Origin of the sequence: Allomuricauda sp. ARW1Y1 (assembly GCF_013407935.1) — a bacterium.
Classification (GTDB): Bacteria; Bacteroidota; Bacteroidia; order Flavobacteriales; family Flavobacteriaceae; genus Flagellimonas.
Genome location: NZ_JACBZU010000002.1, coordinates 749,415 through 807,085 on the forward strand (window position 1 = coordinate 749,415; position 57,671 = coordinate 807,085).

52 protein-coding genes (1 of these 52 only partly in view) are annotated in these 57,671 nt (G+C 43.7%); 24 read left to right on the forward strand and 28 right to left on the reverse strand.

Annotated features, from left to right (window positions below):
- Positions 1-106: 106 nt before the first annotated feature.
- A complete protein-coding gene (locus GGE08_RS08275; protein WP_179384421.1) occupies positions 107-2,905 on the reverse strand; it encodes a triple tyrosine motif-containing protein in 2,799 nt (932 codons plus the stop codon).
- Positions 2,906-3,102: 197 nt separating this feature from the next.
- Between GGE08_RS08275 and GGE08_RS08280 the strand changes: the two genes are divergently transcribed.
- The gene (locus GGE08_RS08280) at positions 3,103-4,263 is read left to right on the forward strand and encodes a helix-turn-helix domain-containing protein (protein WP_179384422.1); all 1,161 of its coding nucleotides are present in this window, start codon (positions 3,103-3,105) and stop codon (positions 4,261-4,263) included.
- A 70-nt stretch (positions 4,264-4,333) separates the two neighbouring features.
- Complete coding sequence (locus tag GGE08_RS08285) at positions 4,334-5,686, forward strand: S41 family peptidase (RefSeq protein ID WP_257023975.1); 1,353 nt, start codon at positions 4,334-4,336, stop codon at positions 5,684-5,686.
- Between the two features lie 42 nt (positions 5,687-5,728).
- Here GGE08_RS08285 and GGE08_RS08290 read toward each other — a convergent pair whose 3' ends face one another.
- A complete protein-coding gene (locus GGE08_RS08290; protein ID WP_179384424.1) occupies positions 5,729-6,493 on the reverse strand; it encodes a DUF1080 domain-containing protein in 765 nt (254 codons plus the stop codon).
- A gap of 158 nt (positions 6,494-6,651) precedes the next feature.
- Here GGE08_RS08290 and trxA point away from each other — a divergent pair, with 158 nt between their 5' ends.
- On the forward strand, positions 6,652-6,951 hold the full coding sequence (gene trxA / locus GGE08_RS08295; RefSeq protein ID WP_179384425.1) for a thioredoxin: 300 nt from the start codon (positions 6,652-6,654) through the stop codon (positions 6,949-6,951).
- A gap of 2 nt (positions 6,952-6,953) precedes the next feature.
- Here trxA and GGE08_RS08300 read toward each other — a convergent pair whose 3' ends face one another.
- Positions 6,954-7,814, reverse strand: a complete 861-nt coding sequence (locus tag GGE08_RS08300; protein WP_179384426.1) for a universal stress protein — start codon at positions 7,812-7,814, stop codon at positions 6,954-6,956.
- A gap of 4 nt (positions 7,815-7,818) precedes the next feature.
- Positions 7,819-8,664 carry a universal stress protein gene (locus tag GGE08_RS08305; protein WP_179384427.1) on the reverse strand — a complete coding sequence of 282 codons (846 nt, stop codon included), beginning with the start codon at positions 8,662-8,664 and terminating at the stop codon, positions 7,819-7,821.
- Positions 8,665-8,863: 199 nt separating this feature from the next.
- On the opposite strand from GGE08_RS08305, the gene GGE08_RS08310 reads away from it, so the two are divergent.
- Positions 8,864-9,598, forward strand: coding sequence for an NUDIX hydrolase (locus GGE08_RS08310; protein ID WP_179384579.1), 735 nt, complete (start codon positions 8,864-8,866; stop codon positions 9,596-9,598).
- A gap of 42 nt (positions 9,599-9,640) precedes the next feature.
- Here the strand turns inward: GGE08_RS08310 and GGE08_RS08315 are convergent, their stop codons facing one another.
- From GGE08_RS08315 to GGE08_RS08330, 4 genes are all read right to left on the reverse strand, one after another.
- Entirely contained in the window at positions 9,641-11,341 is a 1,701-nt protein-coding gene (locus GGE08_RS08315) for a DUF885 family protein (protein WP_179384428.1), read from the reverse strand.
- An 88-nt stretch (positions 11,342-11,429) separates the two neighbouring features.
- Entirely contained in the window at positions 11,430-12,437 is a 1,008-nt protein-coding gene (locus tag GGE08_RS08320; RefSeq protein ID WP_179384429.1) for a 4-hydroxyproline epimerase, read from the reverse strand.
- Positions 12,438-12,440: 3 nt separating this feature from the next.
- Positions 12,441-13,964: an aldehyde dehydrogenase (NADP(+)) gene (locus tag GGE08_RS08325; protein ID WP_179384430.1), complete on the reverse strand. Its 1,524-nt coding sequence runs from the start codon at positions 13,962-13,964 to the stop codon at positions 12,441-12,443.
- On the reverse strand, positions 13,961-14,884 hold the full coding sequence (locus GGE08_RS08330; protein WP_218847513.1) for a dihydrodipicolinate synthase family protein: 924 nt from the start codon (positions 14,882-14,884) through the stop codon (positions 13,961-13,963). The genes GGE08_RS08325 and GGE08_RS08330 overlap by 4 nt, the downstream gene beginning before the upstream one ends.
- Positions 14,885-15,021: 137 nt before the next feature.
- Here GGE08_RS08330 and GGE08_RS08335 point away from each other — a divergent pair, with 137 nt between their 5' ends.
- Together GGE08_RS08335 and GGE08_RS08340 are read left to right on the forward strand one after the other, a co-directional pair.
- On the forward strand, positions 15,022-15,864 hold the full coding sequence (locus tag GGE08_RS08335) for an AraC family transcriptional regulator (RefSeq protein WP_179384431.1): 843 nt from the start codon (positions 15,022-15,024) through the stop codon (positions 15,862-15,864).
- A 71-nt stretch (positions 15,865-15,935) separates the two neighbouring features.
- Positions 15,936-17,303: an exonuclease domain-containing protein gene (locus GGE08_RS08340; RefSeq protein WP_179384432.1), complete on the forward strand. Its 1,368-nt coding sequence runs from the start codon at positions 15,936-15,938 to the stop codon at positions 17,301-17,303.
- 13 nt (positions 17,304-17,316) lie between these two features.
- On the opposite strand, the gene GGE08_RS08345 is transcribed toward GGE08_RS08340, so the two are convergent.
- The 3 genes from GGE08_RS08345 to GGE08_RS08355 all read right to left on the reverse strand — a co-directional run bounded on the left by GGE08_RS08345 (position 17,317) and on the right by GGE08_RS08355 (position 20,696).
- Positions 17,317-18,093 (reverse strand): aldose 1-epimerase, encoded by a 777-nt coding sequence (locus tag GGE08_RS08345; protein WP_179384433.1) that lies wholly within the window; start codon positions 18,091-18,093, stop codon positions 17,317-17,319.
- Positions 18,093-19,391, reverse strand: coding sequence for a M20/M25/M40 family metallo-hydrolase (locus GGE08_RS08350; protein ID WP_179384434.1), 1,299 nt, complete (start codon positions 19,389-19,391; stop codon positions 18,093-18,095). The genes GGE08_RS08345 and GGE08_RS08350 overlap by 1 nt, the downstream gene beginning before the upstream one ends.
- A 63-nt stretch (positions 19,392-19,454) precedes the next feature.
- The gene (locus GGE08_RS08355; protein ID WP_179384435.1) at positions 19,455-20,696 is read right to left on the reverse strand and encodes an ABC transporter permease; all 1,242 of its coding nucleotides are present in this window, start codon (positions 20,694-20,696) and stop codon (positions 19,455-19,457) included.
- A 3-nt stretch (positions 20,697-20,699) separates the two neighbouring features.
- Here GGE08_RS08355 and GGE08_RS08360 point away from each other — a divergent pair, with 3 nt between their 5' ends.
- Positions 20,700-21,923 (forward strand): exo-beta-N-acetylmuramidase NamZ domain-containing protein, encoded by a 1,224-nt coding sequence (locus tag GGE08_RS08360; protein WP_179384436.1) that lies wholly within the window; start codon positions 20,700-20,702, stop codon positions 21,921-21,923.
- Here GGE08_RS08360 and GGE08_RS08365 read toward each other — a convergent pair.
- Positions 21,920-22,750, reverse strand: a complete 831-nt coding sequence (locus GGE08_RS08365) for a sterol desaturase family protein (RefSeq protein ID WP_179384437.1) — start codon at positions 22,748-22,750, stop codon at positions 21,920-21,922. The genes GGE08_RS08360 and GGE08_RS08365 overlap by 4 nt on opposite strands.
- A gap of 21 nt (positions 22,751-22,771) precedes the next feature.
- Positions 22,772-23,266, reverse strand: a complete 495-nt coding sequence (locus GGE08_RS08370) for a YkgJ family cysteine cluster protein (protein WP_179384438.1) — start codon at positions 23,264-23,266, stop codon at positions 22,772-22,774.
- 71 nt (positions 23,267-23,337) lie between these two features.
- On the opposite strand from GGE08_RS08370, the gene GGE08_RS08375 reads away from it, so the two are divergent.
- Together GGE08_RS08375 and GGE08_RS08380 are read left to right on the forward strand one after the other, a co-directional pair.
- Complete coding sequence (locus GGE08_RS08375) at positions 23,338-24,048, forward strand: bifunctional 2-polyprenyl-6-hydroxyphenol methylase/3-demethylubiquinol 3-O-methyltransferase UbiG (protein ID WP_179384439.1); 711 nt, start codon at positions 23,338-23,340, stop codon at positions 24,046-24,048.
- 41 nt (positions 24,049-24,089) lie between these two features.
- Positions 24,090-24,911, forward strand: a complete 822-nt coding sequence (locus GGE08_RS08380) for a hypothetical protein (protein ID WP_179384440.1) — start codon at positions 24,090-24,092, stop codon at positions 24,909-24,911.
- Positions 24,912-24,923: 12 nt separating this feature from the next.
- Here the strand turns inward: GGE08_RS08380 and GGE08_RS08385 are convergent, their stop codons facing one another.
- The 3 genes from GGE08_RS08385 to GGE08_RS08395 form a co-directional block, all read right to left on the reverse strand.
- The gene (locus GGE08_RS08385; protein ID WP_179384441.1) at positions 24,924-25,556 is read right to left on the reverse strand and encodes a 7-carboxy-7-deazaguanine synthase QueE; all 633 of its coding nucleotides are present in this window, start codon (positions 25,554-25,556) and stop codon (positions 24,924-24,926) included.
- Between the two features lie 47 nt (positions 25,557-25,603).
- Positions 25,604-28,126, reverse strand: coding sequence for a T9SS type B sorting domain-containing protein (locus GGE08_RS08390; RefSeq protein WP_179384442.1), 2,523 nt, complete (start codon positions 28,124-28,126; stop codon positions 25,604-25,606).
- A gap of 98 nt (positions 28,127-28,224) precedes the next feature.
- Positions 28,225-28,677 carry a RidA family protein gene (locus GGE08_RS08395; RefSeq protein WP_179384443.1) on the reverse strand — a complete coding sequence of 151 codons (453 nt, stop codon included), beginning with the start codon at positions 28,675-28,677 and terminating at the stop codon, positions 28,225-28,227.
- 56 nt (positions 28,678-28,733) lie between these two features.
- Here GGE08_RS08395 and GGE08_RS08400 point away from each other — a divergent pair, with 56 nt between their 5' ends.
- From GGE08_RS08400 to GGE08_RS08415, 4 genes are read left to right on the forward strand one after another with little or no spacing between them, the layout of a single operon-like run.
- Positions 28,734-30,242 (forward strand): helicase HerA-like domain-containing protein, encoded by a 1,509-nt coding sequence (locus tag GGE08_RS08400; protein ID WP_179384444.1) that lies wholly within the window; start codon positions 28,734-28,736, stop codon positions 30,240-30,242.
- A gap of 8 nt (positions 30,243-30,250) precedes the next feature.
- Positions 30,251-30,799 (forward strand): hypothetical protein, encoded by a 549-nt coding sequence (locus GGE08_RS08405; protein ID WP_179384445.1) that lies wholly within the window; start codon positions 30,251-30,253, stop codon positions 30,797-30,799.
- Between the two features lie 16 nt (positions 30,800-30,815).
- Positions 30,816-31,655: an alpha/beta fold hydrolase gene (locus tag GGE08_RS08410; protein WP_179384446.1), complete on the forward strand. Its 840-nt coding sequence runs from the start codon at positions 30,816-30,818 to the stop codon at positions 31,653-31,655.
- Between the two features lie 34 nt (positions 31,656-31,689).
- Entirely contained in the window at positions 31,690-32,112 is a 423-nt protein-coding gene (locus tag GGE08_RS08415) for a VOC family protein (RefSeq protein WP_179384447.1), read from the forward strand.
- Position 32,113: 1 nt separating this feature from the next.
- Here GGE08_RS08415 and GGE08_RS08420 read toward each other — a convergent pair whose 3' ends face one another.
- Entirely contained in the window at positions 32,114-32,740 is a 627-nt protein-coding gene (locus GGE08_RS08420; RefSeq protein WP_179384448.1) for a DUF2306 domain-containing protein, read from the reverse strand.
- A gap of 120 nt (positions 32,741-32,860) precedes the next feature.
- Between GGE08_RS08420 and GGE08_RS08425 the strand changes: the two genes are divergently transcribed.
- The gene (locus GGE08_RS08425; RefSeq protein WP_179384449.1) at positions 32,861-33,022 is read left to right on the forward strand and encodes a hypothetical protein; all 162 of its coding nucleotides are present in this window, start codon (positions 32,861-32,863) and stop codon (positions 33,020-33,022) included.
- A gap of 3 nt (positions 33,023-33,025) precedes the next feature.
- Here GGE08_RS08425 and folD read toward each other — a convergent pair whose 3' ends face one another.
- The 4 genes from folD to GGE08_RS08445 form a co-directional block, all read right to left on the reverse strand.
- Complete coding sequence (gene folD / locus GGE08_RS08430; protein WP_179384450.1) at positions 33,026-33,901, reverse strand: bifunctional methylenetetrahydrofolate dehydrogenase/methenyltetrahydrofolate cyclohydrolase FolD; 876 nt, start codon at positions 33,899-33,901, stop codon at positions 33,026-33,028.
- Between the two features lie 34 nt (positions 33,902-33,935).
- Positions 33,936-35,264 (reverse strand): signal recognition particle protein, encoded by a 1,329-nt coding sequence (ffh, locus tag GGE08_RS08435; protein ID WP_179384451.1) that lies wholly within the window; start codon positions 35,262-35,264, stop codon positions 33,936-33,938.
- Between the two features lie 105 nt (positions 35,265-35,369).
- Entirely contained in the window at positions 35,370-35,846 is a 477-nt protein-coding gene (locus tag GGE08_RS08440; protein ID WP_218847514.1) for a hypothetical protein, read from the reverse strand.
- A 47-nt stretch (positions 35,847-35,893) separates the two neighbouring features.
- Positions 35,894-37,660, reverse strand: coding sequence for a hypothetical protein (locus GGE08_RS08445; protein WP_179384452.1), 1,767 nt, complete (start codon positions 37,658-37,660; stop codon positions 35,894-35,896).
- A 112-nt stretch (positions 37,661-37,772) separates the two neighbouring features.
- Here GGE08_RS08445 and GGE08_RS08450 point away from each other — a divergent pair, with 112 nt between their 5' ends.
- From GGE08_RS08450 to GGE08_RS08460, 3 genes are all read left to right on the forward strand, one after another.
- Positions 37,773-38,273 carry an RNA polymerase sigma factor gene (locus GGE08_RS08450; protein WP_179384453.1) on the forward strand — a complete coding sequence of 167 codons (501 nt, stop codon included), beginning with the start codon at positions 37,773-37,775 and terminating at the stop codon, positions 38,271-38,273.
- A gap of 76 nt (positions 38,274-38,349) precedes the next feature.
- Positions 38,350-39,261: a FecR family protein gene (locus GGE08_RS08455; RefSeq protein ID WP_179384454.1), complete on the forward strand. Its 912-nt coding sequence runs from the start codon at positions 38,350-38,352 to the stop codon at positions 39,259-39,261.
- Positions 39,239-41,809, forward strand: coding sequence for a carboxypeptidase-like regulatory domain-containing protein (locus tag GGE08_RS08460; protein WP_179384455.1), 2,571 nt, complete (start codon positions 39,239-39,241; stop codon positions 41,807-41,809). Before GGE08_RS08455 ends, GGE08_RS08460 begins: the two co-directional genes overlap by 23 nt.
- On the opposite strand, the gene GGE08_RS08465 is transcribed toward GGE08_RS08460, so the two are convergent.
- The gene (locus GGE08_RS08465) at positions 41,765-42,694 is read right to left on the reverse strand and encodes a Brp/Blh family beta-carotene 15,15'-dioxygenase (protein WP_179384456.1); all 930 of its coding nucleotides are present in this window, start codon (positions 42,692-42,694) and stop codon (positions 41,765-41,767) included. The genes GGE08_RS08460 and GGE08_RS08465 overlap by 45 nt on opposite strands.
- Positions 42,695-42,791: 97 nt before the next feature.
- On the opposite strand from GGE08_RS08465, the gene GGE08_RS08470 reads away from it, so the two are divergent.
- A complete protein-coding gene (locus GGE08_RS08470; protein WP_179384457.1) occupies positions 42,792-43,520 on the forward strand; it encodes a bacteriorhodopsin-like in 729 nt (242 codons plus the stop codon).
- A 58-nt stretch (positions 43,521-43,578) separates the two neighbouring features.
- Here the strand turns inward: GGE08_RS08470 and argS are convergent, their stop codons facing one another.
- Entirely contained in the window at positions 43,579-45,357 is a 1,779-nt protein-coding gene (gene argS / locus GGE08_RS08475) for an arginine--tRNA ligase (RefSeq protein WP_179384458.1), read from the reverse strand.
- 93 nt (positions 45,358-45,450) lie between these two features.
- Between argS and GGE08_RS08480 the strand changes: the two genes are divergently transcribed.
- From GGE08_RS08480 to GGE08_RS08500, 5 genes are all read left to right on the forward strand, one after another.
- Positions 45,451-45,876, forward strand: a complete 426-nt coding sequence (locus GGE08_RS08480) for a hypothetical protein (protein WP_127140058.1) — start codon at positions 45,451-45,453, stop codon at positions 45,874-45,876.
- Complete coding sequence (locus GGE08_RS08485; protein WP_179384459.1) at positions 45,873-47,294, forward strand: SDR family oxidoreductase; 1,422 nt, start codon at positions 45,873-45,875, stop codon at positions 47,292-47,294. Before GGE08_RS08480 ends, GGE08_RS08485 begins: the two co-directional genes overlap by 4 nt.
- 260 nt (positions 47,295-47,554) lie before the next feature.
- Positions 47,555-49,057, forward strand: coding sequence for a carboxypeptidase-like regulatory domain-containing protein (locus tag GGE08_RS08490; RefSeq protein ID WP_179384460.1), 1,503 nt, complete (start codon positions 47,555-47,557; stop codon positions 49,055-49,057).
- 177 nt (positions 49,058-49,234) lie between these two features.
- Positions 49,235-49,690 carry a helix-turn-helix domain-containing protein gene (locus tag GGE08_RS08495; RefSeq protein ID WP_179384461.1) on the forward strand — a complete coding sequence of 152 codons (456 nt, stop codon included), beginning with the start codon at positions 49,235-49,237 and terminating at the stop codon, positions 49,688-49,690.
- A complete protein-coding gene (locus GGE08_RS08500) occupies positions 49,680-50,243 on the forward strand; it encodes a putative toxin-antitoxin system toxin component, PIN family (RefSeq protein ID WP_179384462.1) in 564 nt (187 codons plus the stop codon). Before GGE08_RS08495 ends, GGE08_RS08500 begins: the two co-directional genes overlap by 11 nt.
- A gap of 947 nt (positions 50,244-51,190) precedes the next feature.
- Here the strand turns inward: GGE08_RS08500 and ctlX are convergent.
- Both ctlX and GGE08_RS08510 read right to left on the reverse strand, forming a co-directional pair.
- Positions 51,191-52,096: a citrulline utilization hydrolase CtlX gene (gene ctlX / locus GGE08_RS08505; protein WP_179384581.1), complete on the reverse strand. Its 906-nt coding sequence runs from the start codon at positions 52,094-52,096 to the stop codon at positions 51,191-51,193.
- A gap of 82 nt (positions 52,097-52,178) precedes the next feature.
- Entirely contained in the window at positions 52,179-53,093 is a 915-nt protein-coding gene (locus tag GGE08_RS08510) for a dimethylarginine dimethylaminohydrolase family protein (protein ID WP_179384582.1), read from the reverse strand.
- 283 nt (positions 53,094-53,376) lie between these two features.
- Here GGE08_RS08510 and GGE08_RS08515 point away from each other — a divergent pair, with 283 nt between their 5' ends.
- Positions 53,377-53,844 (forward strand): hypothetical protein, encoded by a 468-nt coding sequence (locus GGE08_RS08515; RefSeq protein ID WP_179384463.1) that lies wholly within the window; start codon positions 53,377-53,379, stop codon positions 53,842-53,844.
- A 57-nt stretch (positions 53,845-53,901) separates the two neighbouring features.
- Here GGE08_RS08515 and GGE08_RS08520 read toward each other — a convergent pair whose 3' ends face one another.
- The 3 genes from GGE08_RS08520 to eno all read right to left on the reverse strand — a co-directional run.
- Positions 53,902-55,185 carry a citrate synthase gene (locus GGE08_RS08520; RefSeq protein WP_179384464.1) on the reverse strand — a complete coding sequence of 428 codons (1,284 nt, stop codon included), beginning with the start codon at positions 55,183-55,185 and terminating at the stop codon, positions 53,902-53,904.
- Between the two features lie 122 nt (positions 55,186-55,307).
- Complete coding sequence (locus GGE08_RS08525) at positions 55,308-56,846, reverse strand: glycogen synthase (RefSeq protein ID WP_179384465.1); 1,539 nt, start codon at positions 56,844-56,846, stop codon at positions 55,308-55,310.
- Between the two features lie 120 nt (positions 56,847-56,966).
- Positions 56,967-57,671, reverse strand: partial view of a phosphopyruvate hydratase gene (gene eno / locus GGE08_RS08530; RefSeq protein WP_179384466.1) — the 3' portion only. It continues 588 nt past the right edge of the window; only the last 705 of its 1,293 coding nucleotides appear in the window; the start codon falls outside the window, past its right edge; the stop codon is at positions 56,967-56,969.

Consider the following 57,671-nt stretch of genomic DNA (forward strand, 5'->3'; position numbering starts at 1 on the left):
TCCACTAAAACAGTGACCTCACCAAAGTATATTAAATCGGTAAACAAGAGGTGTTGTGTATAAATGTTGAGGTAATGTTGAGGTATAAAACTAGTTACGTATAGGACTATAGTTTCAAGATGTAATCAACAAGGTTGTCATCATGGGATAAATCCATTTTTTTTCGAAGACGGTACCGCTTGATCTCCACACTTCTTACCGAAATATTAAAGAGCGGGGCTATCTCTTTGGAAGATAAATTCAAACGTAGGTAGGCACATAATCGAACATCGTTGGGAGACAGGTTTGGATGTGCCTTTTTGAGCTTTTTCAGAAACTTACGGTCGGCATTATTGAATGCTTCCTTGAAGAGTTCCCAATCATCGTTCTGCGTAATGTTCTTATCAATGACCTTAATGATGGGCTTTATGGAACTCGTATCATCGACACTGGACAATAGTTGATCTTTTACCTTGGACAACAGCTCGTTCTTTCGGATGATGCTCAAGGTAGATGCGGCAAGTTCATTGCTCTTGCTCCTGAACTCTTCCTGCAATTGCTCATTCTTTATTTTGATGATTTCCTTTTCATTCTGGGCCTTGGCCAATTCCATATCCCTTTTGTTCTTTTCAATGAGCTTGTGCTGTCGTTTGTGGTAGTAACGCCGATAAGCCTGATGTATCAGAAATGAACACAAGATAAATGCCAAGAGATAAAGTGCCAACATTACATTGGAAATGTACCACGGCCGGGCTATGGAAAACGTAAAGGTTGAAACATTGTTGGAAATTTGGTCGCCAATTTCAGCCCTGACCCGAAAGGTGTAGTCACCATGGGGCAAATTTTCGAAAGTTGTGGTATAAGACTCGGACCAATTGCTCCAATTGTTGTAAATGCCCTCCAATTGATATTGATATTGGGGCTTGAACAACTTATAGTACTCTGGCGTAAAGAACGAAAAGCGAACATGGTTATCGGCACTGCCAAATTCGGCGTTTGATGAAGTTCCCACCAAGGCCCACTGCCGACTCTGCTTATCGGATTTTTCGACCCTCCCGATCTGAACTCTAAAATTCTTATTCTTGAACCCATTGACATCCAAGGTAATGTAGCCCGAAGTAGTCCCCAAAAGGTACTTGCCCTCCTCACCCAGATTCGCAATGTTCTCGTAGCCAACAATGCCATCCCTCATATCTTCCGTCAATGGAATGGGCTTTACCAATAACGTATCCGCCAAAGAGCCTTCCGATAGCAAACTGATATTGGAATTGGTAAACAGCCACAAATTCTCTTCGTTTTGGTCCAAGACCATTTTTCCAGAAACGTATTCATCTTGATTGTAAATACTGCTCAATAAGCTGTCCTTAACAAAAGCATCTGACTCCAACTGATATTTGTATACCCCTTCCCTATATGCATAGAACACATTGTTGCGATATTTAATGATACCCGATTCCGAACCTTTGATCAAGGTGTCCATAGAAATTGTATTCACATGGGAGAAATCATTGTCCACATCCAACTTGAATATGCCCTTGTACTCATGGTTCACAAAAACTTTGTTTCCCAATGTTTCAAAATAGCGTGAGGAATTTCCAAAACCATCTATCTTATTTCGAAGCTTCCAATTGCCCTCGACTTTTTCCAGCACATAAAGACCATCATAATTACCTTGCAACAGCAAATCCTGATGCTTGGGCAAAGGGCTGATTTTCCAGACTCCTTCCACATCGGTAATCCTTTTTGCCGCGTTGCCTTCCACAATGTAGGTGCCCGAATGATGGCAACAAAAAAGGGTGCCGTCAATTTCCTGGAGCGACCAAACCTGGCCCTGGGTCCCTTCGATCAATGTAAAATCGGAATCACCATCCAACTCTTTATGGAACAAGCCTTGATTGGTCCCCAAATACAGGATGCCATCCTTTACCACCGCTGCATAAATACTTCCTACCACCCCTTTGTTGTCCCTGTACACCTTTATGGGTGATTTTAGGTTCACATAGCTGACCCCATTATCGAGCCCCAACCAAATATTGTTGTCCCTATCCTCCATTAAGGAAAGAATCGTGTTGTTGCGCAGGCCCTTTATCTGATCAATATGGTTGAGCAAGGCCCCATCCGCATCCAAAAGAACAAGACCGTTGGAAATGGTACCCAAAGCATAGCTGCCATCATTCAATCTAATGGCACTATACACCGTTATTTTTTTGGGCAAATCATCCAGACCCGTAAGGAATTTGTCCAATACACCGTTGTTGTCCCTATAAAAGCCGTTATGCTTGGTGAGCATGTAGAGTTCTTCATCTTCCTGAAATATATTGATGATTTCATCCGTGAGCACCACCTCATCATCATAAACCAGTTTCGACTTGCCATTGTCTATTTTGAAAACTCCTTTGCCATTTTCCTGAAAATAAATCTCATTGGATACCTTGAACATTCGGAAAAGGGTATCCTCCGTATCAATACTGTTGGTGGATTCCGTTTGAATATTGTAAATATATATGCGTTTTAGGGATTGGAACACAATCCAATCCTCCAAGTTAAAAATGCCCCAAAACTCCTCGTCCTCCAACAAATCTTCTTGCATATCAGCAGATAGGGAAGTATAGCGAAGCATTCCTTGACCATCGCGCACCCAATAACCAAACTCCATGTAACAGCCGGTATAAATACGGTCCCCTACCACCTTTACCGAACGCATAATGGACTCGTTCGGTGATGGGAACAAGGTCCAATCGGCCCCGTTAAATTGCAGAAGGCCTTTGTTATTGGCTATATACATCACCTTATCATGGGCCTGCGAAAGAGCCCAGTTTTGATTTTCAGCCTGATAGTCCGAAGGAGTGTAGTTCTGAATTGGCGGTAGTTCCTGACTCAAAAGCCATTGTGAAAAGAATAAAAGCAAACAAAGTGTGTACCTCATCATAATTTCATAGCGTTAAGGTGCCTTAAGATACTACCTTTTCCCAACTTTTGGACAAAGTCCAAGACAATGAAAATTAAGGTTTCTTCCCTAAAATGGAATTCGTTGATGACCGACCTGTAAAAACCTCTTGAAAGGATGCGCTAAATGCCGAAGGGTAAAAGGACTATTCTGAAATTAGCTAAATTCGCATTGCCATGACTTCGCCCAACCCCATATTGTCCACCATCATCTTTGTTTTTGCCTTTCAAGCGATTGTGCTTGGGTTTTTGTTGGTGACCAAACGGCCACGAAAACAGTCCAACATATTCCTATCGCTTCTCATATTCTTTTTTGCACTGATGGCGCTCAACATTGGTTTGGTGAACATACTGTGGAGCCGTGGCATGATAGACGTTTTTCGGTATATGCAATTGGAGCTCCTTTACGGTATTGGTCCTGCGCTGTATTTCTACACCAAAAGTGTGACCGATAAGGAATTTGTCTTTTCAAAAAGGGATGCCATCCATTTTGTTCCGGTGGTACTGGAGTTTATTTTTTACAGAACGGCATTTTACCGCTTGGGTGCGGACGGGCTCTATCAAACACCGGCCCATCCCTACACCAAGATCTACTTGGCGGAACAATGGCTCGGCAGTTTTTCGATTATGAGCTATGCCATCATATCGCTATGGCTGCTGTTCCAGTATCAATCTTGGCTAAAACAGCATTATTCCAATCTAGAGCATAAATCGCTGAGATGGTTGCAACTTCCCATTATCATTTATGCGCTGTTTTGGATTGGTTGGAATTTCTTTGCAGAGGTGGACAAGTACTTTTTTGACAAATCCCTGAAGGAGTATTACATCCTTCCCACCTTCGTAGGATTGGCCATTGTAACGTGTTGGATTGGTTTTAAGGGATATCTAAAAACACAAAAGGAAACCTCTGGCTACGCCTCACAAAAGTCAAAACCCACTTTGGACGACCCAAATCCAGATTTGGCTAAGCAACTCACAGAATTAATGGAAAAAAAGAAGCCTTATCTCAATTCCAATTTAGACCTCAACACATTGGCGGAGTTGCTGGAAGTAAGTCCAAAACAGGTATCCCAAACCATCAACCGAAGCTTCTCCAAAAATTTTTACGAATATGTGAACAGCTACCGCATCGAAGCTTTTAAAGAATTGGTGGCCCAACCGGAAAACAAAAAATTGACCCTGCTCGGTCTGGCGTTTGAATGTGGTTTTAACTCCAAGTCTACGTTTAACGATGTATTTAAAAAATCAACCGGAAAAACCCCAAGTCAATACGCGAAGCAGCTCAAAAATAAGTCCGAAAGGAAACAGTCGGTCGTTTCGTACGACGAGCACGCCTAGTTTTGCGGAAAATTTAAACTTGATGAAAGCTGTTTTCAACCCTAGAGTCCTTCTATTCCAAATTTGCTTGATGACCAGTTTATCCGGCACCTTGCTGCATGCCCAAGACTATTTCACCAAAAATGAAGTTTTGGAGGATATGGCGTTTCTCTGGGCATCTTTGGAAGAGGCTCATTACAATTTGTACGCCTATACATCTAAGGCAGAATTTGAAAAAAATTATCTCCAAGTCAAAAATTCCATTACTCAGGACAGTTTAAGTCTACTGGAGGCGACTTCCATCTTTCAAAAAGTGATTTCAAAGGCGGACAATGGCCATACTGAAATCGGGTTCCCCGGAAAATCCTATGGCAACTATGCCTACAATGACGGGACATTATTTCCTTTGGAACTTGTGCTCGAACATGGCAAAGCACTGGTCCGTAAAAATTGGTCGGGCAACGACATCCCCATCGGAGCTGAAGTACTGAGCATTAATGACATTCCCATTTCAAAAATCCTAGCTGAAATGCACACCCTGATTTCCGCTGAACGCCCATATTTTAAAAATGCGAAGATTGAACTGTACTCCTTCCCTCGACTTTACTGGCAGCTACACGGCAAACAAGATAATTTTGAAATCAAGTTTAAGTCCAATAAGATCATAAAAACCAAAACGGTTAGCGCAGTGGATTTGATTGAGGGCTACGAAATGAAGCGAACCGAATTGTTCAATCAGGAAAGGTCGCTTCAATTTATAGGAGAATCAGCATACCTTGTCACAGGTGATTTTAGTGGTGATGAAACCAAGTTCAAGAGTTTTGTTGATTCGGCGTTTGCACAAATTAAAGAACGAAGGAGCAAGAACCTGATCATTGATTTAAGAAACAATGGCGGGGGTCACAATGCCTTCAGCGATTACCTGGTTTCGTATTTTGCGGACACTACATTTCGATGGAATTCCAGTTACCAACTGAAAACGAGTCAATTCTTAAAGGAACATGCTAGACAGCACTACGACACCACTTCTACTTTCTGGAAAGAAGCACTTTCACGAGAAAACGGAGAAATTTATAACTACGATTTTGGCGATTATCAACCTCAACCACCATCCAAACGGTTTTCTGGCAATGTTTATGTGTTGGTCAACAGACAGTCACACTCACAAGCCACGGTTACTGCTGCACAAATACAGGATTACGGCTTCGCAACCATTGTTGGCGAAGAAACTGGGGAATATGCCTCACTTTACGCCTCCATCTTCGAATTTAAACTACCCAACACACAAATTCCGGTAAGTGTTTCCAAAGGAAAAATGGTCCGGGTAAGTGGAAGCACCAAAGAAGAGGGCGTTGTCCCGGATATCTTCATCAAAGATCATTTATTGGATGACACCGATGAGATTCTGGAAGGTTTATTGGAAAAAATCAGCAAATCCGATTAGATGTAGTTCATCCATCGGATAATTTGATCAATTAACGATATACTACAATTCACGGATCTTGATATTCCGAAACCAGGTTTCAAAATACCAATATTGCAGCGCAATTTGCCCTGCGGTTGTTTTTCCAAACTCTGGATAGTTGGAAAAATGGGATGCATCTACTTTGTTTTTCCATTCCGGAGTCGTTAAATCCTCCTCTACGGTAAGCTCACCATTGAGGTAAAACTGGATTTTACCATCTTTTTGTTTGATGGTTGTTTTGTTCCAATCCCCTTGCTTGATTTCCACATTGTTTTGTTGGGGCAGGAAAACATAAAGACAACCCGGTCTTTTCTCGGGCACATCGTAGTCCATGTGGTCAGCACCCAATATTTGATACTCTGGACCGCTCTGCCAAGCAGTAGGAACATGGGGCAATTCCTGCACATTGATGAAGATACCACTATTACCATTCCCAATAACTTTCCATTCCAGGGATAGTTCATAATTTTCATAGGCCTTGTCTGTCACCAGGTCACCTGCCGTCAAGGATTCATCATTGGGGTTGCTGTGCAAGGTACCATCCACCACTTCCCAAACCGATTGTGAACCAGAATCGTTGTACAAATGCCAACCATTCATGGTTTCCCCATCAAACAGCAACTCCCAGCCTGCTTCCCTTTCCACCTCCAACAACTGATTGTGTACGGCATTTTCAACAGCGGCCTTTTTGGTACGCCACGTCTCGGCAACATCTTTTTTCTTCTCGTTTTTACAGGATACCAATAGGAAAAGTGTCAGCAGGCATCCAGTGATAATTTTTTGCATGTGCAATCAGTTTTGTTTAGTTGTGCAGCGAATAAAGATAGCAAAAGAATCCGACCTTGCCCCTTGAACTTATTGAGGCCTTGGTTCCAAAAGGTGACTTAGGTCACTTTGCAAAAACAACAGTGTTTGTACATTGCAGGCACTAATTTTTGGAAACGATGAAAGGAAATTTTGCAGCTTTGATCAATAGCGACCAATTGACGCTTATCGACTTTTCGGCAGAATGGTGCGGACCTTGTAAAATGTTGGCTCCCATTTTAAAGCAGGTCAAAGATGAGATGGGCGAAGATTTAAAAATCGTAAAAATTGACGTGGACAAAAACCAAAATTTGGCCAATACGTACCAGGTAAGGGGCGTTCCAACCTTAATTTTCTTCAAAAACGGAAAACAGCTCTGGAGAAAATCGGGCGTACTTCAAAAACAAGAATTGGTCCAGTTGGCCAAATCCTTCTTGTAGCATCATTCAAATAGATGCACCACCATAAAGGGTACGCGGGTGGCGAAGGCCACTTTTTTGATTACTGGTTCCCTAGTCAATTTTTCGAAGAATGAATGGTCCTGATGGATCATCACCAACATATCGATGGTGTCGTCCTGCTGTACCATTTTTTGAATGGTATTGGTAACCGACCCATCCTTTTCGACCTCCACAAACTCGTGCTCAATGGAGTCCAATCGCTTTTCCAGTGCTTCCTTGGACTTTTTTTGTGCCTCGTTCAAATCCGCTGGGTTGCCTACGTAAACAATCCGCAATTTGGCCTTAAAGTTGACCGGAAGGTGCAACAAGGGCTGTAGTTCATAGTTTTCAAAAAGGTGCTCGTAGCCTGTGGCCAGCATCAGCGAATCCAGTTCTCCGTCCGTCTGATAATCCTCAGGAACTGCGATAATGGGACAAAAGTCGATTTCCTTGATGATTTGAAAAGTATTGCTCCCCATAAAGACCTCTTTTAAGCCAGAAACCCCTTTGGTTCCCATGATGACATAATCGATCTCTTCCTTGTACACCGTTTTTCCGATGGCATTTACCAGAGTAGCCTGCTCAGAACGGGCAATAAAATTATGATTGGGGTTTTTGTCCAATGCGCTGATTTTTTCCAGCTCCCTTTTCAAATCGCGTTCCGATTGTTCTTTCATCAAATTGTACAAACGGGTATCATTATATCTCGCCATTTTCGTTGAAAGTCCGGAAGCACCCACCTGAAATGAATTCAGGATAAAGAAATCACAAGGATCGTCCTTAAAAACTGTCAAGGCATATACAATGGCATTCCAAGCATTTTTAGAAAAATCTGTCGGTAATATGATTCGTTTCCTTTTCATAACATCATCGTTTTATGTTTTGCATCACCATAAACGGTATTTTAATCTTGAGCCCCAGTAAATCCACTGTCGACCGGTAGAGCATATCCTCAAAAAACGAATGTCTGGAATTCATCATCACCAACATACCCGCCTCCTTTTGCTCAATCTGTTCTAGTATGATTTCCGCCTTGTTCTTAACGGGAGCGGTCTCAAAACTTAAATAAGGTTTGGTCAAAGTCCCTTCCAAAAACAACTTATTGTCCTCCTGCCGTGGACTGAGCTCGTCGAAATCGGTGATGTACAAACAATGTATCTTGGACTTGAACTTGCCCGCCAAATCGCCCAAAAGTTTTAACTCTCTTCGCTTGTAGGGCAACATATAGTCTGTTGGGAAAAGGATGGCCTTGGGTTGCCTATAATCAAAACCTTCGGGAATGGCCAAAACCGGACATTTTACATATTTGAAAATCTCAATGGTATAGCTCCCAAAGGTGGTCTTATGATCGCTGGTTTCGCCTTTGGTACCCATGATTACCAAATCAATGTTCATCTCGTCCACAAAATCATTCACGGCGTCCACTAGATTGTCCAATTTGGCCACCGTCTCAAAATTGTGCAAAGGGTTTGGGGGTTCACCAAGTACCGAATCGATAAGGGCATCCAATTTCTTTTGGGTGTCCTCCCGTTTTTCCTCCTTCATTTTTTCGAGCTCCTCTTTTGGAGTTGTTTTATAGTGTCCGTACACCTCCTCACCATAGGCATGTAGCACAAAAAAACAAGCCCGCTCGCACTTGTACAATTCTTTGGCATACGTTAGGGCATGTAGGGCATTTTTAGAAAAATCGGTGGGAATCAATATGGTTTTCATCGCAAAACACTTTTTCCAAATATAATGGGATACAAATGGCTAGAAAATGATTTTGGTCAATATGAAAAGGCCAAATGTGGAACCAATTTTAGTCGTGCCTTCCTAATTTTTTAATTGACGATAAACCAATTATAAAATGGATATGGATATTTTAGGGAATAGTTTATCTATTTTTATCCTTGAAATTGCATCCTATACCATGGCAGAAAATAACATAAAAGTCGCATCACCCCCCAGCCCACAACTCAATTTTTATCAAAAAGAAGACCAGGTACTTTTGGCGGTCGACTGCATCATCTTTGGGTTCGACAAGAAAAATCTCAACATACTATTGATCAAAAGACCTATTGAGCCCGAAAAGGGAAAATGGTCCCTCATCGGTGGGTTCCTCAAAAAAAACGAAGATTTGGACCAAGCTGCGGCAAGAGTTTTGGAAAACCTAACAGGTTTGAGCGATATTTATCTAGAACAAATTCACACTTATAGTAAAATTGACCGAGACCCTGGACAGCGCACCATCTCCGTGGCCTATTATGCCCTGATCGATGTGGATAGCCATCAATTCGATGGGGTACAGCTAGATACCGCCCAATGGTTTGATATCAAGGAAGCCCCAAGCTTGATTTTTGACCATAACGAAATGGTGGAAAAGGCAAAGGTGCGTTTACGAAGACGAGCACTGAGCCAGCCCATTGGTTTTGAGTTGCTTCCCGAAAAATTTACCATGCGGCAATTACAAAACTTGTACGAGTCCATTTTGGACAAGGAGCTGGACAAGCGCAACTTCATCAATAAAATCAACTCACTAGACGTACTCATCAAATTGGACGAAAAAGATATGAGCGTTTCCCGAAAAGGGGCATACCTCTATATTTTTGACAAGGAGAAATATCGAAAAAAAGTAGAGGAAGACGGGTTCATCTTCAAAATATAGACCCGCCCCATACTTTCACCGCTTTGTTATCGAAAAACTACATCAATCCTTAAAGTCCGTGGAGAACTTCCATTTGGTTTTATAGTTTTTACTGAGGGGCAATTCTTGTAACAGGCTTCGCAACAGTTCCACTGGCATTCTACCCTCAACCATCACCCGGTCATGAAATTGTTTTTCTGTCCAACCTTGAGCCAACATTTCATTACGCAAGGCATAAAACTGAAGTCCTCCCATCATATAGGCCAATTGATATAACGGCGGATAGCTTGTGGTGAAGGACCTTCTCACCTCCGCCTCGGCATTGGCGTATTCGTGGCCGACCTCATCCACCAAAAGGTCGATACATTCCTGAGGAGTCATCTCTCCCAAATGAAACTTTAAGGAAAAAATGATTCTCGCACATCGATGGATTCTCCAAAACAACATGCCCAATTTTTGTTCCGGCGTTTGGGGAAAATCCTTGTTCCAGAGGATGATTTCCCAATACAAAGCCCATCCCTCGGTCCAAAACGGTGAGGAAAACGGACGACGATAGCTTTTGTGGCGACTCGTCATAAAATACTGCAAATTATGTCCCGGCAACAATTCATGCTGCACCGTCGGAAAGGAAAAGTTGGGGTTGTTGCCCCGCATGCTCATCAACTTGTCGTTATGGTCCATCTCCATTGTGGGATATGAAATAATGATATCCCGCCCTCCCAAAAAGAAAGGACTTATCTTTTGCCGTTCGGGACTCATCATTTTCATGCCCCAGGTTTCCTTGGCCAATTCGGGTATTGTGATCAAATCCCTTTCTTCAATAAAATCCACGGAATGGGAATATAGGTCCATGATGGCCTGTGGTTGCTGTCCCGCAGGAACATAGGTGTTCTTCACATGCTCCAGGGCTTTTTTCCAGTCATCTCCATAGCCCAGCTCCCTTGAGGCCTTTATCATTTCATTTTTGCACCATTCAAATTGTTCTTCCGCTGTTTTGATGAGTTCTGCAGGCGTGTAGGGAATAAATTCCAAGGCTAAACTTTCTTTCAGCGCCTCCTCGCCGATAGGTTTTCCAATAATGCCGCTGCCATCATCCTTTACACTATCCTCAGCATAATTTTCCTTTAGGAATTCGGCATAAGCAGTGAGCTTTTCGTTTAGTTTTTGATAGGGCTTTTCCATCCACCATGTAAAATCCGGGTCGTAGCCATAGTAAAATTCATAGGACTCCTTTAACGCTTTTTGGAATGAGGTAACCACTTCCGAAGCCTTGTCAGCCGTTTGCCAATCCTTAAAGGGTTTGGATTTCCAAGTTTCCATCTCGGTAGCAATCGCTTCGGTAGCATTCTGAAACAATTGGGCCAATTGTTTTGCATCGGGTTGTTTGCCCCTTCTTCGTTCTTGTATAAAAGGGAAAATAGCTTTCGCGAAATCACCCACTTCCTTTACTCCTTTATACGCGCTATAGTCTTGATTCAAAAAGTAATTGCCTTTGGCTACTTGGTTCTTCAGCAGTACATAATCTACCTTTCCTTGTTGTGAAAGGGAAGCGAAGTCAACGGCATCCATTTTATCTTCCCAGTTCGAGTAAAACCTCAAAAACCGTTGGTAATACTCTTCTGACTCGTCGACCGTGTAGGTGCGTTCCAATGCCCAGTTATCCATTTCAAACTCGGTGACCATATCCGCCAATTGACTATGCTGTGCCGTAGCCCATGTACTGATCATGGCAACCAAAGCGATGCTTATTTTCTGTAAGCCCATATTGCTGTATTTAGTTTTCAGTACCTAAAGGTAATGATTGGTTATCTCATTCTATTTTACACCTTGACCATCCAAATTCTGATGCCTTCTAAAGCACCTGAAATCCATGTGCGTAGGGATCGTCGTCATCTATGATGATATTGCTGTAACCCGTAACCTGTGCCCATCCTTGAATACTGGGGATGATGGCCTGTTTTCCGTCCAAGGTGGTTTCAGCCTCTACTTTCCCCACAAACTTGCTCCCGATAATGCTTTCATGCACAAAAGGTTCTCCCACCTTCAAGGCTCCTTTCGCATATAATTGGGCCATGCGGGCCGAGGTTCCTGTTCCACAGGGCGAACGGTCAATGGCCTTGTCCCCATAAAACACCGCATTTCGTCCGGATGAAGTGGCATCCAAAGGTTTTCCTGTCCACATCATATGGCTCACATCCCGTATGGTTGGGTTTTCCGGATGCACAAAGTAATCGGGATATTTCTCGTTTATGGCCTTACGCACCACTTGTGAAAACTGGATAATCTGTCCAGCGGTAAAGTCCTCCAATCCCGTATAATGTTCCTGTGGATCCACAATGGCATAATAATTACCCCCATAGGCCAAATCAAAATGGATTTCACCAAGACCCGGGCAGTCAATGGACAAATTTGCTGCGGCCAGGTACGATTTTACGTTGACCAACTTTACCCATTCCACCTTTTTTCCTGTCAACTGGTATTCGATCTCCACCAAGCCTGCAGGTGCCTCCATCCTTATTTTTCCGGGTGTTTTGGGTACGATGAGGCCTTCTTCTATGGCCACTGTAATGGTTCCGATGGTACCATGACCGCACATGGGGAGGCAACCTGATGTTTCTATAAAAAGAATGGCAAAATCGTTCTCTGGATCATGGGGCGCCATCAAAATACTTCCGCTCATCATATCATGTCCCCTTGGTTCAAACATCAACCCCCGCCGAATCCAATCGTACTCCCTTAAAAAATGCTGGCGCTTCTCGCTCATGTCCTTGCCCATCAAATTAGGGCCTCCCCCTGCTACAACCCGTACTGGATTTCCGCAGGTGTGGGCATCCACACAAAAAAATGTTTTTCTGGCCACTCGCTATTTTTTTAAATGATCTGGCAACAATTCCATAGGAAATGATTGATAACTAATAGGGCGCACCCAACGCTTGATGGAATGCACCCCAACCGCGGTAAACCTTGAATCGGTAGACGCCGGGTAAGGTCCCCCATGTTGCATGGATGCACATACCTCCACCCCGGTGGGCACACCATTATAAATGATTCGTCCCACACGGTGCTGCAACGCATCAACCAATCTTGACAAATTCAATGTATCATTCTTTTCTGCGATGAGAGTGCCGGTCAATTGTCCTTCCAAACCTTCAATAATCTGAATCAATTCCGCTTCGTCCTCACATTGTACCACCATGGAAAAGGGACCAAAAACCTCTTGGTGCATCTTCGGATTATCCAAAAATGCCTTACCTGAAACAGTGGCAATGGTCGCAGCAGCTTCATTGGCATCCAAATTCCCATCGTAGGTTGCCACCACCTCAACACCTTCTTGCCCTGTTACCGCATCTCCTTTGGAGATGTACCCTTTTTTGATATTGGGGTGCAACATGGTTTGCGGGGCTATGGAGACGGTTTCTTTGGCCAACTCTTGAATAAAACTATAGGTATCTTCACTCTTTACCGTCAACAAAAGCCCTGGATTGGTACAAAACTGTCCCGTACCCAAGGTAATGGACCCTGCGTAGGTTTTGGCGAGTTCACTTCCTCTTTTCGAAATGGCACTCGCGGTCATGATCACAGGATTGATACTGCCCATTTCGGCAAAAACAGGAATAGGTTCCTCTCTTTTGGCTGCCAAATCGAACAGTGCCCTGCCTCCACCGATACTTCCCGTAAAACCAACCGCTTTTACTTTTGGATGTTTCACCAAATCGATTCCGGCCTGTACCGAACCATTGATGCTTGAAAAAACACCTTTGGGCATTCCCGTTTTTTCGGCGGCCTTAACAATGGCCGAAGCTACCAACTCATTGGTTCCCGCATGCATGGGATGGGACTTCACAATCACGGGGCAACCTGCCGCCAAGGCACTTGCCGTATCGCCTCCTGCAGTGGAATACGCCAACGGAAAATTACTGGCCCCAAAAACGGCCACTGGCCCCAAGGGAATCATGGTTTTTCGCAAATCCGGTTTAGGCTGCGGTTTTCTATCGGGCTGGGCCGCATCAAATGTATTTTCGCGCCAATCGTCGTTGGCAACCAGTTCGGCAAACGAACGCAACTGAAAAACAGTTCGTCCCCGTTCGCCAATGGCCCTGCCCTCGGGCAAACCCGACTCCAACATGTAGGTATCGATCAATTCTTGGTCCAAGGCCAACATTTCGTCAGCAATGGTATTTAAAAAATCGGCCCGTTGTTTGCCTTGCATCGTTCGGAATACCTTAAAAGCCTCCCAAGCCATGTCCACCGCCGTGTCTATTTCATCTTTGGTGGCTTCCACGAATACCGTTGGGTTCTGAACGTTTTTTTTAGGATCTACCGTTCTGAATTCTACGGAACCATCTGCCTTAAACTGTCCTCCAATACAGTTTTTACCTGTCATCATACTTCGTTATTTATGTTTTTATAGTCCGGAAGCTCCGGTCTATGTTTCATTGCGGTTTCAATCACTTGTAAAACGCGTTCCCGTTCAGCGCCTTGCAAGGGCAATCGGGGTGCTCGCAGATGTTCGGTGCCAATTCCTGTGGCCACTTCGGCCAGTTTGATGTTTTGTACCAATTGTGGACTAATGTCCAACTCCAACAACGGCATAAACCATCGATATATCTTCAGGGCTTCCTCAATCCTGCCTGCTTTCACCAACTCATAAATGGCAACCGTTTCGGCAGGATAGGCACAAACCAGTCCGGCCACCCAACCTACGGCGCCTATGACCAAACTTTCCAATCCCAAGGTATCCACTCCTGTGAAAACCTTTACACGATCGCCAAACCTGTTCTGGATTCGGATCACGTTGGTAATATCTCGGGTAGACTCTTTAATGGCTTGGATATTGTCGCACGCCATCAATTCCTCCAACATATCCAAAGTCACCTCGATCTTATAATCTACTGGATTATTGTACAGCATAATCGGCAAAGAGGTGTTTTTGGCCACTGCCTTAAAATAGGCGACCGTTTCATAATCGGTAGCCTTGTAGCGCATGGGCGGCAACAACATTAATCCTTGGGCACCCACTTTTTCCGCAGTCTGGGCGGCTTCAATAGCACCTTTGGTGCTTTGTTCCGCCACGTTCATGATCACCGGAATTTTTCCGTCGGCCAAAGCAATCGATGTTTTGATCAAGGTTTCCTTTTCTTCTTGTTCCAAGGTGCTCGCCTCTCCCAAGGTACCCCCTAAAATAATCCCGTGTACCCCTGCATCGATTTGCGCTTTTATGTTCTTTTCGAACATCACAAGGTCCAAGGTATCGTCGCTAGTAAACTTTGTAGTTACCGCTGGCATTACGCCTTCCCATTTTACCATAATGTAAGCTTAATTTTTTCCTTTCTAAAATTACGAAGGGAGTCCTTTTTTCTTTTGTTCGATTATTAGCCTATTATGATAGTATATTACCCTAAATTAGCTTCAAAATCAATTTTTCAAATAATTTAGGCGTATCCATGAAGGTGCTTCCCTTTAAAATACCAAAACCACAGCATGAGGCGCTGGTGTACCAAATTGACCGCGAACAGGTATTTTATGACCAGTTGCACCAACATGCGGAAATTCAGATCAGTTATGTGGAAAAAGGTGCCGGGGCACTGATTGTAGGGGACAGCATCAATGAATACAAAGCTGGCGACATTCTGGTCATTGGTAGTTTTGTCCCTCATGTATTCCGAAGCGACACCCGAATCAAGGAAGAATCATTGATGCACACCTTGTTTTTTGACCAAGATTCCTTTGGAAAAGGATTCTTCCAACTGGCAGACCTTTCATCCATCCAACAATTCTTTAAAAAGGCAGAGTTTGGAATGCGCATCACTTCAAGACAAAGCAAGATCGTTCCATTGTTCCATGCGCTTTCAGCACAAAACAAAGTGGAACAAATCGCATCGTTACTGCTGATCATCGACCAAATCAACAAATCCAATACAGTGCCACTTTCCGCTTTTGTATATCGCAAATCGTTCACGGATGATGAGGGCAAACGGATGAGCAAGGTATACGATTATGCGATGGAACGGTACAGGGAGCCCATCACTTTGGAAGAAATTGCAGAAAAGGCCAACATGACGAAGAATGCGTTCTGTAGATACTTTAAAAAAAGGACCAACAAGACATTTTTCCAATTTTTAATCGAAATACGCATTGAAAATGCCTGTAAGCTCCTCTTAAAAAATCCCGAACGCTCCATTGCTTCGATTTCTGAACAGTGCGGTTTCAACAATATTGCCAACTTTAACCGCAAGTTCAAGGAATTCAAGCACTGCACACCAACGCAATACCGCCATCAATTTTGACATATCTGGGCAAAGCACTTGGATGTCGGGCCGTTTATCCATAATTTCAATCCTACTAAGCCGCACAGCGTTTGTACACCATCATCGACATAGAGACTACGGGCAACGGAATCAAAGGCAACAAGATTACGGAGATTTCCATTTTTAAATATGATGGCAATCAAATTGTGGACGAATTCACCTCCCTTGTCAATCCACAATGTCCTATCCCCTATTTTATCACGGGACTAACGGGCATTGATGACCACATGGTGCAAAATGCTCCCGTATTCCATGAGATTGCCGATGCGGTCCAACGCATTACCGAGGGATGTATTTTTGTGGCGCACTCCGTCAATTTTGATTATGGCGTGATCAAGGAGGAATTTCGACAAATCGGGGTTGATTTTAACCGAAAGAAGCTGTGTACAGTTCGGCTGTCCCGAAAACTGATTCCCGGACTGCGTTCGTACAGCTTGGGAAAACTCTGCTCGGCCATACAAATTCCTTTGGTGGACCGGCACCGTGCCCGAGGTGATGCCCATGCCACCGTACTTTTGTTTGAGAAGTTGTTGGAACAGCCTGAGGCTGATACCATTTTCAAAAAGTTTTTGAACGCCAGAAGCCAAGAAGCTACCCTTCCGCCCCATTTGCCCAAATCAGTATTTGACCGTATTCCCCAAAAACCGGGCATCTACTATTTTATGAATCAAAAAGGGGAGATTATTTATGTGGGAAAGGCCATCAACCTAAAAAAACGGGTGTTGGGCCATTTTTACGACAAGAGCCGAAAGGAAATCCAAATGTGCAGCGAGACGGCCAACATTGATTTCAAACTCTCAGGCAGCGAATTGGTCGCACTTTTGATGGAATCCGCAGAAATCAAACGGTTGTTCCCACCCTATAACCGCGCCCAAAAAAGAATGGGCAAGCAGTACGCCATTTTTGCCTACGAAGATAGAAATGGCATTACCCACCTGGCCTACAATACCACCAAAGGGATACCAAACCCGTTAAAAATACTCCACAACCAAACGGAATGCCGGGCGTATTTGGAAGAGGTATGCAAGGTATTCTCGCTCTGTCCCCGTTACTGTCATTTGCAACAGACCACATCGGCCTGTTCCCATCACGAAATAAATAGCTGCGAAGGTATCTGCCGGGGCGAGGAGAAAATAGACGCTTATAACCAGAAAGTCGAAGAGGCCATCGCCCACATGAAAATGCTCTCCTCGGAAATCAGGGTTATCCAAGAAAAAGGCCGAAACGAAAATGAACATGCCGTCATTTTGATTGCGGATGGCATTTACAAGGGTTTTGGTTTTGTCGATACCGAGACGCAGTTATCCAATCTTGAAGATGTGGAGGCTTTTATCACCCCACAAAAGCATACTTTGGAAACAGAAAGTATTTTGACACAGTATTTTCTCAAACAAAACAAGAGTAAGGTGCTCGTGTAATCCTAAAGGCAGTTTATACTCTTGGCTTTAAAACGACTTTAAATTCGGCCGTATTCTTTAGCTTTTCGAAGCCTTGGTGCAAATCCGATTGTTTTACGGCATACGGGTAAAATGAAATCGGTTCGATACAGACCATGTTTCTTACTTCCGTCCAACACATAAAGTTGCCAAAACCTCCGGTTTCGATGGTGATTTCCTTTTTATCGTTTAAGGTAACGGAGGTACAATCTGAAATTTGAAGTGCCCTACTCCCCACGGCTAAAACTTCATCCAGTGAAATCCTTTTGCCATTGGCCAAAATAACAGGAGATTCCGTATGGAGTTTAAAGGCAGGATGGTACCCGAGCATAAACGGCATTCCCTCTTCACCGGTAATTTTAAAATTGATTTCCAGACTGGAATCGGTCAACAAAAAAGTTTTCTCAAACCGAAAGTCATAAGGCCAGGTAAGGGCTTCTTCCGTAGATTTTTCGGGAAACTTGGAATTGTGTACCTCAGTGCCCGAATGGTATTGCTTCACAAAAGCGGCAGCGGTTTCTGTTTGTTCCGTCAGCTGATATTCCATTTGGCGCAAGTGCCCATGCTGGTCTTGCACGGCCTCTCCTTTAGGGGTTTTTACACGAAAACCAGCCTCGTTGACCGGGCCGATAATAGGAAACATTTCAGTATCGGCGCTGCTCCATCCCGGGCTTCCCTTTTGGTGGATAAATTCATGTCCATCCACTTGATAGCCCACGAGTTCGCCCGCGTCAATCTTTACGGTGGCGTTTTTGTTTTGTAGTATTACCATTAGTTAGTGTTGATCAATCGATAAATTAAGATGGCCGTGCGTTTGGTCAAAGCCTCGATGGTATTCAGGTTAACGGTCTCCTGCGGCGTATGTGCACCGGAGCCCATGGTTCCCAATCCGTCCAAACCATCTACATATTCAGCTACAAAAGATACGTCTGCCGCCCCGCGTCTTCCGGGATCATAAGCCAAGACCTCACCTTGATTTAAATCTAAACTCACCTGGTTCAAAGTACCCAATAGGGCAAGGTTTCCTTCCGTGGGCTGCATGGCAGGGTAGCTATCCGTAAAACTGATGGTGGCCGAGGTCTGTGGTAAATTATTGGCCACGATCTCCCTCATTTTGGCCCTTGCCCGTTCTTTTTGTTCCTCCGATATAAATCGAAGTCCTCCCTTTACCACTGCTTTTTGGGCCACAACATTGGTTTTTCCAAAGGCATCGCCCTTGCTGGTCTTTTCATCAAAATTGACAAAGGTGCCTCCAAGCAAAACGCCAGGATTGAAGGTCAGCAAATCTTCCCCTTTTACATCGGTATAAAATTGATGTAGGATTCGGGACATTTCAAAAATGGCACCAGCACCGGTACGCTCGCTGAACACACCCGAGGAATGGGCCCGTTTTCCTTCCACTTCCACCGCCCAGCCCGAAGCGCCTCTTCGGGCCACGGTTGCATAGTTGAACCCTGTTGATGTTTCAAAGCCCAACGCAATATCGCTTCGCTTGGCGGCATCGATCAAGTCTTTTCTACTTATCGACAAGGGTTTACCCGTACTTTCCTCATCCCCGGTAAACGCGACAATGATCTGTGCATCATCCAACAAGCCGTTGTCCGAAAGTGCCTTGAGGGCATACAGCACGATGACATCCCCGCCCTTCATGTCATTTCCGCCCGGGGCATGGGCAACGCTATCGTTTACCATTTCAAAGGTCTGGAATGGACTGTCCTCTTCAAAAACGGTATCCAAGTGACCGATCAGCAATAACTTTTTACCCTTGGTCCCTCTGGTTTCGGCAAAAAGATGACCTGCACGGTTCATTTCTGCGGGCATCTCTATCCATTTGGTCTCAAATCCAATATTATCAAAGGCATCCTTAAACACCATTCCCACTTCCTTAACCCCTTTGGCATTAAGGGTACCACTATTGATATTGACCACCTGTTCCAAGAAATCTATGGCATCGGCATTGTTCTTTTCGATGGTGGAAACAATCTTTTTTTCGGTTCTGGAAAGTTTTTGAGCTGAAATGGAAGCTGTAAGCAATACAGCTATTAAAGTCATGTAATATTTGAAAATCATGGTTGGTTATTTTATGCTACAAGGTATCAATTTAGAATGATAAATCATGATTCCTTACTAACCCTACTCAAATTGAATGGCTTTTACCGGAGTTATTTTAGTGATGATGTAAGAGGGCACCAACAACATCAACAAGCAGAGCAACATCACTCCCAAATTCAAGAGTAAGATCGTGAACAAATCCATGTGCACAGGGATGTAATCGATATAGTATTCTTCCGGGTTTGGGAATTTGAACATGCGGTACTTATCCTGCAGAAAGATGACGCCCAACCCAATCAGGTTGCCCCAAAATAGCCCAATGGCAATCAAATAGGCAGCGTTGTACAAAAACACCTTTCGGATGCTCCAGTTCGCAGATCCCAGAGCCTTAAGGATTCCTATCATTTGGGTACGTTCCAAAATCAGGACCAGCAGGGCGGTAATCATGTTGATGCCGCCTACAATAATCATAATCCCAATAATCAGGGCAATATTGAAATCAAAAAGGCCTATCCATTCAAAAATGCGGAAATACTTGTTTTTGATATTCTGTGTATCCAAAACGGATACCGTTTTTCCATAGATCTCATTGCTTTTTTCCTCCAACTGGTCAAAATCATCAATAAACACCTCAAAGTTTCCAATTTGATTGTCCTCCCATCGGTTCATCAATTGGATGTGACGGATATCCACAAACACATAGGTTTCATCAAATTCCTCAAAACCGCTATCATAGATGCCCACGATTTCGAACCTACGGTTGTTTGGGGGTTTGGAGGCATCGCCATCCCTTAGAAAAAAGGAAAAAAAGCTATCGCCCACCTTCAACCTCAGCCTATTGGCCATTAAACTGGATATAAGTACTTCCTCATTCAACTTACCGCTATAATCGGGCAACCTACCGTCCACCAAATATTCCTCAAAAGTGCTCCAATCGTAATCGGTACCCACTCCTTTGGCCAGCATGCCCTCAAACGTATCTGCAGTTCGGATGATTCCACCTTTGGTGGCCACTGCCTGCACATGCCTCACCCCTTCCACATTTTTAAATTCAGGATAGAAATCTTGGTTGATGGAAATCGGGGTCAGGGAGACTTCGGAATTATTGTTATCGAAATTGGAAATTTGGATATGGCCGTTGAAGGCAGCAACTTTTTCGCGAATTTTGTTCTTGAGGCCAACACCAGTGGCAATGGCAATAAGCATCATTACCACACCGATGGCGATTGCGGCGATGGCAATTTTTATTATCGGGGCGGAAATACTAATTTTATGTTCCTTCCCTGTCACCAGGCGTTTGGCTATAAACAATTCTAAATTCAACGAATGCCCATTTTATCTAAGTTCAAAAGTACAGTTTTATTGTTGTTTTTGGTGTTTTCCGCTTGCAAGGGACAACAAAAAGATGCCGAGACCACCCCACTATTCGAAACAGATGCACCAGCACCGATTATCATTGCCGCCAATAGGACAGCAGCTTACCTACCCCACTTACAAGGGAAAAACGTAGGCGTGGTGGCCAATCCGACCACTGTTGTCTTCCATAAAAAAGGATACACCCATTTGGTGGACTCCTTGCTCACCTCTGGGATTCAAGTGAAAAAAGTCTTTGCTCCAGAACACGGATTTCGAGGTACGGCCGATGCGGGAGAGCATGTGAAAGATGGTGTGGACACCCAGACCGGGCTTCCCATTATTTCGCTTTATGGCAAAAACCGAAAACCTTCGGGGGAGCAATTAAGCAATCTGGATATTATTGTTTTTGATATTCAGGACGTAGGGGTTCGATTTTACACTTACATTGCCACTTTGCAGTTGGTAATGGAGGCCTGCTCCGAAAACAATAAACCCATCATCCTTTTGGACCGACCCAATCCCAACGGGCATTATGTGGACGGCCCCACGATGCTAAAGGAACATACCAGCTATTTGGGCATGAACCCCATTCCATTGGTATATGGGATGACCATGGGCGAATATGCCCAAATGCTCAACGGCGAAGGTTGGTTGGAGAATAGCAGGAAAGCAGATTTGACCGTGATTCCGTTGGAGAACTACACCCATCAATCCGAGTATCAGCTACCCATACGACCTTCTCCCAATTTATCCAATGATACGTCCATCAACTTATATCCGAGTTTGGGGCTGTTCGAGGGTACCAATGTAAACGCTGGGCGCGGCACTGAATTTCAGTTCCAACGTTATGGCGCTTCGTTTATGGACAGCACCAAGTATGAATTTAGCTATGTCCCCGAACCCAACTTTGGGTCCAAATACCCCAAAGAGGAAGGAAAAACTTGCTATGGGCGTGATTTGTCCCATGTGCCACGTATGAGCGAAGTTTCCATGGAATGGATCATTGACGCTTACAAGAATACCTTGGACAAATCCAAATTCTTTTTAACGGACGGATTTACCAAACACGCTGGAACACCGCTCTTACAACAACAGATTGAGCAGGGCATGACCAATGATGAAATAAAGGCCACTTGGCAGGATGATTTGGCTAGCTTCAAGAAAACCCGGGAGAAGTATTTGATTTATGACTAACCCTCCGTTGTAGGCCTTCTATACTTATGGAAAGGTTGTTTTAGCAGCCCTTTGATGCTGCTGTTCTCTTTTTCATCAGGAAACGTGTCGACTCCATAAACGATATTTTTGGGGTCCATGGACATATAGGTACCGAACAATCGGTCCCAAATCGAAAAAATATTCCCATAATTGGAATCGGTATAGGGCAATTGATAATGGTGATGCACTTTGTGCATGTCCGGGCTCACGATAATCCAACTTAGCGCGTTGTCCACCTTTCTCGGCAAACTAATATTGGCATGATTGAATTGTGAAAACACCACCGACAAACTCTGGTACAGCATGATGATGCCAATAGGCGCACCAACCACGAGTACTCCAACTAAGGTAAAGAAATACCGAATCAAACTTTCCAATGGATGGTGGCGGTTGGCCGTTGTGGTATCCACATTATGGTCGGAATGGTGCACTAAATGTACCATCCACAAAGGTTTTACCTTGTGCTCTACCCAATGTGCCGTGTAAGCCCCTATCAAATCCAAAAACATGACCCCTAATACCACATAAAGCCAAAGCGGCATCTCCGGCAGCCAATTGATAATACCAAAATCGTTGGCAACAGCCCAATCGGATGACTTGAGCAGCAAGAAAGCCAGCGGAAAGTTCACGATAATCGTGGTCATTGTAAAAAAGAAATTGGGAACCGAATGCCTCCATTTTTTATAGGGCACGTTGAACAAGGGTACAATTCCTTCCAAAATCCAGAAAAAAGTTATTCCTCCCACCAAGATCAAACTACGGTGCCAGGAAGGAATGGTCTCGAAATATGAAATAAGCTGCTCCATATTCCCAAATATAATAAATCGTCAAAATTTTATAGCCTTTTTCATTTCCTCCACAATGTTAAAGGCAGCTGGGCAGATTGCTACATTCTTTAAGGTGAGATTGGAGATTTGTTGGAACTTTTTTCTATCCGTATGCGGAAACTCTCGGCAAGCCTTGGGGCGAACATCATAAATGGAACAGTAATTGTCCTCGCCCAAAAATGTACAGGGCACAGACTGAAGCACGTAGTCATTCTCCTCATCGACTCGTAAAAAGGCATCGATAAATTGAGAAGGCTTCATCCTAAAATGCTTGGCAATGCGTTCAATATCCGCGTTGGTGAACAAGGGACCTGTGGTCTTGCAACAATTGGCACAAGAAAGACAGTCCGTTCGCTCGAATTCGGCATTATGCAGTTGTTGCATAGTGTAGTCCAAATCCTTGGGAGGGCGTTTTTTTAACTTGGCAAAGAATTTTTTATTCTCGGAATGCTTTTCCCTAGCTTTTTGAGGCAATTCCCGGAGTTGTTCATCCATAATGCACAAACTTATCCATTTTAAACCTTTCTCTCCAATTAAAGTCACACCTTTGCAAAAACAATCCCCATATGGCCGACATTTTTGGAAAGGCATTGCAGGATTATCAAAAAGGGCAATACACCGAGGATATCAAAACCTACTCCTCTTTGGATGAGGAGGACGTCATCCCTTTGCCCTATATGTTCCGAACATTTAGTGAAATGCCCCAAATTGAGCAAAAAGCGTTGCAATTGGCGCGCGGAAAAGTGTTGGATGTAGGGGCCGGTGCAGGAAGTCATTCACTCTTCCTACAGAACAAAGGATTGGAGGTAACTGCTTTGGATAGTTCCAAAGGCTGTATCGAAGTCTGCCAAGCACGTGGGGTAGAATCAACCATATGCAGTCCTATTTTGGATTATTCCGAAGAAAGATATGACACCCTCCTTTTACTGATGAACGGTATTGGATTGGCGGGCCAACTCAAAAATTTGAGTGGTTTTTTTCAGCATTTGGCCTCATTATTGCAGCCTAATGGTCAGATATTACTGGACTCCAGCGATATCATTTACATGTTTGAACAAGATGAGGATGGTGGCTATTGGATTCCCAATGACGGGACGTATTATGGTGAAGTCCAATTTGAAATGGAATATAAGGGGCAAAAAAGTGAACCTTTTGATTGGGTTTACGTAGATTTTGATACCTTGCAAAACGCCTGCGAGTCAAATGGTTTCAATTGCGAGCTTGTAATTTCTGGCGAGCATTTCGACTATTTAGCAAAGCTGACCTTAAAAACATAATAGATTCCGGCAAGGAACGTTTTTTGTTTATACTGATTGCTATGAAAAAAATTGCGCTATACACTTTGTTTGGCCTTGGGTTACTTATGGGTTGCTCCAAGGATTCGACCCCGACATCCACGGATTCCAACGCCAATCTTAGGGCAGGAAACCTTTTATCTACAGGTGCTTCGGCCAGGGACTTACTTTCCAACGACGTTTACGATAAACTTTTGATAGAAATTGATTACGTAAACGGTTTCGCCCCAACCGCAGAGGCTATAGCCAATTTTGAAGAATTTTTAAGGCATCACACCTTTAAGGAAGATATTGAATTTATATATACCGCATTAGCTTCTCCCAATGAACAAAGCCTGACCCTGGAAGAGGTGGTAGAACTGGAAAGGGAGAATAGGGACGAATACAACAGCGGGTCTACCATTACCGTACACATTTATTTTGCCGATGCACCTGCCGAAACCGATGACGAAGAAAACAATCTAGTGACCCTTGGTGCGGTGTACCGGAACACCTCCATGGTCATTTATGAATCCACCATCCAAGAGATTGCCAATAGCAGTACAGCTGTCAGCACCGAAGATGTGGAAACAGCGACTTTGATACATGAATTCGGGCATTTGTTCGGCTTGGTGAACCTTTCCACACAGTCGGTGAACGACCACGAAGAGACCACCGTTAATGAGGAAGGTGTGGAAGAAGGCAATAACCATTGTAATGTTGATGGCTGTTTGATGCGTTCCGAACTGGAATTTGGTTCTTCTTTATTGAAGCAAATGGAAAGCAATGCGTCCAAAGGACTGGCTACCATTCCCAACTTGGATGCTGAATGCATTTTGGACCTTCAGAAATACGGAGGGCGTTAATCTTGTACTTTTTTAAGGGATGTTCAAGTATTTGTGGGTCTGCAAGGAAACTTTCCATTTAGGGTGTTTCATGACATAATCCACAATAAGCGGCATAATTTTGTCCCGCACGCTCCATTCGGGCTGTAGATACAGGATGCAATCCTCACTCACTTGTGCAGCTTGTTCTTCGGCAAAGATAAAATCGTGCTTGTTGTAAACGATTACCTTGAGTTCATGGGCTTTTTTGTGGATGTCGCCCACGGGTAATTTGTTCTTTTTTGGGGACAGGCAAATCCAATCCCAAACCCCGGTCAACGGATAAGCACCAGAGGTTTCGATATGGATGTTCATGTTCTTGGCCTTCAATCCTTCTGTTAGCGGTCCCATATCCCAAGTGAGCGGTTCCCCGCCGGTAATCACTATGGTATTGGAATACTTTTCGGCATTGGCCACAATGCTATCAATTTGCGTTGGCGGATGGGTTTCGGCGTTCCAACTTTCTTTTACGTCGCACCAATGGCATCCTACATCACAGCCCCCTACCCTTATAAAATAAGCGGCTGCTCCCTTGTGGAAGCCTTCCCCCTGAATGGTATAAAACTCTTCCATCAAAGGCAGCATGAGACCCTTTTCTACCAAATCCATCACGTTTTCTTCAACCATGGCACAAAGATACTACGAAGAAATTGTATGATCGTGAAACTTGGCAATTATTGCTTCAAGGTAAAGTGTCCCTTTTTAAGATGCACCTTGCCATTTACATCCCTAAGTTCCAAGGCATACCAATAATCGGATGGAGGCATTGGTTGGCCATCAAAAAAGCCGTTCCAGCCAGCCACTAAAGGGTTGGTTTGGGCGAGCAATCGACCATAACGATCAAACACATAAAAAGTGCCTTGCTCATAAAATGCTGTGGTGACCCCTAAAATTGTCACCGTATCGTTGATGCCATCATTATTTGGGGTCAGGAATTTGGAGACACCAATAACACCAATGCTGATTTCATCCATGCCACAACCGTTCAAATCCATGGCATACAAGGTATGGAGCCCGGGGGTTACATTGGTGAAAACACCTTCCTGCTGCACATTGTTAGGGTCATCCAAGGCAAAAACATATTCCCCAATACCCAATTGTCCTTCCCGATGATTCACAATTATGGTTCCCGTTTCGCCGTCATCCTCAACTTGAATAAACTGAGGCGACAAGGCAGGAGGTCCAGATTCGGTCACCTGAAACGATTGCCGCTCTCCCACACAACCTGATTCCGAGGTAGCCTTAACACTATACATTCCTTGTTGTGAAATACGTATCCTCACTGTTGTTCCGACCACCTGACCTGCTTCATTGAACCACTCATACGTATGATCGCCGTTGGCAGCAAATGGTTCCACCAATACGCTCTCTCCGGTACAATAGATATAGTCGTCCTCCACAGAAAAGGACGGAATGGGATTGACACTGAGCAATACGTTTGGACCTACACCAAAGCAAGTCCCCGAGGTGCTGTCCTCTACCCTTACAAAGAGTGTTTCGGCAAAAGGTGTGGCATTGGTATAATTATCACTTTGAGAAATCGCATTCCTGCTGAGGTAAGCATCACCCTCACTGACATAAAACGAGACGGACAGATTTTGATTTGTGGGAAACTCCGAAAGAATGGCATTGCTAGCCTCTTGCAAGTCAAAGGAAGCGATACCGTCCATTGCTCCTTCATCACATTTTTCTTGTTCAAATACGTAATTTGCATGCAAAGAGGTAGTGCTTTCCTCCAAAAACATCCTTCCGACCGAATAACAGAAATCGCCTGTCCCCTCCACCCGAAAAAACACCTCATCAGCAGTGGAAATACTAAACATTTCGTCATCCAAAGGGTTGATGTTATTTTCTGCATCGTTTTCCGAAAGATGGAATGTTATGGTGTAATTATCGGGATTCGCGATTATCAAGCTGTTATATTGTGGCAGATTGAAAAACACATCTTGTCCTGAACTGCAATTGGCCACCGTAAAATCACTGTTCACCTGTGGTTTAATTTGCACCTGGGCATCAACGGGAATTCGTTCACCGTTCAGGCATCCATTGTAGGAAGCCATAGCATAAAACGTGGTGCTGGCGGTTACATCAGTAGTAAAATTAGTGCCAGTAGCTATAGGGACACTACCTGTTGGTTCATCAAACCAAACCACCTCTCCCAATGTGGATTCCGCGCTCAGCGTTATGGTTCCGGCACCGCAAATAACCGCTGGGTTGGTAGTGAAGATTTTTGGCGTAGTTATTTTGGTACTTGCAGAAAGTGTCAACACAGGATCTCCGGGCATCCCACCATATTCCACTATATATCCCTTAGGTTGGTAATCGCCGGTAGGGTCTCCGGTTATGGACAAATCGTTCCACGACCCCGTGATTCCAACTCCCGGAGCGGTGATATGGGCGTAATCCTCGTCATTAAGGTTATTGGGTTCATTGGTGTTCCAAAAGGCAAAATTTGGAGAAGTGCCATTAGCATCTCCGTTCCAAAAAACAGTTCCTGCCTCGGGACCGGTGGCCCACCTCCAAACCCCTTCAATCACACTGTCCGTTCCGCCAATCCAACCTGTCCCCGACGCCTGCTCTCCCGTAAGTTGGGCCTCTGCATCGGAGGTAATAGTGGCCAAATAGCCTTGCAATCCAAAAAAGCTCCTATTTTCTGCCGCTGCCCTAGCATCATCCCATCGTATCCCAAAAGCTTCAATGTATTCATAATAATGCCCCGTTTCGGGCAAATAGTTGGCACTACCTATGGTAAATGAAAAGAACTTCTCTTCGGTTGGCGATGTGGAACTGCTCTCGAACACAACGTCATTTACCGCGGCAATTAAATCAACATAGGCAACTGCACCTCCTGAAGACCCAGTAAGCGTTAGCTTTCCTTCTTGGCTATTCCAACTTACCGCAACATTGGGGTGGCTGTTTTCCAAACGCAAGGTATCCAATCCCCGTTCATAGCCTGTTGATATCTGAATGTAAAAAGCGTCTATTTCCGTATCGTCGGGGTCGGTAATCGTAAATGTTGTAGCAACGGGAATAGAAGTGAGGGGGCAATACATTTGGTCTCCGGTGGCGTTTACCTCCGGGGCCACATTGCTCTGGGAATAAATGAAATATGGGATACAACAAAAGAAACAGATAAAAAGAGAAAGTCTTCTTACTGTTTCCGCACAGAAATGTTTTAAAAAATAGCGTTCTGGCATGCTTTAATTTCTGAATCCATGAAGATACTCACATCTATGGATCAGACCCAATTTTTAAAGCCCTTTGCCACAATATCCTCGATATATCGATTAACTGCCTATTTTACGGCAATCACATCAATTTCGATTTGCCCATTGGCAGCAATGTCCTTTGCGGCAAAGGTGGTCCGGGCCGGTTTTCGGGTAAAGTATTGGGTATAAATTTCATTGAAGGCCGAAAAATCCTCGATATTCGCCAAAATGACCGTGCATTTTACCACGTTGTCCAAGGTCATACCATGCTGGGTCAAAACCTCCGAAATATTTTGAATTGCCTGTTGGGTCTCCGCCTGAATCCCTCCGGAAACCAAAGTACGTGTGCTGTGGTCCATACCTATTTGTCCGGCCAAAAAATACAGGTTTCCTGCCTGCACCACATCGCTAAAAGGAGCATTTTGTTTTTTGGGCTCGTGTGATGGGTGAAAAATCAGTTCAGTATCTTCTTGTGCACAAGCGGTTGAGATAGAGCCTCCCAACAGAAAAATCAAAATAACATATCGAAAAGGTTTCATAATCCAGTTTTTAGTTTTGCTTAAAATTACCCTATTTTTATCGGAAATTGAACAGCATGGGCAACAAAGAACAGTTCATCGAACATATTGACCAAGGGTACGCCACCAAAGGTGATTTTATCATCGTGGGCGCCGGAATGCTCGATGGGGAAACCATGACCAACGCATTTGTCAAGATTCCGCTCAAAACCATGAATCGCCACGGACTTATTGCAGGGGCTACGGGTACAGGAAAGACCAAGACCTTGCAGGTATTGGCCGAAAATCTGTCTGACAAAGGAATTCCCGTACTGCTAATGGACCTTAAAGGTGATCTTAGTGGTATAGCCCAACCAAGTCCCGGACACCCCAAAATCGATGAACGCCATGCAAAAATTGGACTCCCGTTCGAAGCCAAGGGGTTTCCTGTTGAAATTTTATCGCTCTCCGAGCAAAATGGTGTCCGCTTACGGGCCACCGTCTCTGAATTTGGACCTGTACTGCTTTCGCGGATTCTCGACCTAAGCGTTACCCAAGAAGGTATTGTTGCCGTGGTATTCAAATATTGTGACGATAACAAGCTGCCGCTTTTAGATCTTAAGGACTTCAAAAAAGTGCTACAGTACGCCACGGGAGAAGGCAAGGATGAGTTTCAAAAAGCATACGGTCGCATTTCCACAAGCTCCACAGGAACTATTTTAAGGAAAATCATTGAATTGGAACAACAGGGTGCCGACCTTTTTTTTGGGGAGAAGTCCTTTGATGTGGACGATTTGGTGCGCATTGATGAAAATGGCAGAGGGTACATCAATATTATCCGTTTGACCGATATTCAAGACCGACCCAAACTATTTTCCACCTTTATGCTAAGTCTTTTAGCAGAGATATACTCCACCTTCCCGGAGCAGGGCGACAGCGAACGCCCCGAGTTGGTATTGTTCATTGATGAGGCCCATTTGATTTTTGACAATGCCAGCAAAGCGCTGCTCGATCAGATTGAAAGCATCGTAAAACTGATACGTTCCAAAGGAATCGGGCTTTATTTTGTGACCCAAAATCCCACCGATGTGCCGGACGATGTGTTGGCTCAATTGGGACTCAAAATCCAACATGCACTGAGGGCTTTTACGGCAAAGGACCGAAAAGCCATCAAACTAACGGCCCAAAATTATCCCATCACGGAATTTTACGATACCGCCGAAGTACTTACCTCTCTAGGTACTGGAGAAGCATTGGTTTCCGCCCTGGACGAAAAAGGCCGACCCACACCATTGGCCGCCACGATGATGCGTGCGCCCATGAGCCGTATGGATATTTTGACGGATAATGAAATTAAAGAGGTGCTGGACAATTCCAAGCTCATCAAAAAATACAACGAGGAAATCGACCGCGAAAGTGCTTACGAAATCCTGACGGAAAAAATTGAAAGGGCCGAAAAAGAGGCCGAGAAAGAAAAAGAAGAAAAAAGAACAACCCGAAGCTCTTCGAGTAGGCGCAGTACCCGTATGAACCCGGTTGTGAAAGTCTTGACCAGTGCCACATTTATACGTGGAGTTCTGGGCGTTCTAAAAAAAGTGATCCGATAGCTAATTATATGAAAAAGAGAAATTGGGCCTTTGCCCTCATCTGTGGTTTGGCCATAATGCAATCGTGCCAAAAGGATACCACATTCCTGATTACCGAAACCAGTGTTGGTCCCTTGACCAATACCTCCAAAGTGAGTGAACTCGAAACCATTTTTGTACAAGATTCCGTTGTGGGAGATGCCGCCCAAATCAATTTGGGGGCTTCACCAAAAAAAGTTGATATTTTTGAAAAAGGTGGTAAACATTTGTTGACCCTTACCGCAAATTCCGACAGTATTCCTACCGTCGAAAATGTTAGGATCATGGATCCGCGCTACACTTCCGAAAAAGGAATCGGACTGAAAAGCACTTTTAAGGATATTCAGGATTCCTACGAAATCAAAAAAATCGTAACCACCCTAAATAGCGTTGTGGTTTTCCCGAAGGGAAGCAACCTTTACTTTACCATCGACAAAGAGGAACTGCCCGAAAGTTTACGTTTTTCTACGGCATCCATTGAAGCCGTGCAGATTCCCGATGAAGCCAAAATCAAATATTTGATGTTGGGCTGGGAGTAGCCCCCAAATTGTTTTAATGAAAAAACTACTGAACAAAGCGATTCCCTTGGTTTATGGGCAATATCTTAACGCCTATACGCTTGTTGCGCCAAAAAAGGGCGCAGAAGCCGCTTTCCATGTTTTTTGTACCGTACGGAAGGGGCGGATATCACCTGAACAGGCAGCTTATTTGGACAACCATAAACTTTCTGTTGAGAAAGTAGCTGGACACAACATCCAATCCTACCACTGGCCGGGGAACAAGGAAACGGTTTTATTGGTCCATGGTTGGGAAAGCAACACCTTCCGGTGGCGCAACCTCATCAAAAAACTAAAGGAAGCGGATTTTAACATTATTGCTTTCGATGCACCGTCGCATGGCTATTCCTCAGGGAAACATCTCTATGTTCCGTTGTACGAAGAGGCACTCAATCATATGGTTAAAAAATACCAGCCGAAACATCTTATCGGACACTCTGTGGGCGGGATGACGATTGTTTACAACCAATATAAAAACCCGAGCGATCAAGTAGAAAAATTGGTCACCATTGGTTCTCCGTCCGAATTCCATGAGATCATGGCCCATTTTCAAGACCTATTAAAGTTCAACAATCGGGTGATGAAACACTTGGATGCGTATGTGCAACAACGTTTTGGTTTTAAAATTGATGAGTTTTCCACTTCTCAATTTGCACGTTCCCTTAGCAAGAAAGGGTTGCTGTTCCATGACAGGTACGACAAGATTACGCCCTACCACGCATCGGTTGCAGTCAACAAAAATTGGCAAGAGAGCCAATTGATAAGTACCGAAGGTCTCGGTCATTCCATGCACCAAGACGATGTAAACGATCAAATTGTATCATTTTTGGAAGCTTGATAAACTTGTCCTAATTTTCAGAAAAAAATAGACCATGCAAAACATAACCCCCTTTCATGTTGCCGTTCCAGTACATAATCTTCAAGAATGCCGAACTTTTTATCGGGATGTTCTCGGTTGTGAAGAAGGCAGAAGTGCGGAACAATGGGTAGATTTTAACTTTTTTGGCCATCAATTTGTCATTCACTACAAGCCCAAATCAGAAGAAGACACCCATACCAACCCTGTTGATGGCAAAAACGTACCGGTGCCGCACTACGGCGTAGTGTTGCCGTGGGATACCTTCCAATCCTTTTCCAAAGAATTGATCGCGAAGGGCATCGATTTTGTAATTGAGCCCTACATTCGGTTCAAAGGGGAACCCGGAGAGCAAGCTACGATGTTCTTTCTAGACCCTGCGGGAAATGCACTGGAGTTTAAGGCATTCAAGGATATGGGGCAATTGTTTGCCAAATGATCTAGGCCAAATTCAATCCCTTTCTGCGGACCCACAAAAAGGCAAAAATCATATTGGGCACCCAGCAAAGCCAAGCAACGATCTTGTAGGCTACTAAGAATTCCCCAAAAATCACGATGAGGATGGGCAACCAAATACGCAATGTTACGGCAGCGAAACAGGCTGCGTAGCTATAAATCATCATACCTTGGTGCAGCGCCAAATCCTTGTTTTTGATGGCGATGTAGGCACGGGTTGTGGTAAAGAGCCAAATCAGGGCAAGGCTACAAAAGCCGACGGAGGACACCCAACCACCTGTGGCATAAAAACCTAAATAGAGTCCACACAAACCGCTCAGGATGGCCGTGACCACATAGACCTTTCCAAGGTTTCGATGGAGTTGCAGCCGTTTGGAGCGTAATTTTTTAATGAACTGGGACCATCCCATCAGCAGGGCTATTCCACCAAAACTGATATGTCCGTAAAAGGCCACTTTCCAAACCGAACTAGCCCTTATTGCATCCGATTTGTTCAGCAACAGACCAAAATCATCGGAAGCAAAAATGTATACCAATGGATACAGGCCAATCCCGATGGCCAGAAAAATAAAAACAATCCATGCTACCTTATTTCTTGTAGTTTGGGCCATACTTCGCTTTTTAGCACGAAGTAAGTTATCGATATTTTGAACACAAAAACAAGAATTTTGATCCTAATTCGTTATAAGTGTATCGATTAGAACATAAAGTCGAACCCAAATCTTATCCGTATGAAGACAATTTTACTTTTGGTCACCCTTATTTTTTCGGCCATGGCCGTATCGAGCTGCACCAATGACGAGGGTGACACCGAATTCGAGTACATCAATCCCGAAGAGGAGCAACAAACAACGCCTTTAAAAACTGAAGTGGAACAGGAAAAGGTAAACTAAACCTTATGAGTGACGCTCTCGTGCGAGCAAGGTGTTCTTGAGCAACATGGCAATGGTCATAGGGCCTACTCCGCCGGGCACGGGTGTGATGTAGGACGCCTTTTTGCTCACTTCTTCGTAATCCACGTCACCAGTGATGTAGTATCCTTTTTCTTTGGTATCATCCGGCACACGGGTAATTCCAACGTCTATGATGGTTACCCCTTCCTTGACCATATCCGCTTTTAAAAACTTGGGAACTCCTAGGGCAGAGATAACAATATCAGCCTGAAGTGTCAACTCTTTAAGGTTTTTTGTCCTGCTATGGGCAAGTGTCACCGTTGAATTCCCTGGATTTCCTTTTTGGCTCATCAAAATACTAATGGGCCGTCCCACAATATGGCTTCTCCCGATAACTACGGTATGCTTACCTTCGGTATCCACCTTATAGCGCTTCAACAACTCCATGATTCCGAACGGGGTTGCCGAAATGAAGGTTTCCATATCCAAGGCCATTTTTCCAAAATTCGTTGGGTGAAATCCATCCACATCCTTATTAGGGTCTACGGCCATCAACACTTTTTCTTCATCAATATGTTTGGGCAGGGGCAATTGGACAATATACCCATCGATTGCAGGGTCATTGTTCAATTGGTTCACTTGCTTTAGCAACTCTTCTTCTGTGGTTTCTTCTGGAAGATGGATTAGGGTGGACTCAAACCCTATTTTTTTACAGGAACGCACCTTACTGCCCACATAAGTGAGGCTCGCACCATCGTTACCCACCAGCACTGCGGCCAAATGGGGTACTTTTTCGCCCCGCTCCTTCATTTGGGCCACCTCAACGGTGATTTCTTCTTTGATTTGGTTTGATATTTTCTTTCCGTCGAGGATTTCCATGGGTTGCTTTGTTGGTTTGTAATGCTAAAAAGGGTTATCTCATGTTTTGCATCATCTGCATCATCTTCTTGCCTCCGCCGCCTTGCATCATCTTCATCATCTTGCTCATTTGGTTGAACTGTTTGAGCAATTGGTTTACTTCTTGAATGGAGGTTCCGCTACCTGTGGCTATTCGTTTTTTACGGCTGGCATTAAGCATGGCGGGGGTTGAGCGTTCCTCTGGGGTCATGGAATGGATAATGGCCTCGATATGTTTGAATGCGTCATCATCAATATCCAATCCTTTCAGGGCTTTTCCCGCTCCGGGAATCATGCCCATCAAATCTTTCATGTTCCCCATTTTTTTGATTTGCTGAATTTGGCTCAGGAAATCATCAAAACCGAACTTATTTTTGGCGATTTTCTTCTGGATTTTGCGCGCTTGTTCTTCATCGAACTGTTCTTGGGCACGCTCCACCAGGGAAACCACATCGCCCATTCCGAGGATACGGTCGGCCATACGCGAGGGATGGAACACATCGATGGCCTCCATTTTTTCACCCGTACCGATAAATTTGATGGGTTTGTCCACCACGGATTTGATGGAAATAGCGGCTCCACCACGGGTATCACCGTCCAATTTGGTAAGGATGACTCCATCAAAATTCAGGACATCGTTAAAGGCCTTGGCCGTGTTAACGGCATCCTGACCTGTCATGGAGTCCACCACGAACAGGGTTTCCTGTGGTTGTATGGCCTTGTGGATGTTGGATATCTCGGTCATCATCTGTTCGTCCACGGCCAATCGACCAGCGGTATCGATGATTACCACATTGCAACCCTTGGTTTTGGCATGGGCGATACCTGCCTTGGCAATGGCCACGGGGTCGTTGTTGTCGCGATCGGAGTAGACCTCCACTCCTATCTGCTCCCCAACCACATGCAACTGGTCTATCGCAGCGGGACGGTACACATCACAGGCCACCAAAAGCGGTTTCTTGGTTTTCTTATTCTTGAGGTAGTTGGCAAGTTTACCGGAAAAAGTGGTCTTACCCGAACCCTGCAAACCTGACATTAGGATTACGGATGGGTTACCGGAAAGGTCTATTCCCTCGGCTTCGCCACCCATCAATTCGGTAAGCTCATCCTTCACCAATTTGACCATAAGCTGGCCCGGTTGAAGGGAAGACAGTACATTTTGTCCCAGTGCCTTCTCTTTGACCGTATTGGTAAATTCCTTGGCTATCTTAAAATTGACATCGGCATCCAGCAAAGCTCGTCGAACTTCCTTAAGGGTCTCTGCCACATTGATTTCGGTAATTTGTCCGTGACCTTTGAGGACGTGTAATGCCTTATCTAACTTTTCGCTTAAATTATCGAACATAAGTTCTTTGTTTTAAAGAGGGACAAATTTAAGAATAATCCAATAGAAAAAGGACGGCTTTGGGGAGAGCCGTCCTTCTTTTGAAAAAAGATTGGGGAAAAATATTTAATTCTTTTCGAAAACCAATTTGTCGGTTCCGCCGTTTCCTCCACTTTCATCGATCAATTCGATTCTCACAGCAGAGTATTTGACAATATCCCAATCGTCCGTCAAATCGGCAAAATCGGCCGGGGCACTAAAAGCAATATTGAAATCCACATCACTATCATCTGGACTGTCATCATCCCCATCATCGTCGGAGTCCGAAATGGACCACGTACCATTGATATCAGTTGTACCATTAGTGGCCACTAGGGTGCCATCGGTATTAAAGGTAAAAGCATAGCCATTAAAATGGTCCGTCTCATCCTTATCATCGAAATAATAGGTAATGGTCCATGACCCACTTGCGGCTATTCCTGTAAGTTCAGTGACCTGGGCTGCCGATATGTTATCAAGGACATCATCAACGTTGTTGTTTTCGCAGCTCACAAAAATCATGAACAATAGAACCGTTGTCAGTTTTAAAATTGAGGTTTTCATATAAAAGTGATTGAATAAAAATTTAGTGTTCTCGTTTTATGCCGGGTTTATGGTTTTTCGAATACCAGGGTATCAATAGTTCCATCGCCACTCTCATCCGTTAGCTCGATACGGGTGGAAGTTATGGAAACTACCTTCCAGTCGTCTGTCAATTCCGATAGGTCGTCCATGGTGTCAAAGTTGATAAAGAACTTTAGTCCTTCTTCGGAGTCTCGTAAAACTCTCCATAGACCTGTGGCCTGTGGATCGGCGTTGATGGAGACCTCAACTTGGTGCATTTCACCAAAATTAAAGTCCATTCCAGCGAAAGAAGCCGTCATATCGGTACTGCCTTCTTTGTAGAGGGCCACATTCCATGGTCCGTCCAAGGCAATTCCTCTGATTTCGACCACATCGCCATCGTCAGCACTATCGTTACACTCTTTCAACAATACCATTTCGTGGTCAGTATCATCGATTTCAAACTCCAATCGGGACTGTAGCATTTTACGAATGGGCCATTCAAAGCTAACTCCGGGTTCGTCTCCAATGGTAATCATTAGGGAAAGTTGCAACTGACTGTTCAAACCAGTTTCCCAGGTACCTTGTTTGGTATCTACCCCGTTGCTCAAGGTTACAGCGCCACCAGCGGCAAATTCAAATTCGTATCCCAAGAGTCTTTCTATTTCCTCACCTTGGTTCTCCACATCCTTAATAATCCATTTACATTCGTTGAGCAGAGCTATAAAAGCCTCCCTGTCGATTGGATTGGAATCCTCCAAATCACATCTCTCTTTCAATATGATCTTGTTCCCATCGTCTTGATAAAGTTTGATTCTGTCATCATCCAATTCGTACACAATAGCGTCGATGGTGAAATCTGGGAAATCTTCAAAGTCAAGGCTCAGCATCACACCATTCTCGGTGCTACTAGTGCTCCATGTTCCCATGATTTCATCTGCGGTAAAGGTGGTGAAGTAAACTGTACCATCTGCGGAGAAGGTCAACAGACGCTCAATATACTGTTCTGTATTGTCCACACTGTTTCGGATGACCTGCCTCACCTGCAATGGGCATTCCAGTAGCAGTTCGTCCAACTCGGATTCTGTAAAGTCGTCGTCGTTATAATCATCGTCATCGTCCTCATCACACTGGTTTTTAGCCATTTCAAGGGCTGCGGCCAAGGCTGCGTTATTTTCGATAACCACTTGGGTGCCGTCAAACTTAATAAGGGTAATGGGAAATTCGATGCTGATCAAATCATCATCATCCAGTTCGTCAAAGAATCGCTTCATATCGCGATCGCTCTCAATGTTCACTTGACCTGACTGTTGATTGTCCACACCAAAGGTGAAGAGTGTAATGGGGTATACAAAATCGATACATTCAATATCGTCATCGTCACCTCCTTCAAGACACTCACGGGCATACTGCTCCAATTGATCTTGATTTTCTATGGTAATTTCACTGAAATCGGAAAGGGTGATGGTAATGGGAAAGAAGATATCAAGAATATCATCGTCGTCGTCCAATTCATCAAAGATTTCTTCTATCAAATCCAAATCTTCCCTAGAATCGATGGTTATTTCCACTCCGTTCACATTTACGGTATATGGAAATTGTACAGCGAAGCAGCTGGCACCATCCACAATGTTGTCATAAGAACCGTCGTTGGAAGAGGTCTTCTGAATCAAATCAGCGGTAGTGGAGCTGGCGGAAATGGTCTCGCTTTGTGTCCCTCCGCCTACTTCTTCATATTCTTCTTGGCAAGCCGTAAAACCAAGAACAAGGATTGCAAGTAATGTACGCAACAAGTTGTTTGTCAACTTTTTCATAACGAATGAATTTTGGGGTTATAATTCAACCTTAAAACAACCCTCTTCCAAAAAACCCTACTTTTTCCTTAAATTTTTCAAATATATTTGACCAACAAACAATTTTCCCGCTATGAGCAACGTCTGCGAGGACCATATTTTCAGTGAAGTGTTCAAGGCCCATTCCAAAACGGTCTTTAATTATATATTTTACAAATTTGGGAACGAAGAAAAGGCCCATGATGCCGTTCAAGAAGCCTTTGTAAAGTTATGGGAGAATTGTGCCAAGGTAAGTCCAGAAAAAGCCAAATCCTTTGTTTACACCGTGGCCAACAATCTTTACCTAAATGTAATCAAAGCGGAAAAGGTAAGGCTCAAACATGCGGACAGCCTGGTTAGGGACCGAACCAACGAGTCGCCCGAATTTTTAATGGAGGAAAAGGAATACCAGAAAAAATTGGACAATGCACTGCATGCCCTTCCAGAAAATCAGCGTACCACTTTTTTGCTCAACCGTATCGATGGAAAAAAATATGCGGAAATCGCCGAAATGGAAGGGGTAAGTGTAAAAGCCATTGAAAAAAGAATGCATTTGGCCCTTAAAAGTTTACGGGAACATATAGACGGAATCTAGCAGGTGATTATTTTTAAGGTGGTAAGGTAGGGTATTTTAATAGGTAGTTGTTATCATAACGTAAAGCATAAGACCCATGCAAGAAAATTATTTGGCAAAATGGTTGAGCGGAGAGCTCTCAGAGCAGGAGCTTCAGGAATTCGAAGCTTCCGAAGCATATGCTTCCTTCCAAAAACTGAAGGAAGCTTCCAGCGGTTTACAGGCTCCCGATTTTGATGTGGACCAAGCCTTGCTCCGTTTTAAGGAAGAGCACATGGCCAAGGCACCTAAGGTCATTTCCTTGAATCCCTTTAGGAAATTCCTCCGGGTTGCTGCCGTTATTGCTATACTACTTACCGGTTCCTACTTTTATATCAACTCCTTGAACGAAAAGGTCACTACTGGTTTTGCCGAACGTTCCGAAGTTATCCTTCCTGACAATTCCGAACTGTTTTTGAATGCGGATTCCCGTATTTCCTACAGTGAAAAGAATTGGGATAATCAAAGAAACATCAAATTGGACGGGGAAGCCTTTTTTAAGGTGGCCAAAGGAAAAAAATTCACGGTTTCCACAGAACAGGGCACCGTAACCGTGTTGGGAACCCAATTCAACGTAGAAAACAGGAAAGGAATCTTTGAGGTGACCTGTTATGAGGGCTTGGTAAGTGTTACCCACAATGGCAAAGAAATAAAGTTGCCTGCTGGTAACTCCTATGTGGTCATCAATGGAAAGCAAGTTACAGGAACTCCCGAAGGAACCCAACCCTCTTGGATGAACAACGAAAGTAGCTTTGAAAGTATTCCCCTGAAATATGTATTTGCCGAGTTGGAAAGGCAATTTGATGTGCAGGTCAACACGGAAAACATCAATACCGATTTACTATTTACCGGATCTTTCAACAACACCGACCTGAATATGGCGTTAAAAAGTATAAGTACCCCCTCCCAAACTCGTTATAAGGTAGAAGGAGACAATGTACTTTTTTATGCTGGGAACACACCTCAATAAAAATATAGGCACCATACTGGTTTTCCTGTTTTTTATGGGCGGCATTTACTTGCAGGCCCAGGAAAAACAAGAACCCTCCGTTTCCCTTATTTCGTACATTCAAACCTTGGAGGACCGTTTTGATATTAAATTTTCCTACTTGAACGAAGATTTGGAAGGTTATGCCATCCAGATTCCCGAAAACCTCAGTTCCCTTACTGATATTCTAACATATATCCAGGATAAATTCCGGATCATCCCCGAAAAATTGAATGATCGTTACTACGCCCTTTCCAAAAATAATCGGGTCAATCTTTGTGGTGTGGTACTGGATAATTTTGCGGAAAATACCGTCATAGGTGCCACGGTGGAGGTGATGGGCTTCAATGTCGCCATTGTTACCGATTCCGATGGCTCATTCCGTTTGGAAAACGTATCCCGCGATGCCTCCCTAAGGATTCGATACTTGGGCTATGATACCAAATACATCAATGTTGAAGCGATCATCCAGCAAGGGGGATGTCCTAAAATCCTGTTGTCACCGCGTTACGAAGAGTTGGACGAGGTATTTGTGTACAAGTATCTTACCTCTGGAATTATAAAGGAGAGTGATGCGAGCATCTCACTGAACACGGCGGAGTTTGGTATCCTGCCCGGCTTGATAGAACCGGACATCCTTCAAACTGTACAAGCATTGCCAGGCATCAAAAGTATTGATGAGACCGTATCCGACATCAATGTTCGCGGAGGAACCAACGACCAGAACCTCGTACTGTGGAACGGCATCAAAATGTACCAATCCGGTCATTTTTTTGGGTTGATTTCCGCCTTCAATCCATATCAAACGGATAGGGTGACCGTATACAAAAACGGAACCCCTGCCATTTTTGGGGATGGGGTAAGCAGTGTGATCCAAATGGAAACCGGCAATACCGTGCCCCAAACCTTTAAAGGTGGAGGTGGTTTCAACTTGATAAGTGGTGATATTTATGCCGAAATCCCAATAACCCAAAAATTGGGAGTACAGTTCGCCGCAAGACGTTCGGCTACCGATTTTTTGAGTACTCCAACCTACAAGCAATTTATCAATAGGGCCTTTCAGGATAGTGAGATTACCTTGCAGAACAACAACACCGTAGAGGATGAGTTTACCCGTGACGAGGATTTTTTCTTTTATGACTTTTCAGGAAAGATTATTTACGACCTGAATCCAGACCATAAAATTAGCCTCAGTGCCATCCAAATCAAAAACAACTTAAGGTTTGAAGAAACCAACGTGTCTCTCAACGAAACGAACATCAGTCTGTTGAAACAGGATAACATTTCGGTGGGTGGGCAATTGACAAGTAGCTGGACCGAAAGATTTTCCTCCCATCTCAATATCTACTATTCCAAGTATGATCTGGATGCGGAGAACATTTTTGCCAACCAAGTACAGCAGTTGTTCCAGAACAACCAAGTAACGGAAAACGCACTAAAATTGGACACCAGATATCTTATCACCGATGGATGGAGCTGGAGCAATGGTTACCAATATATCGAAACGGGAATTACCAATGCCACGGTTATCAACGAGCCTAATTTTATCAGCGAAATAAAAGGTGTCATACGAACGCATGCTCCCTATTCGGAACTCAACTACAGTTCACCCGGCAACAAGTTTATAGGTGGTCTCGGGGCCAGGGTCAACTTTATCGAGAACTTGAACACCTTTCAAAAAGTGATTATCGAACCCAGACTCAACCTCAATTTTAAACTGGCCAACTATCTTAGAGCTGAGGTTTTGGGTGAATTCAAAAGCCAGACCACTAACCAGATCATTGATTTGGAGCAAAACTTTTTAGGAATTGAAAAACGCAGGTGGATACTTTCCAACGACAATTCTTTGCCCGTTACCACCAGTAAGCAGGGCTCAGTTGGGTTCAATTACGAAAAAAATAACCTTTACATCGGCGTTGAAGGGTTTTACAAACATGTGGATGGCATCAGCACGAGCACCCAAGGTTTCCAAAATCCCAATCAATTTGCCGGGGAGATCGGCAGCTATGATGTAAAAGGAGTTGAATTGCTCATCAACAAAAAAGGGGACAATTACAGTACTTGGTTCACCTATGCCTACAATAAAAACGATTACACTTTCGATTCCATAACACCTCCAACTTTCCCCAACAATTTGGACATTCGACACACCATAACCCTTGCCAGCACCTATACCTATAAAGATTTAAAGTTAAGTATTGGACTCAATTATAGGACCGGTAAACCCTTTACGGAACCCGTTGAGGGGGATGAGGGCCTAAATAATGACTTTGTGCCGCCCCGCATCAATTTCCAGTCCCCGAACAATAGCCGTTTGCCCAACTATTTTAGGGCGGATGCCTCAGCCATTTACCATTTTCAGCTTGCTAGGAACATCAAGGCCAATGCGGGCTTATCCATCTTAAATTTTACGGACCGAAGAAACAGCCTCAATAAATATTATCGGGTGAATGAGGACGATGAAATCGAAACCATTGAAAATTTTTCATTGGGCATTACTCCCAACATCAGTTTCAGGGTGAGCTTTTAGGTACTCCTCAATTTTTGTCATCACCAACACATGGGGAACCGTAATCGAGGCCAAAAAGCAAATCAAACCAGGGACCAAAATTTCCTCAGTGTTCCTTAATAAAAGGTATAAGATTAAAGTTCCTAGCAAAGAAGCCAACCAATAGAGGTAGCTGCTCTTGAAATAACGGTAGAACGATTTCCAGCTCACTTCCCCATAAAGAAATTTCATCTGATCCATTAAAGAGGGAATGCTGTGCCAAACCACAAAATAGATGCAAAAGGCCAGCAACAACGAGGCGGTATTGAAGACAACATAAAAAACTGCCAATAGGAACAGCTCCAGCAAAATGGAATAGGTCCTTAACCTGGCAGAGGCAAAATACAGGAAAAACAAGCCAACCCCTATCCCCATCCCGAGAAATAGTTGACCAATTACCCGCGAGGGAACATCCCGTCCGGTAATATCCAATACTATCTGGACCACTTGTTCGCGGTGCGCATGGAACAGCATAAATAAAATCAGTCCACCATAAAGTAGATAAAACAACGGCTTGCCTTTAAAGTTTCCGGCCAAGGTGGTATTCCAATGCTGTTCCCCAAAATGATAGCTGCTAAACAGGATAAAGAGCATTAGGGCGATGGTGGGGAAAAAATAAAATACGGCGCAGATGGATGCTATCATTATAATATAAAGCATGGTCATGCCCGTTTGTGGGATATTGGCCCCTCTTTTTTGAAAATAGCTGGTCAGCACACCAATATCATTTGCGCCATGTAATATCCCGAAGGTACCGATAAGCAAAAAGGATAAGAGCAGCTCCAATTCCAAGGACAAATATACCGATAGCCATAACCCAAAAAAGGTGGCTACCAGCAAAAAACTTGTTGTTCTGATAATATCCAATACTCTTTGTTTAATTATTTATAAAAAAAGTTATACAAAAATATAAATATATTGTTTAATTTTTTATACTTTTAGTTAAACAAAAAATAATTGTATTATGGAAAGTTTAATTACTTCGTTACCCATGGTGGCTAAAATTGCTACCAATGATTACGTTGGCTTCACCTTCTTTGTTGGGTGTATGGCCATGATGGCCGCATCGGCCTTCTTCTTTTTGTCAATGAACAGTTTTGACCGTAAATGGAGAACTTCCATTTTAGTATCAGGATTAATTACGTTCATTGCTGCAGTGCACTATTGGTACATGCGTGATTATTGGGCAGCCAATGGTGAATCGCCCACCTTTTTCCGTTATGTGGACTGGATTCTGACAGTTCCCCTAATGTGCGTTGAGTTTTATTTGATCCTAAAAGTAGCTGGTGCCAAGAAAGCGTTGATGTGGAAATTGATCGCGCTATCCGTAATCATGCTGGTTACAGGTTACCTAGGAGAGACCGTTTACCGTGACCAAGCACAGATTTGGGGTCTTATTTCCGGTATCGCTTACTTTGTAATCGTTTATGAAATTTGGCTGGGAGGCGCCAACAAATTGGCAAGAGAAGCTGGAGGCGCTGTACTTTCCGCCCACAGAACACTTTGCTGGTTCGTATTAGTAGGTTGGGCCATTTATCCGATTGGGTATATGGCAGGTACTCCAGGATGGTACGACGGTATTTTCAATGGACTATCCATGGATGTTATCTACAACATCGGAGATGCCATTAACAAAATTGGGTTTGGCCTTGTAGTTTATAATTTGGCGGTGATCGCCAACGAAAAGGCTTAATCCGATATCATTTTACTTAAACTTAGAAGAAATGGCCATGCAAAACATGGCCATTTTTTTACATTCTTTCGGGAACGTCAATCCCCAATAATCGGAACGCGGATTGAATCACCTCCCCTACTTTTTTGGAGAGCTGAACCCGGAAATCCTTCTTCTGCTCGTCCGTTTCGCCCAAAATGGAAACCTGCTGGTAAAACGAGTTGAACTCTTTCACCAAATCATACGTGAAATTGGCAATCAAAGCTGGACTAAAATTTTCAGCGGCCAGCTGCACCGTTTCAGGGAACGATTGCAGCTGTTTCAATAGTTCCTTTTCCTTTTCGTGCAAGTCCATTGAGGTCTCGACCGCGCTCGACCCGACACCTTCTGCTTTGCGTAAAATGGATTGAATTCTGGCGTAGGTATACTGAATAAACGGGCCGGTATTCCCTTGGAAATCCACCGATTCTTCAGGGTTGAAAAGAATCCGTTTTTTGGGATCCACCTTTAGGATGTAGTATTTAAGGGCACCCAAACCTATGGTTCGGTATAACTCTTTTTTCTCCGTTTCTGAATATCCGTCCAACTTGCCCAGTTCTTGGGAAATGGATTCTGCGGTATCCTCCATATTTTTTATGAGGTCGTCCGCATCCACTACGGTACCCTCCCTACTCTTCATCTTACCACTGGGCAAGTCCACCATACCATAACTCAAATGGTACAATTGCTCCGCCCAGGAATACCCTAGCTTTTTCAGGATAAGGAACAATACCTTAAAATGGTAATCCTGCTCATTGCCCACGGTGTACACCATACCGTTGATATCCGGGAAATCGGTCACTCGCTGAATCGCGGTACCAATATCTTGGGTCATGTACACTGCGGTACCATCGGAACGTAGTACAATTTTCTCATCGAGGCCTTCATCGGTAAGGTCTATCCAAACACTGCCATCCTCCTTTTTAAAGAAAACACCACGTTCCAGGCCATCCTTCACTACATCACGACCCAATAAATAGGTATCGCTTTCGTAATAGAGCGTATCAAAATCAACACCCAAATTTTTGTAGGTCGTGGCAAAACCATCATACACCCAACCGTTCATTTTTTTCCAAAGGGAAACTACGCTCTCATCGCCCGCTTCCCATTTTCGAAGCATTTCCTGTGCCTCCAACAAAATGGGGGCTTCTTTTTCGGCCTGCTCCTTTGGCATTCCAGCATCGATAAGTTGAGCTATCTCCTCTTTGTAGGCCTTATCGAAAGCCACATAATATTTCCCTACTAAGTGGTCACCCTTAAGACCCGAAGATTCCGGTGTTTCGCCATCGCCAAACTTCTGCCAGGCCAACATGCTCTTGCAGATATGGATGCCTCGGTCGTTGATGATCTGGGTCTTGTATACTTTCTTACCCGAGGCCTTTAATATTTCAGCTACAGAATAGCCCAATAAATTGTTTCGGATATGCCCTAAGTGCAATGGTTTATTGGTGTTGGGTGATGAATATTCCACCATCACCGCATCATCAGATTGCGATTTTACGTAGCCAAAATCAGTTTCGTTGGAAATTGAATTGAAGAAATCAAGATAGTAGCTATCCTCAATCACAATGTTCAAAAAGCCCTGCACCACATTGCATTTGGACACCTCATCCACATTTTCGACCAAATACTCCCCTATCCTGGTTCCAATTTGAACTGGGTTTCCTTTTACGTGCCGTAACATGGGAAATACCACAACCGTAACGTCGCCTTCAAAATCCTTTCGGGTCGGTTGAAATTCTACCGTGGGCAGCTCAACTTGATATAGTTGTTTCACCGCCTCGATCACTTTTTGGGTCAAATCGTTCTGCAAACTCATCTCATAGGCTTTTCAGGGCGCAAAACTACGTATTTTTTGGGCTTTTAGCACACTATTGGCAGATGGTCCGCCGTAATTTGATTATTTTTAAATATGTTATTGAACGTATCCTACAACGATAAGAAAATCACCAAAAAAATAGACGAAGCCGTTGGCAAGCCGATTCCCATAAGGGAGCGCTTTGCCATGGGCGGAATCGGTTCCCCAAAATTGTTCATTACCGAAGCAAGTCTGGATATCTACAATCTGCTCATTTTGGACAGCAATACCAACTCTTGCAACGTTGAGCTACGTCCCAATGGCATCATTGTGCGGTTTCGATCGCGCTTGGAAACCTACGGACTCATCATCCCCTATTACAAATTGAACGTATACAAAGGCGACATGGCCATCTACTCCATTTATATGGACCAATATTTTATAAAAGTACGTTCCGATACCAAGGCCGTTCAAAAATTCTTTAAAAAACTACTGGATTACCGAGCGGACAACCTACCCACCAACATCGAAGACCTATGAAAATATTGTTGACCGGGGCCAATGGCTATATCGGAATGCGGCTATTGCCCAAGCTTTTGGATATGGGGCACGAGGTCATCTGTGCCGTGCGCGATGAAAAACGACTTTCGGTAGATGCCAAGGTGCGTTCCCAAATAAAGGTTGTTGAAATTGATTTTTTGGAAGACCCGGCAAACCAAAACATCCCAAAAAACATTGATGCCGCCTATTATCTGATACATTCCATGACCTCCTCCGTATCGGATTTTGATGAAAAAGAGGCCCAAGCGGCGAAAAACTTCAATACCCTGTTGAAAGGCACGCAATGCAAACAGGTGATTTACCTGAGCGGCATTGTGAACGACAAAGAACTTTCCAAGCACTTGAGCTCGCGTAAAAACGTCGAGGAGATTCTCTATAAAGGTGATTTTGAATTGACCGTGCTTCGAGCAGGCATCATAGTTGGGTCAGGGAGTTCATCCTTCGAGATTATCCGCGATCTCTGCGAAAAACTACCCGTAATGATAACACCCAAATGGGTCCTCACCAAAACACAACCGATTGCCATTCGGGATGTTATCCAATTTCTAACAGGCGTTCTGGGCAATCAGGATACTTACGGGCAATCCTTTGATATTGGTGGGCCAGATGTGATTACATATAAAGATATGCTTCACGGATATGCTAAAGTTCGGGGCTTTAAAAATTGGATTTTTACCGTTCCCGTAATGACCCCGAAGTTATCGTCCTATTGGCTCTATTTTGTGACCTCTACCTCCTACAAATTAGCCGTCAACCTTGTGGATAGCATGAAGATGGAAGTCGTTGCCGAGGATAATCGTTTGCAACAAATGCTGGGTCTGGAAACCCACAGTTACGAAGAAGCCATTGACATGGCCTTCAAAAAAATAGAGCAAAACCTTGTTATTAGCAGTTGGAAGGATAGCATTGCCAGCGGACAGATTCAGGAGGACCTCGAAAAATATATCCAAGTCCCAAAATATGGGGTCTTGCAAGACAAGAAGTCGGTTCCCATCAAGGATGAGCAGGCCGTTTTGGAAAACATTTGGCGCATTGGCGGGGAAACGGGTTGGTATTATGGCAACTGGCTCTGGAAGTTCCGTGGGTTTTTGGACAAATTGGTGGGCGGTCCCGGACTGAGAAGGGGACGCACCCATCCAGACCGAATTTTCCCCGGTGACGCATTGGATTTTTGGCGGGTGTTATTGGCCGATAAAAAATCAAAACGGTTGCTACTTTTCGCCGAAATGAAAACGCCTGGAGAAGCTTGGTTGGAGTTCAAGATTGCCGATGGCAAGCTGTATCAAACCGCCACCTTTCGTCCTAGAGGATTATGGGGCAGATTGTACTGGTATTCCGTATTGCCGTTCCACCTCTTTATTTTCGGGAACATGATCAAGAATATTGCAAAAGTCTGAAGGATAACAAAGTCATTTCGAAATGAGTTGCAAGGCAACGATGGAAAAATCTGTCCAATCTCTTTTAGATTTCTCGCCTGCGCTCGAAATGACAATGGCCCTCTAACTCCCGACTCCAACGCTGTTAAAATACTATTAAGCACAATCGGGAAATGCTTTTTTCTTCGCACTTTGTCACAAAATTGGTCCAAGTTCGTCTAACCCTAGGCAACCTTTTGCCCCCGAAAAGGTGTCTTATCATTGAAACCCAAAGAGCAAACATGTCAATTTCAAAGTCATTTTTCAGCACATGTATAGTTGTATTGCTAGGTGTCCCGCTTTCCGCTCAGACCATAAGTTCCCGTTTGGTCGATGCCAAGACCCAAAAAGGAATTCCCTACGCCACGGTGCAATACGGTGAGCAACTCGGGGTAATCACCAACGAGGAAGGCCGTTTCAGTTTTGTTTTGGAAGAGGCTACGCTCGATTCCATTTACATCACTTCCATGGGATACGGCAAAAAGGGATTCACCTTGGAACAGTTGCAGGACACTTTGCTTCAGCTTGACCCCAAAGCCATTGAGCTTAGCGGAGTTTATGTTTTTGACAAGGAACTGGAAGTGGATGATATCATTGAAAAGATGATTGAAAACATCCCCAACAATGTGAACAAAACTCCCGTAAAACAACGCTTTTTTCTCCGCAAGGCGGAATTGGCCAACATGGAGAAAGTCGATTTTGGGTTTGAAAAATCATCCATAAAGGAGCTGAACAAGGAATTGATGGATAGCATATCGCACAGCATACCCAAAAATGCTTCGCACTATACAGAGAGTTTTGGCGACCTCTACAAACACAATACGGACTACAAAGTTAACATCATCAAAGCCGCCGATTTGTACGATAAACGAGAGGTAGGCTCTTTCGAGGATTTGGCCGAACACATGGAGGACATCTTTGTTCAAAACGTAAAACCGGGGTCCTATCTTAAAATAAAGTCGGGCATTTTTAGTGAAAAAATCCAAGTGGATTCTATTTTGGACACCATGGATGATGAGCGGGTGGACCAGTTAAAAAAGGTAAAGGCCCAAATGGAAAAAGACAGTGTTTCGGGACTGGTGGACAGCCAGCGCTGGCAGTTCAAGGAACTTCTGGGGCAACTCTATTACCAAGAGGACACTAAATTGGATCTTGTGGACAAGACCCGACGTTACGATTTTAAACTTTCCGGTTATGCCGAAATGGGCGATGCAGGGGTTTACGTGGTAGATTTTTGGCCCAAACGGAGCAGTGCCGATTTTAAGGGAAGGCTATACATCAACATTGAGGATTTTGCGGTAATGCGATTGGATTTTACCAATACCCAACGCCTACGAAACTTTAGGCTGCTGGGTATAACCTACCGAGAAAACGTGTACAAGGGTACCATGCGTTTCGCCAAATTGCCCAATGGCAGGTACGACCTCCAGTTTATGGAATTGGCCGATGGTAAATATTTTGGTGTGGACCGCCCCCTAAAAGTCGTAGAAAAAAACAAGCACGTAAAGGGGCGCCGCAAACAGAACGAACTCAAGCTCAACATTGATTTTCGAATGAACATCACTTCCAAATGGGAATTGGTGGTGTTCAACCAAGACGAGATTGCCCAAAACGACTTTAACAACTTTACCGAGGACAAGACCGTTCGTGCCACCTATATGCCCCGCTACAATCCCGAGTTTTGGGAAGGCTATACTATTATGGAGCCCAATCAAGCCATACGTGGGTTTACGGCGGAGGAGTAAACCGTCTGTTTTCGCTTTTTAATGGATAAGACCATTCAACTGTATGAAAACCTGTTAAACCTGATTAAATATTTCATCCATAACCACTTGAACACACTTTAATCAATTTTAACATATTTTAAGTGCGTTTATTTCGTTTATTTCGTTTATTTCGTACAACAAAAACTCATGTACGCTATGGAAACCTTTCAAAATATCAATAAACCCTCAAAGGATGAGCAAAAAGTTGCACTCAAATCCTATGATGCTTTGTCATCGATAATCAAGCAACTAAAATCTAACAATCCCGAAATTGAGATTGAGGAAACCCAGGATCGCATTAAGATTCCTTTGAGTGCATTAAAGCTATTGGGTGATATTCTTGAGGCAATGAGTAAAGGAAAACCGTTTTCCCTAGTTCCTATTGCAACCGAGGTAACCACTCAAAAAGCCGCTGAGATATTGGGTTGTTCCAGACCTCACTTTGTCAAGTTATTGGAAAGCGGAGAAATAGAGTTTGTTAAAATCGGTAAACATCGAAGGGTCAAGTTCGAAGATGTGTTAAAATATAAAAGGAAAATGAAAGCGGCCCAGAAAAAACACATTATCGACATTATGAAATCTGACGAAGAAACAGGATTGTATGATTCATAGCGTGCGTTTCATCTGCGTATTGGACACGAATGTCATTTATCCAATCGAAATTCGTGACTTACTTTTTTGGTTCGCCCACTATGACTTATACACCCCAAAGTGGAGCGAACACATTTTTGATGAATGGGCAAGTGTGATGGAACGTAAAGGAGTTCCACCCAGCGAAGCAAAGAAAAGAGTCGAAAAGGCCAATTTAGCTTTTCCAGATGCCTTGGTCAACAATTACTCCGGACTGATTCCTGGCTTAAAATTGCCCGACCCAAAGGATTGCCATGTTTTGGCTGCGGCGATCAAAACCAATGCCAATGTCATAGTAACGAACAATATAAAGGATTTCCCTAAAGACTATCTTTCTTCTTTTGGACTAACGGCCAAAACTGCTGATGATTTCTTAACAGATATTATTGACCTTAATCCCGAAGAGGCCATAAAAGCATTTCAAGAAATGGTTCTCAACCGTAGAAATCCAGATTTGGATGAATATCAGGTGCTTAATATCCTCAGAAAACAAGGTTTAACAGATACCGCAAATTTTCTACATTCCCAACTCTAATTCTTCTTATTTTTAACGTTGTTGGTTTCTACTCTGCAGATTTCCGCTAAAGGAATATCCAAGGCATGGCTGATAAAATAAAGGAAATGATATTGGTTTTGATAATTCTCCCTTAAACTTATACCTGTTACCCCTATTGTTGTCATATATGACATGCACCCACTTCCTCAAAACACCTTTCTTGCTCCTGATATGGACAAAGATGAAACTTTTAGTGATTGGATTATAGATAATTACGGTAGTCCAGAACAGCTATCCCAAATTTTGGAGTTGGGGATGTTTATGTTGTTCTTTTTAGAAGTGGATACATTCTCCAGAAGGGAGATACAGGATGTAGCTGAAGCCATGCGATCCATTTCGATTAGATTAAGGAATCAAGGATCAATTGAGCTAACTAAATGAAACTAGATAGTTGAGATTAAATTCGCCAAAAATCGTCAATTCGAGTGGCGTGCGATAGCAAGCCGTATCGAGAATCGATTTTTGAAAACAGGCAAAGGTCTCGATACATTCCAAACTCTATTTGGAACACTCGGCCTGACAGCTAAAAAATCCTCACACACAGGGTTTCAGGGTGACCGAACGTCATTTCGAAATGAGATGCACAGCATCAATTGAGAAATCACTTTAATTCTCAGATTTCTCACATCCGTTCGAAATGACCAAAAAGTATCTCGGGAAATTTGTGCAATTCCTGACTGCGGTAGCCAAGGCGTATAAAGCAATGGGATGCTGAAACAAGTTCAGCATGACGGCGGTCAATTCGAGTGGCGTGCGATAGCAAGCCGTATCGAGAATCGATTTTTGAAAACAGGCAAAGGTCTCGATACATTCCAAACCCTATTTGGAACACTCGGCCTGACAACTGAGAAATTTTGCAATTCCCGCCTACGGCAGGCATGCGTGTCAAACAATGGGATGCTGAAACAGGTTCAGGATGACGAAACTTACGCCTTGGGCAAAAACACCTCCGCCATCATACATCGTGCACTACCACCTCCACAGGTTTCAATGGTATCCAAAGGACTGTGGATAATGCCGCAATGCTTTTCAATGGTTTTGATCTGCGCATCCGATAAACTGTTGTACGCTTGGGTGCTCATCACCATAAAACGTTGGTCATTGGCGCCGATTACCTGCAACATATTGCCCGCAAAGTGGCACATTTGCTCCTCCGTAATCCTAATGACTTCCTTACCGTCCATTTTGAGGTGATCCACCACATTCTTTCGTTCCTTTTTGTCATCGATGGAATCCAAACAGATTACCGCAAAGGTTTCCGCCATGGCCATCATCACATTGGTGTGGTAAATGGGCAAACGCTTATCTTCAACAGTTTGGTTAGCGTGAAAAATGACAGGAAAACAATCAAAATCCTCGCAGAACTCGATAAAAAGGTCTTCATCGGCACGTTCGGAAAGGGCACAGTAGGCTTTTTGATTTACCCTATCCATTAAAATGCTTCCAGTACCTTCCAAGAAAATACCTTCCTCTTCGGCCGCCGTGTAATCCATAATGTTATCGATTTGGAATCCGTTGTCCTCGAGCAACTCAAATATGTCCTCCCGACGCTCCTTTCTCCGGTTTTCGGCAAACATTGGGTACACGCATACGGTCCCGTTCTGATGAAAGGAAACCCAATTGTTCGGAAAGATGGAATCAGGGGTATCCCGCTCCAAATTGTCGCTAATGGTTACTACGTTCACACCATGTTCCCGAAGAACCTTTACAAATTGGTCGAACTCTTCCTGAGCCTTTTTGTTGATCTCAGCGTTCTTTAGATGGGGATCCTCCTGAAAATAGTTATTGACGGCAGTCTGCTCGTTCATTCTAAAATTCACGGGGCGTACCATTAAAATGGTATTGGTAATCTGTTTTTTCAAGACGTTGACTTTTTTTGATGATTCCTGTGGCAGCAGAAAATTGGGTTAAGATTTATGCTCTGATCAATGGCATGGTACTGCAACGCAGCAAGCCTTCTTGTTTGGCAATTTCGGCATAGGGTATTTCCTCTACGGTAAATCCTTGGTCACGGAGCCAATTGTTAAGCCTTGTAAAGCTTTTTTCGGATACCACCACTTCGGGTGAAATGGAAAACACATTGCTGAACATTTGATACATTTCTTCCTTATCGATTTCAAAAATGTTTTCAGGACCGAAGTAATCCACCAAATACTGATATTCTTCCTCTACCAAGAAACCATTTTTATGAAGAATGGCCTTGTTGGTCCCCACAGGTTGAAAACAGCAGTCCAAATGAAGTGCATTTTCCCTGGGATCGGTATTGGATTTGCGAAGCTCAAAGGATTTCACCGTTTTGTGCGGAAACATTTCACGGATAAACTCTACCGCTGCTTGATTGGTGCGGGCTGTAATATAGCTGGCATAATCAGGTTTAGTGTATGTCCCAATAAAAATATGGTCCTTCCATGGCATAACATCACCACCTTCAATATGAACCTCCTCGGGGGGACGTACGATTTTCTCCGGTGCTATCATATCCAAAACCTCATGAATGGCCTCGAATTCCCTTTCCCTATCAGGCAAAATATTGGCATGGAACAATTTATCCTCGATAACAAAGGCAATATCGCGTGTAAATATCTGATTGCAATCTTGTAGCACCTCTGGACGGTACACCTTTACCCCATACTTTTGGAATACGTTCGCGAAGGCCTCCATTTCCTTGATCATATCGGCCTCTTTTGGGTAGGTACCTGCCTTGATGTGCTCAATGGATTTAGGGTCGTAAGCTTCCTCAATAGTGGGCACTGGGCCATTGCTCTCGGCTGTGCCCAAGATTACGGCCTTTAATCTACTGGTTTCATCTACTATGTTCAAATCCAACATATTGGGGTCTTTTAAAGTCGAAACTATCGACATTTGCGATTTGGGATGATATCCCTTACAATTCTGTGGCAAATCTAGTGTTTTACAACAATTTTACCATTGCTACATTGCAGAAAATGCATTGATTTATTAACCTTTTTAAACGTAAAACAAGGGAATGTAATCTTAAGGGAAATTCGTGTTATCCAAATAGTTAAAATGTACGTGTTTATCAAAAAACTGACAAATATCAGTTTGATGATATCTTTTAATTACTACTTTTGTGATAAGATTTTTCCTACTTATGAAAAAATTAGTACTTACATTTGTTTTGTTGGCGAGTGTGTTTATTGTGATGGGCAGCATTAATGCCATTTCAAATATGGAGCATTTTAATTTTATCTCCAAAACCGGCCCAAAAGCTCCCATCGAATCGGTCTACTCCGTAAAATATGATGATTGTATCACAGAAGAAGATCTTCCAGAGGGTTTTGGCTTGTACACGCATCAATTGACCGATCAACATGTGGCATGGGATTACAAGAAGGTAAGTCAATCCGCTAAAAAATATGGGGCCTCCTTGGATTCCACCCTCAAAAACCTGAGCACGGTGGATGCCCATGATTTTATCCATAAAACTTTCCAAAATGCCAAAAGTGCGGTTATGGATGAAGATGTTTCACCTATCCAGAAACACTACCATTATGAAATTATGCGCATGTGCTTGGAAAGAGACAAGCACCTCAACCAAAATATGATAGGCAAGCTATAACTTTGAGCCACAAAAAAAGGGGCAAACTGCCCCTTTTCATTTTATTCGCCCCAAGTCTTACCTTTTTTCCAATGGAACAAAACTTCTAAGGTTCTCCCCAATGTAGACCTGTCTTGGTCTTCCAATGGGTTCCTTGCGCAAGCGCATTTCCCTCCATTGTGCGATCCAACCTGGCAATCTTCCCAAAGCGAACATTACGGTAAACATTTCTGTGGGAATTCCCAAGGCACGATAAATGATTCCAGAGTAGAAATCCACGTTGGGATATAATTTTCTATCTACAAAATAGCTGTCTTCCAATGCTTCTTTTTCCAATCCTTTGGCGATGTCCAAAATCGGATCTTGGATACCTAGATTGCCCAACACTTCGTCGGCGGACCTTTTAATGATTTTGGCCCTTGGGTCAAAGTTTTTGTACACCCTGTGTCCAAAGCCCATCAACCGGAACGGATCATCCTTATCCTTGGCCTTGGCCATATATTTTTTGGTGTCGCCACCATCGGCTTCAATGGCTTCCAACATTTCAAGTACTGCTTGGTTCGCCCCTCCGTGAAGTGGTCCCCAAAGTGCGGAGATACCCGCTGAAAGGGATGCAAAAAGTCCTGCATGCGAAGAACCTACGATTCGAACAGTGGAAGTGGAACAGTTCTGTTCATGGTCTGCATGAAGAATCAGCAATTTATCCAATGCATTAATGGCAATCGGGTCGCGTTTGTATTCTTGATTTGGTCTTTTGAACATCATCTTGTGGATATTCTCCACGTACCCAAGGTTATCATCCCCATAATCCAATGGAAGTCCCTTTTTCTTACGCATTGTCCAAGCCACTAATACTGGAAATTTGGCTAGAATGCGTACAATGGAATTGTACATGGCAGATTCTGAAGACACATCCACAGAGGATGGGTTGAAGGCTACCAAAGCACTGGTCAAGGAAGAAAGTACGCCCATAGGATGTGCCGATTTTGGAAAGCCATCCAATATCTTTTTCATTTCTTCGTCAACTTGGGACTCTTCCTTGATGTCACTATGGAATTTTTCGAGCTGCTCCTTGTTTGGCAGTTCACCAAATATCAAAAGATATGCTACTTCCAAAAAGTCGGCCTTTTCCGCTAAGTCTTCAATGGAATATCCGCGATACCTCAAAACTCCCTTCTCTCCGTTCAGAAAGGTAATGGCACTTTCGCAAGAACCCGTGTTCTTATAACCGGGATCGATCGTCACCATTCCTGTTTCGGCCCTCAAGGTTTTGATATCTATGGCCAATTCATCTTCAGTACCTTTAATAACGGGGAATTCATACCTTTTCCCCCCATATTCGAGTATAGCTTTATCCGACATTTTATATTTTAATAGATTAGTAAAAATAGAATGTTAAAATTACGAAAAAGCACGACCATTAACAATTCCCGATAGGTATTTGTGTTCTTCTTAACACTCAAAAAGAAGTGGTTCGCCAATTGCTAATCCAGTTGGTAGAGCAACTTGTAATATTCGTCCACGGACTTCTGCCAAGTAAACCTTTTTCTTCGTGCGGCCGCCTGTATTTTTTTCCAAGTCGGCTTGTCGTTGGCAAAAACATCCAAGGCCACGTCGAAGGTTTCCAGCATGTTGGTAATTTTCTCATCATACGTGTCGCCATCAAAACTAAAACCTGTTTTCATGTGCTCCACGGTATCCTTTAATCCTCCCGTATGGTGCACCAAGCAAGGGTTTCCATTTCTCATGGCCAACATTTGACTAATACCACAGGGCTCAAACAAGCTGGGCATAAAGTAAAGATCGGATTCCAAATACATCGAATCGATCAATTTTTCGGATTGGCCATTGGTAAAGATAAAGTTCTTGTGCTGGTAGCTCAATTTTCTAAAAAGCTCCTCATACTCCGGTGCGCCCGTACCCAATAACATAAAGATGCCATCCACTTTTTCGAGTCGCTTCAAAATTTCCACAAAAGCTTCTGGCGATCGCATAAAAAAGTAAAACTTCTGCTCCGTCAATCGTGCAACACTGGAAGCAATAAATTTGGGGCGTTCGTCCACAAAGGCCATAATCTTTTCACCAGTATGGGCCAAGAAATCCGCTTTGTACTTTTTGGACTCTTCCTGCAACCACATAAAAAGTGCCTTTACCGTGTTTCGATAAATATTGCCCTTCTTTTCCTTATTGATGTTCTTGTAGTTGCAGCCATTCAAAATACCGAACAAACGGCCTTCCTCGTCCGCTTTCTGTAAATCCTTTTCCAATGCCTCTCCCCCGATAAACTCTGGCGGGGAACTCGGTTTCAGAACATCCTCTTTGTATGATGGCGATACGGTGTGAACGGCATCGGCAAAGCGGATGCCCACGGCCATAAGGTTGATACAATCCTGATACCTGTGGTCCATCAACTTTTGATAGTCCAAAGGCACATTGGGGAACCAATTCCTTACGGAGGAATAGTTACCATCGAACGGGCGAATACCCTGAATGGCGAGGTTGTGAATGCTATACACAATCCGGATGTCCTTTAAATTGGTATATTCAGGATGATATTCCCTCAAAAACAACAATAAGCTTGCATGCCAATCGTGCAAGTGAACAATATCCACTTCTCCAAAAGCGCCTTGTTTGATAGCTTCAGCCACGGCAGTACAAAATATAAAGTATTTGATGGCATCCGTATAGAACGGCTCTTCTGGGTCGTTATGATAGATGTGCGCGATATCACCTGCCTCTATCTCTGGATGATGCAATACGTAATGAAATATATTGGGGAATTCCTTTTTGGGCTTCACCTCGTACAGTTCGGCAGTGTAGGTCAAACCACGTAAGGTAAAATTCAACGTGGTCCTGGGCAATCCCCCATGATGCAATCGGGAGTAGGCTGGTACTACAACGTGTACCTTATCGCCCCGTTCAGAGATTTGCCTCGGTACATCGCGAACCACGTCGCCCATGCCACCTGCTTTGCAGTTGTCCAAAGCATCGTTTTCGGCGGCGACAAAAAGAAAGTTATTCATGCGGGAGAATTTGAATCGTAGATTAGTGAACCCTTAATTTAACCAAAGTTTGTTATTGAAACAAAAAAAAAGCCTTTCCCAAATGGAAAAGGCTTTTTATATGCTAAATAATCGTTATGCTTATTTCACCTTAAAAGCTTTTTCCTGAGGGTAGTAGGCAATATCTCCCAACTCTTCCCCAATTCTGAGCAATTGGTTGTACTTGGCCATACGGTCGCTCCTTGAAGCGGAACCGGTTTTTATCTGTCCAGTGTTCAATGCTACGGCCAAATCGGCGATAGTGTTGTCCTCAGTTTCTCCAGATCGGTGCGACATTACAGAGGTATAACCTGCATTCTTCGCCATGTTCACAGCGGCGATGGTTTCGGTCAACGTGCCGATTTGATTTACTTTGATCAAAATGGAATTTGCAATCCCGTTCTCGATTCCGCGGGACAAGCGCTCTACATTGGTCACGAACAAGTCATCCCCTACCAACTGAACTTTATCACCGATTTTATCGGTCAACATTTTCCATCCTTCCCAGTCATTTTCGTCCATTCCATCTTCAATGGAAATGATCGGATATTTTTCACATAGCTCGGCAAGATATTGGGCTTGTTCGGCCGAGGTCCTTACCACTCCTTTACTGCCTTCGAATTTGGTATAATCATAAGCACCATCCACATAAAATTCTGCAGAGGCACAATCCAATGCAATCATTACATCATCCCCTAATTTATAGCCCGCTTTCTCCACAGCTTTGGCGATGGTATCCAAGGCATCCTCGGTACCACCTTCCAAGGTTGGTGCAAAACCACCTTCATCCCCTACTGCAGTACTCAA

Excerpts from the sequence above, each read along its gene's own strand:
- argS (WP_179384458.1), bottom strand. The coding sequence starts at position 45,357 with ATGAGTTTGCAGAACGATTTGACCCAAAAAGTGATCGAGGCGGTGAAA.
- GGE08_RS08390 (WP_179384442.1), bottom strand. The coding sequence starts at position 28,126 with ATGCCAGAACGCTATTTTTTAAAACATTTCTGTGCGGAAACAGTAAGA.
- ffh (WP_179384451.1), bottom strand. The coding sequence starts at position 35,264 with ATGTTCGATAATTTAAGCGAAAAGTTAGATAAGGCATTACACGTCCTC.
- GGE08_RS08440 (WP_218847514.1), bottom strand. The coding sequence starts at position 35,846 with ATGAAAACCTCAATTTTAAAACTGACAACGGTTCTATTGTTCATGATT.
- GGE08_RS08510 (WP_179384582.1), bottom strand. The coding sequence starts at position 53,093 with ATGTTGGATTTGAACATAGTAGATGAAACCAGTAGATTAAAGGCCGTA.
- GGE08_RS08300 (WP_179384426.1), bottom strand. The coding sequence starts at position 7,814 with ATGAAAAGGAAACGAATCATATTACCGACAGATTTTTCTAAAAATGCT.
- GGE08_RS08370 (WP_179384438.1), bottom strand. The coding sequence starts at position 23,266 with ATGGATGAACAACTCCGGGAATTGCCTCAAAAAGCTAGGGAAAAGCAT.
- GGE08_RS08325 (WP_179384430.1), bottom strand. The coding sequence starts at position 13,964 with ATGATGACAGGTAAAAACTGTATTGGAGGACAGTTTAAGGCAGATGGT.
- GGE08_RS08310 (WP_179384579.1), top strand. The coding sequence starts at position 8,864 with ATGGCAGAAAATAACATAAAAGTCGCATCACCCCCCAGCCCACAACTC.
- GGE08_RS08290 (WP_179384424.1), bottom strand. The coding sequence starts at position 6,493 with ATGCAAAAAATTATCACTGGATGCCTGCTGACACTTTTCCTATTGGTA.
- GGE08_RS08500 (WP_179384462.1), top strand. The coding sequence starts at position 49,680 with ATGATTCATAGCGTGCGTTTCATCTGCGTATTGGACACGAATGTCATT.
- GGE08_RS08490 (WP_179384460.1), top strand. The coding sequence starts at position 47,555 with ATGTCAATTTCAAAGTCATTTTTCAGCACATGTATAGTTGTATTGCTA.
- GGE08_RS08285 (WP_257023975.1), top strand. The coding sequence starts at position 4,334 with ATGACCAGTTTATCCGGCACCTTGCTGCATGCCCAAGACTATTTCACC.
- GGE08_RS08415 (WP_179384447.1), top strand. The coding sequence starts at position 31,690 with ATGCAAAACATAACCCCCTTTCATGTTGCCGTTCCAGTACATAATCTT.
- GGE08_RS08305 (WP_179384427.1), bottom strand. The coding sequence starts at position 8,664 with ATGAAAACCATATTGATTCCCACCGATTTTTCTAAAAATGCCCTACAT.
- GGE08_RS08480 (WP_127140058.1), top strand. The coding sequence starts at position 45,451 with ATGTTATTGAACGTATCCTACAACGATAAGAAAATCACCAAAAAAATA.
- GGE08_RS08410 (WP_179384446.1), top strand. The coding sequence starts at position 30,816 with ATGAAAAAACTACTGAACAAAGCGATTCCCTTGGTTTATGGGCAATAT.
- GGE08_RS08365 (WP_179384437.1), bottom strand. The coding sequence starts at position 22,750 with ATGGAGCAGCTTATTTCATATTTCGAGACCATTCCTTCCTGGCACCGT.
- GGE08_RS08280 (WP_179384422.1), top strand. The coding sequence starts at position 3,103 with ATGACTTCGCCCAACCCCATATTGTCCACCATCATCTTTGTTTTTGCC.
- GGE08_RS08400 (WP_179384444.1), top strand. The coding sequence starts at position 28,734 with ATGGGCAACAAAGAACAGTTCATCGAACATATTGACCAAGGGTACGCC.
- GGE08_RS08455 (WP_179384454.1), top strand. The coding sequence starts at position 38,350 with ATGCAAGAAAATTATTTGGCAAAATGGTTGAGCGGAGAGCTCTCAGAG.
- GGE08_RS08405 (WP_179384445.1), top strand. The coding sequence starts at position 30,251 with ATGAAAAAGAGAAATTGGGCCTTTGCCCTCATCTGTGGTTTGGCCATA.
- GGE08_RS08450 (WP_179384453.1), top strand. The coding sequence starts at position 37,773 with ATGAGCAACGTCTGCGAGGACCATATTTTCAGTGAAGTGTTCAAGGCC.
- GGE08_RS08495 (WP_179384461.1), top strand. The coding sequence starts at position 49,235 with ATGGAAACCTTTCAAAATATCAATAAACCCTCAAAGGATGAGCAAAAA.
- GGE08_RS08275 (WP_179384421.1), bottom strand. The coding sequence starts at position 2,905 with ATGAGGTACACACTTTGTTTGCTTTTATTCTTTTCACAATGGCTTTTG.
- GGE08_RS08385 (WP_179384441.1), bottom strand. The coding sequence starts at position 25,556 with ATGGTTGAAGAAAACGTGATGGATTTGGTAGAAAAGGGTCTCATGCTG.
- GGE08_RS08520 (WP_179384464.1), bottom strand. The coding sequence starts at position 55,185 with ATGTCGGATAAAGCTATACTCGAATATGGGGGGAAAAGGTATGAATTC.
- GGE08_RS08470 (WP_179384457.1), top strand. The coding sequence starts at position 42,792 with ATGGAAAGTTTAATTACTTCGTTACCCATGGTGGCTAAAATTGCTACC.
- GGE08_RS08395 (WP_179384443.1), bottom strand. The coding sequence starts at position 28,677 with ATGAAACCTTTTCGATATGTTATTTTGATTTTTCTGTTGGGAGGCTCT.
- trxA (WP_179384425.1), top strand. The coding sequence starts at position 6,652 with ATGAAAGGAAATTTTGCAGCTTTGATCAATAGCGACCAATTGACGCTT.
- GGE08_RS08315 (WP_179384428.1), bottom strand. The coding sequence starts at position 11,341 with ATGGGCTTACAGAAAATAAGCATCGCTTTGGTTGCCATGATCAGTACA.
- GGE08_RS08445 (WP_179384452.1), bottom strand. The coding sequence starts at position 37,660 with ATGAAAAAGTTGACAAACAACTTGTTGCGTACATTACTTGCAATCCTT.
- GGE08_RS08485 (WP_179384459.1), top strand. The coding sequence starts at position 45,873 with ATGAAAATATTGTTGACCGGGGCCAATGGCTATATCGGAATGCGGCTA.
- GGE08_RS08515 (WP_179384463.1), top strand. The coding sequence starts at position 53,377 with ATGAAAAAATTAGTACTTACATTTGTTTTGTTGGCGAGTGTGTTTATT.
- GGE08_RS08330 (WP_218847513.1), bottom strand. The coding sequence starts at position 14,884 with ATGGTAAAATGGGAAGGCGTAATGCCAGCGGTAACTACAAAGTTTACT.
- GGE08_RS08425 (WP_179384449.1), top strand. The coding sequence starts at position 32,861 with ATGAAGACAATTTTACTTTTGGTCACCCTTATTTTTTCGGCCATGGCC.
- folD (WP_179384450.1), bottom strand. The coding sequence starts at position 33,901 with ATGGAAATCCTCGACGGAAAGAAAATATCAAACCAAATCAAAGAAGAA.
- GGE08_RS08360 (WP_179384436.1), top strand. The coding sequence starts at position 20,700 with ATGCCCATTTTATCTAAGTTCAAAAGTACAGTTTTATTGTTGTTTTTG.
- GGE08_RS08460 (WP_179384455.1), top strand. The coding sequence starts at position 39,239 with ATGCTGGGAACACACCTCAATAAAAATATAGGCACCATACTGGTTTTC.
- GGE08_RS08335 (WP_179384431.1), top strand. The coding sequence starts at position 15,022 with ATGAAGGTGCTTCCCTTTAAAATACCAAAACCACAGCATGAGGCGCTG.
- GGE08_RS08375 (WP_179384439.1), top strand. The coding sequence starts at position 23,338 with ATGGCCGACATTTTTGGAAAGGCATTGCAGGATTATCAAAAAGGGCAA.
- GGE08_RS08420 (WP_179384448.1), bottom strand. The coding sequence starts at position 32,740 with ATGGCCCAAACTACAAGAAATAAGGTAGCATGGATTGTTTTTATTTTT.
- GGE08_RS08380 (WP_179384440.1), top strand. The coding sequence starts at position 24,090 with ATGAAAAAAATTGCGCTATACACTTTGTTTGGCCTTGGGTTACTTATG.
- ctlX (WP_179384581.1), bottom strand. The coding sequence starts at position 52,096 with ATGGTACGCCCCGTGAATTTTAGAATGAACGAGCAGACTGCCGTCAAT.
- GGE08_RS08350 (WP_179384434.1), bottom strand. The coding sequence starts at position 19,391 with ATGATTTTCAAATATTACATGACTTTAATAGCTGTATTGCTTACAGCT.
- GGE08_RS08525 (WP_179384465.1), bottom strand. The coding sequence starts at position 56,846 with ATGAATAACTTTCTTTTTGTCGCCGCCGAAAACGATGCTTTGGACAAC.
- GGE08_RS08345 (WP_179384433.1), bottom strand. The coding sequence starts at position 18,093 with ATGGTAATACTACAAAACAAAAACGCCACCGTAAAGATTGACGCGGGC.